Genomic DNA, 57,671 nt, shown 5'->3' with positions numbered 1-57,671 from the left:
CTTATTTGTGGACAATAGATTTGTTTTAATAAATCATAGGTTTAGTAAACCACTTGCGTAGCAAATCGTATTAAATAATTTCCAATTCATATTTTTGTGCATGCGTAAGGAATGCTTCTTCAGATCTTGCAGAAAAATAAATATCCTCGATTCTTATATTTTCTTTATTGTAAACATACCAAAGTAAACTATCCGGTTTCCAATAAATTTGTAAACCGTTATACCTTACCACATCTTCCCATTCCGTATGGATGAAAATTTCAAAATCTTCTTCTGAAATGTTGGAAATTCCTAAATATTCATAACCACCTTGAGCGCATTGATAATACAACATGACTTTTAAAAATTCAATCAGCGGAATTTGTTCCTCATACCATTCATTTTCATTTAACAGTTGATATACTTTTGGATTAGTATTTTCCGGATCAATTTCAAATCCCCAATAGCATATATTTTGATTTTCTTCTAAAAAAACTATTTTATTATCATCTCTTTGAAGTTGCGTGGGTAAAGCAAAACGATTGAATGATTCCATCAACATTCCATTTTTTCCGGTCATCAAATAAAGATCACGAATAATATCAGGCAGTGCGAAACCCAATTTACTTTCAACTTTATCGAGTTCCGAAGACTTAACTCCGTCACTTTTAGTTAATTTTCTACCCAATAATCGCTCTGCCAAAGAATTAATAGTATTCATTTAAATAATTTTTTTCAAAATTATATATAAAATTAAAGTGATAAAATGATATTTGTAACCAACAGTAATAAAAATTTAATGAATTGAAATAACCATCTTCTACTTCAAATTTATTTATTCAATTCATAAATGGAATTTGAGTTAATTTCTAGTTATATTTGACTTTAAAATGTAACAATTTATTACTGACATTATAACATTAATATAGCTACTAACGTTCTCATAATGATTTATTTTAAGTAATAAATAAATAAAAATTATTTATTTTAATAATGATTGATAATAGTAAAAAAATGAAGCTTTTATTACTCAGTAATTCCACTAATGTTGGAGAAAAATATCTTGAATTTTCAAAAAAACATGTACAATCATTTCTGGGTACTGAAAAAATAACTATTATATTTATACCTTTTGCAGCAGTAACTTTCTCGTATGAGGAATACGAAAATAAAGTTAATGAAGCCTGGAAAGAAATAGGTATAGAAGTGAAAAGTATACATCATTTTTCAGATACTAAAGAAGCGATAAAAAGGGCAGAAGCAATTGTCGTAGGAGGGGGAAATACCTGGAATTTGGTAAAAAAATTACAACAAGAAAAATTACTTTCGCTTATCCAAGAAAGAGTTAAAGAAGGAATTCCTTATATAGGTTGGAGTGCAGGATCCAATATTGCATGTCCCAGCTTGAGAACAACTAATGATATGCCAATAGTTGAACCGGAAAATTTCCAAACCTTAAATTTGATCCCTTTTCAAATTAATCCTCATTATATAGATACACATCCTGACGATTTTGGTGGAGAAACCCGTGAACAAAGAATTAGAGAGTTTATAACCTTAAATCATAATTTATATGTAGTAGGATTAAGAGAAGGTACTATGTTGCATTATGAAAATGAAAAGTTAAAGTTGATAGGAGAAAAAACGGCAAGAATTTTTAAATACAATCAACCCATTAAAGAACTGGGCTCTGAAGAAGATTTTGACTTTCTATTTACGTTAAGTTAAATTAAAAATAAGATAAATACAATTTTAAAATTGTATTTTTGCATATAAATTAACATAAGTATGTCACTATATCCATTGATATTTCAACCTTCCTACCATTACAGAATATGGGGGGGAAATAAACTAAAACAATTCGGTAAAGAAAGTAAGGAAGAAAAACTGGGAGAAAGCTGGGAAATTTCAACAGTTCCGGGATATGTTAGTATAGTAAGCAACGGAAGCCTAAAGGGTAAAAATTTAGACGATTTAATCAAAGAGTATAAAAACCGTTTAGTAGGGAAAAAAGTATATAAGAAATATGGAGATAAATTTCCCTTACTCATTAAATTCTTAGATGCAGCTCAACCCTTATCTGTTCAAGTTCATCCAAATGATGAGTATGCAGCAGTTCACCATCATTCTTTCGGGAAAACGGAAATGTGGTATGTATTGGAGTCAGAGCCCAATTCAGAGATTATACTAGGATTTGAAAAAGGAACAAATAAGACTATTTTCACAGAAAATATTGAAAAAAATACTTTAGATACAATCCTCAGAAAAATACACCCTGACAACGGAAGTGTTATATATATACCGTCCGGTAGAGTTCATGCCATGGGAAAAGGAATTTCAGTAGTTGAAATCCAACAAAATTCAGATGTGACGTATAGAATCTACGATTATGATCGTATTGATAAAGACGGGAAAAAAAGAGAATTACACCTCGATCAAGCTAAAGAGGTAATGGATTATTCTTTTGTTGAAGATCCATTTTCACATTATGATAAAGATGCAAGAGAGACAACACTATTAGCATCTCCATATTTTACGGTTTCATCGATGGAAGTTACAGAAAATAAAATTTTAAATAACTTGTCCAATTCATTTCGTATATTGATTTGCTTAGAAGGAGAATGCACCCTATTGAATAAGACCTTACCCGTAACCCTTATAAAAGGGGATACGGTGTTGCTTCCTGCGGAAGTTGAGAATGTTGAAGTAAAACCCCTTGTACAAACAAAACTCTTAGAAGTTCATATAGATTAAATATGAAATATCTTAGGACTTTAGCTACCATACTTTGGAGAATCTGGTTTTATATTTTAGCTGCCCTTTGCACACTTACCATTGGTGTGGTAATTTATCTGATGACTTATCAGAAAAATAATAAGCTAACCTATTTCTTTATGCGAATGTGGGGATGGGTGCTTTTCTATGGATCGGGATTTACCTATTCATTACTGTCGGAAGTAAATTTAGATCCTAAAGAAAATTACATATTTATTGCCAATCACACTTCCTTAATTGATGTAGTCTTAATGTATGTACTCCACCCTCATCATCCGATCATATTTGTAGGAAAAAAAGAGTTGGAAAAATACCCCGTATTCGGAAGAATTTATAAAAAAGTATCCATCCTGGTAGATAGATCCAGTAGACAAAGCAAACAAGCAGTTTTTTCTGCCGTAAAAAAAGAATTAACCCAACAAAATAAAAATGTGGTTATCTTTCCGGAAGGAGGGGTTCCCAAGAGAAAAATAAAATTGGAAAAATTTAAAGATGGAGCATTTATAGCTTCAATTTATTGTAATAGTCCTATTGTTGTATATGCATTTCATAATCTAAAAAATATGTTTCCATTTGTATTTAATTTAGGATATCCGGGTAAAGTTAAAGTAGAGCGTGTAAAAATATTGTATCCGAATGGAGAAACGAAAGAATCACTCAAAGAAAAAGCCTATCACTTAATTTATGAAAGGATAAAAGATGATAAGATAGATTTTATGAATATAAAATAAGTAATTTTATATGTTAGACGGATTAGTAGACTATGGATATATAGGATTATTTATTGCATCTTATCTTGCAGCAACCATTTTACCCTTTAGCTCCGAAGCAGTTCTTACAGGAATACTCATTATGGGCGGGAATCCATGGATAAGTATTCTAATAGCTACCATTGGAAACTGGTTAGGAGGAATGACCAGTTACTACCTGGGAAGGCTGGGAAAAATAGAATGGATTGAAAAATATTTAAAAATAAATAAAACAAAAATTGATAAAGCCACTCAAAGATTAAATAAAAAAGGAGCATATATTTCCTTTTTTTCTTTTTTACCCATTATTGGAGATATCATACCTGTAGCCTTAGGATATATGAGATCCAATGTCTATATCGTATCCCTGTCTATGTTAGCCGGTAAACTATTTCGTTACCTTTTAATTATGTATGCTTACAAAGGTTTTGCGAATTTCATTAAATAGAAAAATCCCTTTTAGAATCTTTCCACTCCTGAAAATTATTGAGCTTATTTATATAGGAATAAATTTGCTGTGATAAAAGATTAATTTCCCGAAGCTGGTAAGAAATTAATGATTGATCATCTGCTAAAACATTTAATTCTTCCTCTTTTTCTTGACATTCCGTATCACAATCAAAGGAAGAACCTTTGATATTTAGTAAACATTTATTTAAAGTATTTTCAATAGATGAGATCAACTGTTTATCTATATCAGATGCTTTATTGTTTTCATTAATATAGGATCTAAGGGATGATATTCTTGTAGAAAGTAGGTTTATAAAAGTTTGAATATTATATATATCGGATTTGTAATTTTTTGAAATTTTAGGTTCTGATACAATTCTTTGAAAAGTACTTGATAAATTGGAAGTTCCCAACAAAACATCCTTTCTGGACAGTTTTATATCGGTATCAGAAAGCTTATCATCATTCAATAAATTATAAGTTATTTTTGTAAAATAATCTAAATTATATTTCAATAACTTTTCAATCAATACAGGAAGATTTTTATATTCCCAAGTAGGAAGAAAAGAAAAACTTAAAATAAAACTGATTACAACGGCAATCGTTGTACCTCCCAAACGATGATAAATATTTGTCCAACCATCACTTCCGCTGTGTTCCAGAAAAATCAGTAGTATAACAAATATGGTAACAAAAGCAACCCCCGTTCTATAACTGATAGGTATAAAACTATAAGCGCCCACAATACAAATAAAAGTTACTATAGAAATCACATAAATGTTATGTGTAACAAGAATGAGACCCAACGTTAATACTCCTCCAATTAGAGTACCTTGCAACCTTTGAATAGAAGAGTTTTTCGTATTTCCATAAAAAGGTTTTAAAATTAAAATGATGGTTAAATATACCCAAGCAAAATACTCAATTTTAAGTAAAGTACAAATTATATAAGAAACCGATATGGCGACACTTACTCGTAAAGCATGTTTAAAAATGTTGGATTTAAGATTTAAATTAGCTTTAAATGTAGAAAAGCTATAATTATATTGTCTGGTGAACTTTTCCAAATCCAAATCCTCATATTGTTTTCTCTCCGATCTAAACTCTCCGTTGATAAGTGATTTAATAAAACCGGTTTGTTTATAAAATGATTTAAAAATAAAACGAACATGTTTTAAAGCATTGATATCAATAACGGATTTCTCATTATTTTTTTCCTTTTCTTCAATCGAAAGTATTTTTTCTTTAAAACGATCCAGTGGAGCGGTATCAATAGTTACAGTGACCTTTTTATGGAAATTTATAGACCAACTTAATTCATAGAGGATTTTTTCCATATTGGCTAAATGATATTCAAAATCCCTTTTTAGACCACTTTTAACCAGAGATTGAATCAACTTGTCATCTTGACAATTTAATGATAAAAGTTGTTCATACAGATCGATTAATGCGCTGAAAATTAAAGTCATTTTTCTACCTTTTGCAGAAAAACTTTTAGCATTAATCCGCAGTTTAAAAAGATTTTCTCGGATATCCTCATGAGTACTGTGTATTTTTGTTTGTTTTTCAAAAAGCTTATTTAAAATCTCTGTTTGTTTTTGACTATTAGCAGGATTTTTAATTTTTAACAAAAAGTACTCATGTATTAGCTCTGTATACTCATTTAAAAGTTTAATATTTTCACTAATTTTTTGTTCAATCACCCTATACGGTTGAATTCTCCATAAAACCAAAGAAATAAATCCATACCATACAATACCCATCATCATTCCCAACGTATTAGTTATGATATGGTTAGCTTCAAAACTACATGCATAGACAACACATAATAAAGAAGAGGTGCTTACACTAACCGCACGGGAGCCGTAAATAAAAAACATGGAAAAGAAAAAGCCGCACAAAGTAATCCAAATACCGAAAATAATTTCATGCGATATCAACAACTGACACACAAAAACCACTAAAAAGTAAAATAAAGCGGCAATAGATTGAGTATAAAATTTAACACGAATAGATCCGGGATTATCTCCCAGTCCGGCTACAAGAGCTCCGGAAGAAGCAACTATACCAATATCGGGTCTCTTAAAAAAACATCCGGCGAGTAGGGGGATTACAATAGCAAGAGCAATACGTAAGCCACGACTAAAATAAAAACCAAAAATAAAAAAGGTACTTTCGGAGACTATATGTTTAATTTTTTGCTGCATGAAAATCTGTAAGCAGTGATTAGTAAATTAGAATTTCCGGTTAGTTTTTATCCTTCCAGACCAAAAATCATATTTGATAAGATAATAGCTAAAACAATACAGGTAATAACAATATACATTCGATCTTTTTCAATAGCAAAAGCCACTATTGAAAAAGCAACCCGTAGAATAGGAGTGGCGATCAAAACGGCAACTCCCAGCTGTATAATTGCTAACCCGTCCAATTTTAAAACAGCGGGTAATAAAGTAGATAATTCCCTCAAATAATTTGGGGCCCCTACAAATGTTTTAAAATTGAGTTGTTGATCCGGATGTTGAGATATATAAATTACTCCGCCGGTAATAGTAATAATAGAAGAAAGAATAACTCCGTAACGAAGCAACTTACCAATATAAAGCTCTACATCACGTTCTTCCCAAAATTTTCTCGAAAATAAATTACTCATAACACACTCAGCTTAAAGTTTAGGAAAATTGATATGTGGAAACCATTTAATCAATGAAGGTTCCAATCCTCTATAGATCATTTGAATTGCAAGAATAGCAATAACCAAACTGAAAATTTTACGTAACAGCTGAACGTTTATAGCCATCAATATTTTTGAACCTAGAAAAGCTCCAAACAAAACCCCTACCACTATAGGCATGGCAAGAAAGGGATCAATTTGACCTCTTTGAAAGTAAATAACTGCACTGGCGGCTGCAGTAACCCCTACCATAAAATTTGAAGTAGTAGTCGATACTTTAAAAGGTATTTTCATAGCCGTGTCCATAGCTAATACTTTAAGCGCTCCCGATCCAATACCTAAGATACCGGAAAGCACACCGGCTATAGTCATTAGAGAAAAACCCGCACCAATATTTCGAACATTATATTTTTTAATTCCGTCAGGAGTAGGATACGTTCCGTTTAATTTCAATGTAGTAGCTAATTTACTCCCCGGAGCAGTATAATCTATAGATGCATTTTTCTTTCTTAAAGTCATGACAGATGAAAAGATAAGAGTGAAACCTAAAATTATATAAATTGCGGAAGTAGGTAGAAAAACAGCAAGTAAGGCACCTAAAACTGCTCCCAGGGTGGTAGCAATTTCAAGAAACATTCCAATACGCACATTAGTCATTCCTTCTTTAATGTAAGCAGCTGCGGCCCCCGAAGAAGTAGCTATCGAAGTAACCAATGCGGTTCCAACAGCATATTTAATATCAACACCAAAACCCAGAGTTAATAGAGGAATTATGACTACTCCGCCGCCAAGTCCGGTAAGAGAACCCAGAGTACCCGCTGCAATTGCTCCAAAAAATAGAATAATTGTAAAAGTTATTATAGTCAAAATGAATTAAAATTAAGAAATTAAGTAACAAATTTAAAGATTCCTACTTTAATCTGTTACTATTAATTTAAATTTAATTCTATAGTCCAATAATTGTAAAATTAGGGTAAAAAAACAACCCTTTACATAGAGTTTTATTATACTGATGAACAAAGGGTTAATTGCAAAATGTAATTACTTTCATTTATAATAGGTAATTATCCTTTAAAAGGAAATCATACCATACCTATCCGTTTAATTGAGAAAACATGTTCTCCCATTCATGGGTAATTCGGGTAAGCTTTTCCTTTAATTCAGAATACTCCTTAATATCTTCCTCTTTTGGGTTTTCTTTACTAAATAAATCTTCAAAAGCAGAAATTTTTTGTTCTGTTTTTTCAATGTCATTTTCAAGTTTAGACAATTTATTTTCTAACGATTTTTGTTCTTTCGATTTAAATTGCTTTTCCTGAGAAGCTTTAGTAGGTGTATTTTCTGAAGTCACTTTACGGGTAGTTGATTTTTCGATATCAACTTCTCTCATATTTTCTTTTTTACGATACTCTAAATATTCATTGATATTACCTAAAAATTCTTTTACTTCTCCATTTCTGAATTCAAAAATCTTGTCGGCTAAGTCATCTAAGAATTCACGATCATGAGATACTAAAATCAGCGTCCCCGTAAAATTCTTTAAGGCGTGTTTTAATATCGCTTTAGATTGTATATCCAAGTGATTTGTAGGCTCGTCCATTATCAACGTATTGAAAGGTCGAAGAAGTAATTTACATAAAGCCAATCGATTTCTTTCCCCTCCGGAAAGTACAGACACTTTTTTATGAACATCATCTCCTTGAAAAAGAAATGAACCTAACAAGTCTCGAACTTTAGGACGAGATTCTTCTGTAGCCGAATCTTCAGCTTCTTCTAAGATAGTTTTAGAAGCATTTAGCTCTTCGGATTGGTTTTGAGCAAAATATCCAATTTGAACGTTGTGGCCTATTTCAAGTTTACCCTGATAAGATAATAAGCCATCCATAATTCTAGCCATAGTAGTTTTCCCCTGACCGTTTTGACCGATGAAAGCTATTTTCTCTCCACGTTCGATGTAAAAATTGGCATTTTCAAAAATAGTATGAGTATCGAAAGATTTACCTAAATTTTCTGCTTTAAAAATTATTTTTCCGGGAGTAATACTCGGTTCGAAACGAATATTAAAACGAGTTATGTCTTCATCTTCCACCTCAATGCGTTCTACCTTATCTAATTTCTTCATAAGAGATTGAGCAAAAGAAGCTTTACTAGCTTTTGCACGAAACTTATTGATTAATTGTTCCGTACGCTTAATCTCTTGTTCTTGATTTTTTTGTTGCTGAAGAAGTTTTTCCTTTCTTTCTTGCCTTAAAATAAGGTATTTGGTATAATTTGCTTTATAATCTTGTATGGATTTATTGGAAATTTCAATGGTTCGATTGGTAACATTGGTTAAAAATTGTTTATCGTGTGATACCAGCACCACCGCTCCACTATAAGTAATTAAAAAACTTTCCAACCAAATGATGGATTCAATATCTAAATGGTTGGTAGGCTCGTCAAGAAGCAGCACATCATTTTCTTCCAATAAGAGTTTAGCTAACTCAATTCTCATTCTCCATCCTCCTGAAAAATCATCAGTAAGCCTATTAAAATCGGATTCTTTAAAACCTAATCCTTTTAAAATTTTTTCAATTTCTCCATCAATATTGTAGCCGCCTAAATGAGAAAATCGATCGGTTAGATCGGTTAAATCATGAATAAGCTTGTGATATTCCTCAGATTCGTAGTCGGTCCTTGTAGCAAGAGCATGATTGATTGTATCAATTTTTTCATTGATTATATTTAATTCTTTGAAAGCCAGTTTTGCCTCATCCCATACGGTTCTTCCTTTCTCAAAATCTAAATCTTGTTTTAAGAATCCAATGCGAACTTCTCCTTCTTTTTCAACATTTCCTTCAGTTGAAGGTTGCTCACCGGACAAAATTTTTAATAAAGTTGATTTACCTGCACCATTTTTACCCGCTAATCCAATACGATCATTTTTATTAATTCTAAAATTTACATTTTCAAATAGATAAGATCCTGCAAAATGTAAACCTAGATTCTGGACTAATATCATTTTCTTGTTAAATTTTGAACATGCAAAGATACGATTTTAAACTTAATTCCTTCATTTTTGTCTTTGTTATAAGAAAAATATGTAAATTAGTTTTTTAATATAATTTTATGAAAAAAATAGTATCAATAGTAGTACTAACATTATGCTTTACTGTATTTTTAACTAGTTGCAGTGACGATGATGACAAAGGAAGTGTTGTAGTTAACACGGATACAATTTCAAGAGTATTTGAAATTGAAAGTTCTTTTAGATTTGACAGTCAATTGGGTTGGGTGATCAACGGAGAGCTTAGACCGGCCATTATAAACGGAGATCATTTATTAATATATAGGCTTTCTGCTGAAAATGCTTCCGGTAAAGATGTATGGCAACTTATACCTCGAACTTTTTATGTTGATTTGAATAATGATGGGATTACTGAAAGCGAATTTTCTTATGATTATGATTTTAGTATTGAAGATTTTAATATTTATGCCGGTGGAAGTTATGATTTGACTTTAACTCCTGGATTAATTAATAAACAAGTTTTTAGAATTGTTATTATCCCGGGAAGCTCTTCCGGTAATGCATTTAGTAGTAAAATGCCTATTGATTACAAAGATTATAACGCTGTAATTAAATACTATCATATTAATGATGACCAAGTAATTAAATTACAACCGAAACTGAAATAAAAGTATTTCTATAAAAAAGAGGCTTTAAAATAAGCCTCTTTTTTTATAGAATTTTATTAACCAATTATTTTTCAAAACGTTTCATAACTCTTTCACTAACTCCAACATTGGAGAAACCTCCATCATGGAAAAGATTTTGAAGAGTTACTTTTCTGGTTAGGTCGGAAAATAACGTAATACAATAATTTGCACATTCCTCAGCGGTAGCATTACCTAGCGGAGAAATTTCTTCAGCAAATTCAATAAATCCACCAAAACCTTTTACACCGTTTCCGGCAGTAGTAGGAGTAGGCGATTGAGAAATTGTATTAACTCTAACTTTGTTACGGATTCCCCATTCGTAACCGAAACTTCTTGCAATACTTTCCAAATAAGCTTTATTATCAGCCATATCATTATAGCCGGGAAAAGTTCTTTGAGCGGCAATATAAGAAAGAGCTAAAATACTACCCCATTCATTCATAGCGTCTTTATCCCAAGCAGTTTTCATAACTTTATGGAAAGAAACAGCAGAAATATCCCAGCCTTTAGTTAACCATTCGTAATTTATATCAGTATAATCTTTATTTTTTCTGACATTAATAGACATTCCTATAGAATGTAAAATAAAATCAAGCTTTCCGAATTTTTCAAGAGCATGATCGAAAAGTTTATTCAAATCTTCCATTGAAGTGGCATCAGCAGGAACCGTATCAGAGCCGGTTTTTTCAGCCAATGCGTTAAGTTCCCCTTTTCTAAGAGCGACTGGGGAATTAGTAAGGATAAATTCAGCTCCTTCTGCATGAGCTTGTTCTGCAACTTTCCATGCAATGGAGTTAGAATCTAACGCCCCGAAAATAATTCCCTTTTTCCCCTTTAATAATCCGTGAGACATAGTATTTATTTAAAAATGTTAACAGAACAAATTTATGTAAATATTTTTATATGTAACCGAAAAGTTTAGTATCTAACCCGATTAATAAATCAATTCATAAAAACTAAAGAAATTATACGATGTATTTTGCATAATCCCTTATAAATGAAAATTGAGCATGATTTGTGTATTTTGGTATAATTTAATCTAAAATGCATCGATTTTTATAAAAATATAGATAAAAAATACTTAGTATACTAAATAGTATCCATTAGTATTTAACATATCAACCATTGTTTATAAATTTGAATAAATATTCTAAATATGAGTAATACTAAAGACAGAATTGAATTTTTAAGGAAGGAACTAACGGATTTAAATTACAAATACTATGTATTAGATCAATCTGATGTTTCGGATTATGAGTTTGATCAGATGATGAATGAGCTGAAGCAATTAGAAAAAGAAAATCCGGAATTAGACAGTCCCGGTTCACCTACCCATAGAGTAGGAGGACAAATAACTAAGATTTTTCCTACCGTAAGACATGAAAGACGGATGTATTCACTCGATAATAGTTACTCATTTGACGATATCAAAGATTGGGCAACAAGAGTAGCCAAATCTATAGATGAAAAAGTAGAATATGTATGTGAATTAAAATACGACGGATTATCCATCAGTATATTATATGAAAACGGACAGCTAGTTCAAGCAGTTACCCGAGGTGATGGTTTTCAAGGGGATGATGTTACCCATAATGTGAGAACTATACGATCTATTCCGCTTCATCTTAGAGGTAAATATCCGCAACGTTTTTATATAAGAGGAGAGATTATCATGCCCAAAAAATCTTTGGATAAACTCAATGAAGAAAGAAAAAAAGAAGGATTAGAACCCTATGCCAATCCAAGAAATACGGCTAGTGGAAGTTTAAAGCTTCAGGATAGCGAGGCGGTGGCAAAAAGGGGCCTCGATTGCTATTTGTATTATGTACTTACTGATGAAAGAGGATATAGTACCCAATGGGACTCTTTGCAACATGCTAAAGACATGGGATTTAAAGTAGGAAATTATGCCCGATTGTGTACCAACCTAGAAGAGGTAACGAATTTTATTGAACATTGGAATACGGAAAGATATCATCTTCCCTTTGAGATTGACGGAGTCGTAATAAAAGTAAATTCCATTTCAGAACAAGAAGAACTAGGTTATACGGCTAAATCTCCTCGATGGGCCATTGCTTATAAATTCAAGGCCGAAAAAGTAGAAACACAATTATTAAGTGTTGACTATCAAGTAGGAAGAACGGGAGCAATAACTCCGGTAGCCAATTTGAAGCCGGTGTTAGTTGCAGGAACCACAGTAAAAAGAGCCTCTCTTCACAATCAAGATTTTATCGCCAATATGGATTTACGAATCAATGATCTGGTTTTTGTAGAAAAAGGAGGGGAAATTATCCCCAAGATTGTGGATGTGAATTACGATAAAAGAGAACCGGGCACGATTAAGCTGGAATTTATTAAGAATTGTCCGGCTTGTGGTACACCTTTAGTTCGGGAACCGGGAGAAGCTGCTCATTTTTGTCCCAATGAAAAAGCTTGTCCGCCACAAGTGATGGGAAGAATGGAACATTTTGTTTCCAGAAGGGCCATGAACATAGACAGCGTAGGAGCAGAGACGGTTTCAATGCTTTATGAAAATGGGTTGATCAAAGATATCTCGGATTTCTATACCTTAAAAAAAGAACAATTAATCGGACTGGATAGAATGGCTGATAAATCGGCTCAAAATATAATTGACGGTATCGAAAATTCAAAACAAATCCCTTTTGAGAAGGTTTTATATGCGTTGGGAATTCGTCATATAGGAGAAACCATGGCTAAGAAACTGGCTAAAAGATTTAAATCAATTGAGGGGTTACAAAATGCAACGTTAGAAGAACTGGAAAATACGGCTGATGTAGGAAATAAAATAGCCATAAGCATACAAGAATATTTTGCCAAACCCGAACATTTGGCACTCATTGACAGATTAAAAAAAGCAGGTTTACATTTCGAAACAGAAGATTCTCAGGAAGAAATCTCCCATATTTTAGAAGGAAAAACTTTTTTATTTACAGGGAAATTAACCGCTTTCACAAGAGAACATGCCGAAGAATTGGTAGAAAAAAATGGAGGAAGAAATATTTCATCCGTGAGTAAAAATTTAGATTATTTGGTAGTAGGAGAAAAAGCCGGATCGAAACTTAAAAAGGCTGAACAATTGGGGACAGTACATATATTAGATGAATATCAATTTCTAGACTTATTTGAAAAAGAAGGCATAAACCCGAAAGAAAATGAGTCAACTCGTTAGAACAAATGGATAAAATTAGAGTATGAACTGCAATTTTTGATTGCAGTTCCTATATTTAATGGTTTCGATCAAATAATACTTTTTCAATATCTTCCAATTGAAAACCCTTTGCTTTCAAAAGGATAAGGTAATGGTATAGCAGATCTGCTGCTTCATTCTTAAACAAAACATCATCCGTATCCTTTGCCTCAATAACAACTTCAACAGCCTCTTCACCTACCTTTTGTGCTACTTTGTTAATTCCTTTTTGATAAAGTTGATAGGTATACGACCCGTTTACTTTTTCGTCAATTCGTTGACTGATTATATTTTGTAATTTATATACAAATCCTTTTACATTTTGTTCCTCAAAACAAGAATAACTTCCCGTATGACAAGTAGGTCCTTCAGGAGAAACTTTAATTAAAAGAGTATCGTGATCACAATCTATATCAATTTTTTTTACCCATAAATAATTATGAGAGGTTTCTCCTTTCGTCCATAAACGATTTTTGGAGCGGCTGAAAAAAGTCACTTTTCCTTCCCTTTTTGTTTTTTCAAAGGCTTCTTCATTCATATAACCCAGCATGAGTACTTGCAGGGTAAGTTCATCCTGAATAATTACAGGAATCAATCCGTTACTTTTATCAAAATCTAATTTCATCGTATAGGAATATTTTTAGTTTTTAAAAATCTTTTTAATTCGGGAATGGGAATCTCATTAAAATGAAATACACTGGCAGCCAGAGCCGCCGATGCTTTAGTGTTTAAAAATACATCCGAAAAATGCTCTTTAGTACCGGCTCCTCCTGAAGCAATAACGGGAATATTTATGCTAGATGCAACATCATGCGTAATATCAAGAGAAAATCCGTTTTTCGTACCGTCACTATTCATGGAAGTAAGTAAAATTTCACCAGCTCCCAATTGTTCCGCCTTTTTTACCCAATCTAATGTTAAAATCGTAGTCGGGGTTCTTCCCCCGTGAGTATACACTTTCCAACCTGTATTTTCTTTTTTGGTATCCACAGCAACTACCACGCATTGACTTCCGAAACGGGAAGCAATTTCTGAAATCAATTCCGGTCTTTTTACAGCTGAAGAATTTATGCTTACTTTATCTGCACCGGCTTGAGTTAAAGAAAATACATCTTCCACGGAATTTATTCCTCCTCCTACCGTAAATGGAATGTTAATTTCATTAGCAATTTTTTCTACTAAGTGAAGCAAGGTGGAACGGTTTTCAATAGTTGCGGTTATATCCAGGAAAACTAATTCATCTGCCCCTTGCTGTACATAAGCTTTAGCCAATTCTACCGGATCTCCGGCATCGGTGAGGCTCACAAAATTTACTCCTTTAACAGTTCTGCCGTTTTTTATATCCAAACAAGGAATTATACGTTTTTTTAGCACTTCTTTTTATATTTTTTTTAAAAAATTAAAATTTGCATGGAAAGTGTAAAGCGATTGTTTAGTAACCATACAAAGTTTCTATAAAATTACTTTACCCGTTTTATAAAAATTGCTTAAGTTCCTTCAATTTGATTTTTCCTTCATAAATAGCCTTTCCGATAATAGCGCCTTCACAACCTAGTTCCTTTAGTTTAAGCAAATCTTCCAGCGAAGACACCCCCCCACTGGCTATTAAATGTATGGAAGCCGATTGAAGGATTTCTTCATACAATTGATTTGATGGGCCTTCTAAAGTTCCGTCTTTAGAAATATCTGTGCAAATTACATAGCGAATGCCTTTTTTCTCATATTCTTTAATAAAATCAACTACATCTAAAGAAGAAGATTCTGTCCAACCTTGGGTGGCTATCATTCGATGATTACAATCTGCCCCTAAAATAATTTTATCATTTCCAAAAGTTGAAAGCCAAGAAAGAAATAATTCAGGATTTTTTACGGCTATACTTCCGCCCGTAATTTGTGAAGCTCCATTTTCAAATGCAATTTTCAAATCATCATCGCTTTTTAAGCCCCCTCCAAAATCAATTTTTAAATTTGTTTGGGAAGCTATTTTATAGAGTATTTTATAATTGATGATTCGGTTGGATTTTGCGCCGTCTAAATCAACCACATGCAAATATTGAATTCCGATATCCTCATATTCTTTAGCGGCATCCAAAGGATCTTCCCGATAAATTTTTTCCGTAGAATAATCTCCTTTAGTTAAACGTACACATTTTCCTTTAATAATATCTATGGCGGGTATAATTCTCATTTTTTTATTTCAGCTATATTATTTTTTATTAAAGTTACGAGGGTTTTCTCGTAACATACCGTTGATTGAATGATAACTTTTTATCTGAACAGGAAATTACAGTTCAATAAAACTTTTTAATATTTGATCTCCCACATCTGCCGATTTTTCGGGATGAAATTGAGTAGCAAAAAAATTGTCTTTTTGTAAAGCAGCACTAAACGGTAAAATATAAGTACAGGTAGCAGAAGTATCTGCACATAAATCCGCATAGTAACTATGCAAAAAATATACATCATCATGGTCAGTATTTTTTTTAAAAATTTCTCCCTTTAAATCATAGATTGTATTCCAACCCATATGAGGCACAATATCGGTAGAAGGAAATTTTCGAACGTTAACATCGAAGATATTTAGACAATGGGTGTTGCCTTCTTCCGAATGAGAACACATTAACTGCTGCCCTAAACAAATCCCTAAAAAAGGACGTGTAATCGATTTTATTAAAACATCCATACCTCTTTCTTGTAAATATGACATAGCACTTCCGGCTTCGCCTACTCCCGGAAAAATAACTTTATCGGCATGTATTATCGTGTTGGGATCATCGGTAACAACAGATTCAACCCCCAAGCGTGTTAGTGCGTTTTGTACTGATTTAATATTACCTGCATTGTATTTTATAATTGCTATCATTTTTCACAAGCCTTTTTTATAATTTTTGAAAGTATGAATTTTTCTTAAATGTTTGAATTACTTTATTATCTAAAACTTAAGAAATAAACGGTAAAAAGTAAAAAATAAGTTTTAGTACTATAAACTGCCTTTTGTGCTTGGAATGGCAAAATTATCATCGGTTTGTTTAACAGCCATTTTGATAGCTTTTGCAAAGGCCTTAAAAATAGCTTCTATTTTATGATGTTCATTATTTCCTTCCGCTTTTATATTTAAGTTAGATTTCGAATTATCGCTAAAAGATTTAAAAAAATGATAAAACATTTCGGTTGGCATTTCTCCGATCTTTTCTCTTTTAAATTCTGCCTCCCAAACGATCCACGGACGCCCCCCGAAATCGATGCCTACTTGAGCCAAACAATCATCCATCGGCAACAGAAATCCATATCTTTCAATTCCTTTTTTACTTCCAAGCGCTTGTAAAATAGCTTCACCTAAAACAATTCCCGTATCTTCTATTGTGTGATGTTCATCTACATTCAAATCTCCGTCTACTTTAATATATAAATCCATTGAACCATGTTTAGCTATTTGTTCCAACATATGATCAAAAAAGCCTAAGCCTGTGGATATGGAGCTTTTTCCCGAACCGTCTAAATTTATTTCCACGGAAATTTTGGTTTCTTTAGTATTACGAATCACTTTAGCTTTTCGGGGTTGCTTTTTTAAATAGTGATAAATTTCGTCCCAGCTTTGCGTTTGTAATTCTGCACCGGAATTTTCTTCCGTTCCCATATATATAGAACGACAGCCTAAATTTTTTGCTAATTGTACATCGGTTAATCGATCGCCAATTACATACGAATGGGAGAGATCATACTTTTCTTTTATATAATGAGTTAACATTCCCGTTCCGGGTTTTCGTGTAGGGAGATTTTCATGTTCAAAACTTCTGTCTATCAGAATTTCAGAAAACGTTATTCCTTCATTTTCAAAAGCTTTGATGATTTTATTTTGTGAAGGCCAAAAAGTTTCTTCAGGAAAGGATTCGGTACCCAATCCATCTTGATTGGTTACCATAACCAATTCGTAATCCATTTCACGGGATATTTTGGAAAGGCTTTGGAAAACCAGGGGATAAAATTCCAATTTTTCCAAGCTGTCCAATTGGTAATCTATCGGAGGCTCTTTAACTAAAGTGCCGTCACGGTCTATAAATAATACTTTTTTCATAAGGTATCGTTTAGCCTAGATAATGAATTAATTAATTTTAAATTTTCTTCCGGAGATCCAACCGTAATACGAAGACTGTTGTTAATTTTGGAAGATTGATCTCGTACAATAATACCTTCTTGCATTAATTGTTTGAAAACTTGATTGGAATTGGAGAATTCAACGAGCAAGAAGTTCGTATCGGAAGGGTAAATTTTCGTTACTAGCGATAGCTTTTCCAAAGCAGAACGCAATTTTTCTTTTTCTTCAAGAATAATTTTTTTTCTTTTTTCAAATTCACTGCTTTGATTCAGCGCTTCCAAAGCTTCCTTTTGATTCAATTCGCTGATGTTATATGGATGCTTTACTTTGTTAAGTAAATGTATAATTTCAGGTTGAGCATAGGCCATACCAATACGTACTCCCGCAATACCCCAAGCCTTACTGAGCGTTTGGAACAGTACAAGATGTGGGTACTGATCCATTTTTTCCAGATAGGAAGGTTGGTCGGTAAATTCTATATATGCTTCATCGATTGCAACAATTCCGTTAAAGTTTTTTAGTATAAAATCAATATCTTTTGGATTAATCGCATTGCCGGTCGGATTGTTGGGAGTACAAATAACAATTACTTTTAAATTATCATCGTTGAAATATTTTTGAGCTTCTTCGATATTGATTTGAAAATCGGATGTTAGAGGAATATCAACAATCGTAACATCGTTCAACTCTGCTGCTACCTGGTACATTCCGAAAGTTGGACTAAAAAACATGACTTTGTCTTTACCGGGATTGCAAAATACCCGATAAATATGATCTATTATTTCATCACTTCCGTTCCCAATAAAAATTTTTTCCGTTGCAATGTTTTTAATTTCACTTAATTTTTGTTTTAGATCCTTTTGGTAAGGATCCGGATAACGGTTATTGTTTCCAAAAGGGTTTTCGTTGGCGTCTAAAAAAATACCTTCTATTCCTCCGGATTCATCTCTTGCGGAAGAATACGGATGCATGGCAAGCACATTAGGACGGGCCAGTTGATTTATATTTTTCATGGTTATTATTTTTATTGAATTAAAAGCGTTAATTCTACCCTATTTATTTTTAAATAAAATATATAAATTAGTTTAATTGGTTCGTAAACGTATGCTTACCGCATTTTTATGAGCTTGCAGCTCTTCAGCTTCAGCCATTAATTCTATAGTATTTCCGATCTTTTGCAATCCCTCTTTGGTTAGTTCTTGAAAAGAGATTTTTTTGTAAAAACTATCCAGAGAAACCCCGCTGTAATTTCGTGCATAGCCATTAGTAGGCAATGTGTGGTTCGTTCCGCTTGCATAATCTCCGGCACTTTCACAGCTGTAATTGCCTAAAAATACTGATCCCGCATTTTCAATAGAGTGTGTATAGTTTTTGGCTTGATCAATAGCTAAGATCAGATGTTCCGGAGCATAAAGATTACTCAATTGAAAACATTCTTCTAAGGAATTCAATAAAACACCTAGACTATTTCGTAAAGCTTTTTTAGCAATTTCTTTTCGAGGAAGACTTTCAAGTTGAGTATTGATCTCGGCTAGGGTCTGATTTAAAATTTCTGAATCCGTGGTTAGGAAAACAACTTGACTGTCAGGGCCATGCTCAGCTTGTGAGAGCAAATCGGAAGCAACATACGCAGGATTAGCGGACGAATCGGCCACTACTAATACCTCACTGGGCCCTGCAGGTAAATCTATGCTGACTTTAAACTCTTGGGCGTATTGTTTAGCCGCGGTTACATATTGGTTTCCCGGACCGAAAATTTTATAGACAGGTGAAATGGATTCTGTACCTACAGTCATCGCTGCGATGGCTTGAACACCTCCTACCTTGTATATATTTTTGATGCCTATTGTTTTTGCTGCATATAAAATAGCAGGATGTATTTTGCCTTCTTTATTGGGAGGGGTGCATAATACAATTTCTTTACATTCTGCAATGATAGCGGGTACTCCCAACATTAAAACGGTCGAAAAAAGCGGTGCAGACCCTCCGGGAATATATAATCCAACTTTTTCTATAGCTCTGGATTCCCTCCAACATTCGATACCGGGTTGTATTTCAATAATTTTCTTCTTTTCTTTTTGAGAAAAATGAAATTTTTCAATGTTGGATTTAGCTTGTAAGATGGCTTGTTTCAATTCATCGGAAACTAATGATTCCGCCTCAAGAAGTTCTTGTTCGGAAACAGTAAAGCTAGTTAAAGACACTTGGTCAAATTGAAGAGTATATTTTTTTAAGGCTGCGTCACCTTCATTTTTTACATCGGTAAATACATTTTTTACGGTTTCATATAACGAAACTTTTTCATTTTCAGGTCTTTTAACTAATTGGTGCCAATCATTTACAGGAGGATATTTTATAATGTTCATTTTTGAGCTCTATTAATAGATAAAATGGTTGATTGTTAAGTAAACTGAATGGGTTATTCCTTTTATTATAAAAATTTAAAGAATCATTTTTTGAATAGGAATGACTAAAATTCCTTGCGCTCCAAATTCTTTTAATTGTTCTATGATGTCCCAAAACTTATCTTCTTTAATTACAGAATGTACGCTGCTCCATCCTTCTTTTGCCAGGGGTAAAATAGTAGGACTTTTTACTCCGGGTAATAAAGAAATAATATCTTTCAGGTTTTCATTAGGAGCATTCAACAAAATGTATTTATTTTCTCGTGAATATAGTACCGATTGAATTCTGAACAATAATTTATCTAGAATTTCTTGTTTGTCTTGAGAGAGTTTTTTTGATTTTATAAGGGCTGCTTCACTTTTAGTAACGGTTTCCACTTCTTTTAGTCCGTTCATTAGAAGTGTACTTCCGGTGCTGACAATATCGAAAATGCAATTAGCCAAACCTATTCCCGGTGCTATTTCAACGCTTCCGCCGATTTCTTCAATTTCAACCTTTACATTGTTTTTTTTGCAAAATTTCTTTAAAATTTTAGGATAACTAGTAGCAATTTTTTTATTGTTAAAATAAGCAATTCCGGTATATGTTTCTTCTTTAGGTATAGCCAAACACATTCGGCAATTACCGAAACCTAATTTCTTTATGATTTCTACATTTCGGTCTTTTTCCCAAACTTCGTTTTCACCTAAAATCCCAATATCGGCTACATTTTGTTCTACATATTGTGGGATATCATCATCTCTAAGAAATAAGATTTCAATAGGAAAATTGGTTGATACAGTTTTCAGTTTTTGATTACCATTTGGAATTTTTATTCCGCATTCACTCAATAATTCCAGTGATTTTTGACTTAGCCGTCCGTTTTTTTGGATAGCAATTTTCAGTTTACTCATTAGCCATAGTTTTTAAATTTCTTTACTACTGAAGTGATCCTAAAAAAAAACCGCCCGAAAACTCAGGCGGCTATTATTTATTTTGACATTTTGCATAACAAAATTACTTACCTCACCTGATTGTAAGTGTGTAAATAATGATGATGATGTATATGTGTTTGAATCATTTTTGTTTATATTGATTGGTACAAATTTATAAAAAATATAATAAAGCACTAATAATAAATTACAATTATATTATCCTATATAAATGAAGGGGTTACTATATAAATTAATAACATAATCTTATATGTCTAGTAAATTTGTTTGATGACATCAATATCTAACTCATCATATTTGCCATCAATGAATTTTATAAAATCTTTAAATAGCTTGGTATTATTATGAATATTAATAGCCTCTTGGGATTTCCATACTTCAATTATAGAAAGTTTTAAAGGATCTTTTATGCTTTCGTGTAAATCATAAGATATATTACCTTCTTCTTTGCGGGAGCCATCTGCTAAGGAATACACTATTTTTTTAACATCATCAAGATAGTCAGGTTTTACTTGTATGGTTGCAATTATTTTTAATTCTGACATGGTATAAATAATTTAATACATCAAAAGTAATTAATATAATTAAAACCCGATATATGTTGTTTAAATAATTTTTAATAGTATGTAATGAATATGTTTTGATTAATGTAGTATTTTATATAACATTTCCATTAAAATATCTTTAGAAGTTGCATGAGATGAAACATCCACTCCCTTGGATTTCATGTCTGCATCTCGCAAATAAGCAATACATGCAGTAGTTTTTTTTAAAGAATAATTTTTAATGGCGGTTAAATACTCATTAGCAAAGAAAGGGTTAATACGAAGTTCCTTAGCTATATTTTGAGGAGTTTTTATCGGTAAAGTGTGTACGATAAGAATATTGGAAAATAAACTTATTAATGTTCCAAAAGTCAAAACAATAGGATTTGCTTTTGGGTTTTTTTCAAAATAGTCTATTATTTTATAAGCCTGTTTCGTATTTTTCTCAACGATGGCCTTTCTTAATTCGAAATTGTTGTATTCTTTGCTGATTCCAATATTTCTTTCAATGATTTCAGGAGTTATCTTTTTGGAGTTACCTACAATTAATTTAAGTTTTTGAATTTCGTTATCAATACGAGAGAGTTCAGTACCTAAAAATTCGGCAAGTAAGATCCTGGATTTTTCGTCAATTTCCAAACCGTTAGAGTGACATAATGAACCGATCCAAGTGGGTACTTGGTTGTCATATAGCTTTTCGCTTGTAAAAATATATCCTTGTTTACTGAGTAATTTAGTTACCGACTTTCTTTTATCTAAAGATTTGTATTTATAATTGATGACCAATACAGTTGAAGGCTGAGGATTTTTTATATAATTATCAAAGGCTTCGGATTTGTCAAAAGGCAACCCCTTTGCTTCTTTAATTATTAAAAGCTGTTTATCGGCTCCCATTGGAAATTGCTTTGCCAAAGATATAATTTGATCCAAATCAGATTCTGTTCCGTAAATAATATTTTGGTTAAAAGCCTTTTCTTCTTCCCTTAGGACATTTTCTTCCAGTAATTCGGTAAGTTTATCGATGTAAAAAGGCTCATCACCCTGTAAAAAATATACAGGCAGAAACTTTTTATTTTTAATATCTTTGACTAAATTATTATATTCTTTCATAATTAGAATAATGGAGCTTCCGGTTTTAAATTTTCCCAAAAAATATAATTTTCAAATAAAGGAGGAAAAATCTCTTTGGTATATTCTTGACGAAGTTAGAAAAAAATGGTTAATTCTAACACCTGAAGAATGGGTAAGGCAACATATTATTTTTTATTTTAAAACCGAAAAAAAGATTCCTCAATCAGCGTTTATAATCGAAAAAAAAATAAACCTCAATCAACAAACTAAACGTTTGGATATCTTACTGTATAAAAAATCAGAACCCAGATTATTGGTTGAATGCAAAGCTCCTGAAATACCTATTACTCAAACTACCTTTGAACAGGCCGCTCGATATAATACGCAAATTAAATCCAAATATATTTTATTAACCAATGGATTTAAACACTTGTATTTCAGTTACGACCCTGTTAATAATCAGTATAAAATTGTTGACGATTTTGATTGGTCCTAATAATTTTAACAACTTTAAAACAAAAAAAATAATTAAATTAAAAAATTAGGAGCTTATTTATTTCTTTTCTTAGTTTCGGGTAGAAAAGATGCTACCAATCCCAATAAAGGCAAAAAGGAGCAAAGATAGTATACGTATTGAATACCTGTCTTATCGGCAATTTTACCTAGAATAGCAGAAGCTATTCCGGCTATTCCAAAAGCCAAACCAAAAAAAAGTCCACTTATAAGTCCCACCTTTCCGGGTACTAATTCTTGAGCATAGATGAGAATGGCCGAAAAGGCTGACGACAAAATCAATCCTATGAAAATACTTAAAATGCATGTCCAAGTAAGATTTGCATAAGGCATTAAGAGAGCAAAAGGAGCAGTTCCGAGAATGGAAATCCAAATTACATATTTTCGACCTATTCGATCACCTACAGGGCCGCCAATAATTGTACCTGCTGCAATAGCAAATAAAAAAGCGAAAAGATAGATTTGAGCTTCATCAATACTAACACCAAATTTATTAATAAGATAAAAAGTATAATAACTGGTAAGACTTGCCATATAAACATATTTTGAAAAAACCAGTAGTAATAAAATACCTATAGCTAAAACTACCTTAGGTCGAGGCAATGAAGTATTATTTATGGAATTTTGATCTCCGATATTTTTTTCGGATTCTTTTTTGGTTTTTAAAACAACTAAATTTTTTTTGTACCATTTGCTGATTACAAGCATTATTCCAATACCCAATAAAGCGATGATGGCTAGCCCTCCCACATTTTTTTGTCCATAAGGAGTTATAATCCATAACGCAATTAAAGGACCTATGGAACTTCCGAAATTTCCGCCCACTTGAAAGATGGATTGAGCCAGACCGTGCTTACCTCCCGAAGCCAGATAGGCAAGACGAGAAGCTTCCGGATGAAATATGGACGATCCTAATCCTGTAAAAAAAACAGCTAATAGCACATGAGTGAAATTAGTGGCAAGGGCCAGGGATATAACGCCCATCATGCTGAAAGTCATTCCAACGGGTAAAGAATAGGGTTGAGGATGCTTGTCGGTATAAATTCCGATTATGGGTTGGAATAAGGAGGAGGACATTTGATAAACAAGGGTTATCAAACCTATTTGAGTAAACGTTAGAGCCAATGAATTTTTTAAAAGCGGATATATGGCAGGTATAACCGATTGCAATGTGTCATTAAACATATGAGATAGTGCTAATAACGACAACAAGGTGAATGCAGTACCGGTTGGTTGAGATGATTTTTCCATAGTTACAGGTATGGTGAAAAAAATAACAGCAAATATATTACTAATTGTACGAATTGGAATAAATTTGGATTATAAAAAGTTGATAAACTAACTTTTACGATGATTATAAGTATCGAACTATGGTAATTCACTTAATGGGACAAAAATGAAAATGAAAACAATTAATTCAGAAAAATACATAAGTTCGATATGGAAAATAAATCAGGTTCATGGAAAAAAACAATGACAATCCTATTCTTAATTATCTGCGTTTTAGGGGTTGCAATATTTTATGTGTATTATTATGTACCTTATGGAGACAGCAGTGTAAAGTCAGGGCAATTAAATTATATCATGCATAAAGGGATTATTTTTAAAACTTATGAAGGAAAATTAATTCAAACCGGATTCAAATCAAGAACCACCGGAGGTATGCAATCTAATGAATTTGAATTTTCTGTGGATAATGAAGAGTTAGCGCATCAATTAATGAAGCTTACCGGAAAGGATGTTATCTTGCACTATAAGGAATATTTCGGAGCATTACCTTGGAGAGGATATACTAAATATATTGTTGACAGTATAATTTCTTCACAAAACCATGCGGAAACCATACCTTAAAAGTTGTGTTTAAATCTGTTTTTTTTAAATAATCACATTATTTTTCGGATAAATCCTTAAAACGATTTAAGATTTTTTTAATTTAAATCCGGTATTTTTGCAGACCTAAAAGAAATAATAAAATAATGCGATTTTATTCCTTACGTGTACAAAAAGTGATACCGCTTACTGCAGGAAGTGTTCGATTAGACTTGTCAATTCCTGAAGAATTAAAATCTATATTCCTTTGGAAAGCGGGACAATTTATTCGTTTTCAATTTGTGATCAATGGAGAAATCTTTGAAAGGGAATATTCGATATGTACTGCACCGTTTGAAGGATATCTGTCTTTTGCTATAAAAAAGGCTAAAAATGCATTTGTATCTGAATTTGTGCAAAACCATGTGAAGGAAGGATATCCTGTATCGATTTCTGCTCCCATGGGAACTTTTGGAATTCCCTCGCGACCCAATGAAAAAAGAACTTTGGCAGCGTTTGCCTCCGGTAGTGGTATAGCCCCGATTGTAAGCATTATCAAAGATACCTTATATCATGAGCCTAACGTTCAATTCTATCTTTTTTATGGTAATACGAATGAAAATGAAGCAATTTTTAAAGATGAATTGACTGAATTACAAAAACAAAATCCTACTAATTTTTTCCCTTATTTTTTTTATACTCGCCAAGAAATGCAAGATAAATTTTTTGAGGGAAAATTGGATGCTCACAAAATTAAATTAATCATAAATCAAATTATGGATTGGGATGAATTGGACGAAGCACTAATTTGCGGTCCAAAAGATATGATCGTTACCCTGGCTAATGCTATTTATGAGCAAGGTATCCCAAAAAAAAATATACATTACGAATTGTATGAGCCGGTTGAAAAAGTTTTTTTTGATGATAAAGTCAAACGTTCTACAGTAAAAGAAGTAAAAGTTACCTATACATTTCGGAAAATCACAAAAACGATGAATTGGATAAATAACGGTTCTTCCTTACTTACTGCTTTGCTGGATAGTGGAGTAGAAGCTCCTTATTCCTGTAAAGGAGGAGTTTGTGGAGCATGTATTTGTACTAAAACTGAAGGGGAAGTATATTTAGATGAAAACTTAGTTTTAACAGAAAATGATCTAAAAAAAGGTAAAATACTAACCTGTATGGCTCATCCTAAAACAAAAACATTGACCATTAATTTAGATGAAGCATAAAAATTTTTTAAAACATTCTTGTGTGTACTCTATTAATTTTCATCTTTCTTTAATGATAAGAATAGAAGCAAAATACCGTATGATAAAGTAAAAATAAGTATATTTACCACAAGTCAACAGTAAAAAATTAAAGATTAAAAATATACTACCATTAAAAAATGAAAGAACTAGTTATTGTTTCTGCTGCGAGAACACCCATAGGAAGTTTTTTAGGCAGTCTATCAAGCCTTTCAGCGGTGCAATTAGGGTCAGCAGCCATTGAAGGTGCACTGAATAAAATTAAATTGGAAAAAACTTTGATCAATGAGGTTTTTATGGGTAATGTTTTACAGGCCAATGTAGGACAGGCACCGGCTAAACAAGCTTCCTTAGGAGCCGGAATACCGAATAACGTCCCTTGTACTACCATAAACAAAGTATGTGCTTCAGGAATGAAAGCGGTAATTATTGGCGCACAATCCATTCAAGCAGGAGATAATGAAATAGTAGTGGCAGGAGGAATGGAATCCATGTCGCAAGTACCTTATTATCTAACAAAAGGAAGAATTGGAAACAAGTTGGGAGATCAAAAGTTAATTGATGGTTTACTAAAAGACGGGTTGATAAATGTATACGATCGCAATCATATGGGTATATGTGCAGATGCTTGTGCAGAAGAGTATAACATTTCCAGAGAGGAGCAAGATACTTTCGCCATACAATCGTATACACGTTCGGAATTAGCATGGAAATCCGGTAAATTCAAAGATGAAGTTGTGCCTGTGACTGTTCCTCAGAGAAAAAAAGATCCGATAGTCATTTCAGAAGATGAAGAATTTAAAAATGTAAATTTCGATAAGCTAAAACAACTATCCCCTGTTTTTCAGAAAGAAGGAACTGTAACTGCAGCCAATGCATCCACTTTAAATGATGGAGCATCAGCACTAATACTAATGACAGCTGAGAAAGCTAAAGAATTAGGATTAAAACCGTTAGTAAAAATTATTTCCTATGCAGATGCTGCTTGTGAGCCTGAAAAATTCACTATAGCACCTTCCTTAGCTCTTCCCAAAGCCCTAAAAAAAGCAAATTTATCTTTAGATGATATTGATTTTTTTGAGTTCAATGAAGCATTTTCCGTAGTTGGATTAGCGAATGCCAAAATACTAAATATAGATAGTTCAAAAGTAAATGTAAATGGAGGCGCTGTTTCTTTAGGGCATCCTTTAGGCAATAGCGGTTCGAGAATTATAGTTACTTTAATCCATGTGTTAAAACAAAATAATGCAAAGTATGGAGCGGCAGCAATCTGTAATGGAGGAGGAGGAGCTAGTGCAATTATACTTGAAAATATATAAACTTTTATAAAATATAATAAAAAAGGCAGATTTAAAAAATCTGCCTTTTTTATTATCAATTCAGGTAATAAGTTTGAATAGTCTATAAAATATTTAATATAATTTAAATTTAAATTATATTAATATTATAAAAATATTTAATTGATTTATATATATTTGTTAGGTAAACAAAAATTATATTTTGAATTAAATAATATTAGAAATTATGAAGAATACATTAAATATTATCTTGCTTTCATCAGCCTTTAACGGATTAACTCAAAGAGTCTGGCTTTCATTGAAAGAAGCAGGATATCAGGTTAGTTTTTTACTTTTTACCACAGAACAAGAGGTTATAAATTCAATCGAAACTGCCCATCCGGACCTTGTTATTTGTCCTTTTTTAAAAGATAGAGTGCCTGAAGTTCTTTGGAAAAATGAGACAAGACCTATCATAATTATCCATCCGGGTATTAGAGGAGATAGAGGAGCCTCCTCTTTGGACTGGGCAATTTTAAAAAATCTTGACACATGGGGAGTAACTGCTTTACAAGCCGTAGAAGAAATGGACGCCGGTCCTATTTGGGCAAGTCATGAATTTAAAAAACCTGCTTTAATACGAAAATCAGAGCTTTATAACAATTTTGTAAGTGATGCCGCTATAAAATGTATTTTTGAGGTTATTGATAAATTTATAAATAAAGAAAAACCTACCCCGTTAGATTATAATAACGAAAACGTAAAAGGAAGGTTAGAGCCTAATATGAAGCAATCAGATCGTCATTTTGAATGGACTAGTTCAGCAAAAGATATTTTAAATATAGTAAATTCAGCAGAAGGAATACCCGGTGTATTAGCAGAAATAGAAGGTGAAAAATTTTATATATATGATGCATATTTGGATCATCGTGAAGGTGAAGCGGGAAAACTTTTAGCCCGCCGTGAAGATGCAGTTTTAATTGGAACAGGAGAAAAAAGTTTATGGATTGGATCGTTAAAAAGAGCAGCTAAAAACCAATTGCCCTTTAAACTACCGGCTGTACAAGTTTTAAAAGAAAAAGCAGAAAGTCTAAAAGATTTAACACTTTCATTGTACGATATGGTTTTATCTAATGAGGAGTACAGTACAATACATTATTCCCAAAAAGGAAAAATAGGAGAGTTAACCTTTAATTTTTACAATGGTGCCATGAGTACCCAACAATGTGAAAGGATGATAAAAGCTATTCAATTTGCTAAAGAACAGGAAACGAATGTGTTGATAATTAAAGGGGGATACAATGCTTTTTCCAATGGTGTACATCTTAATACGATAGAAGCAGCAGAAAATCCGGCAGAAGAGGCTTGGAAAAATATACATGCTATAGACGATGTATGTTTAGAACTTTTAGATACGAAACAATGGGTAATTGCCGGTTTGACAGGAAGTGCCGGAGCGGGAGGAGTAATGTTAGCTTTAACAGCTGATTTTATAGCTGCCAGAGATGGAATAATACTAAATCCTCATTATGCCACGATGGGATTATACGGTTCAGAATATTGGACATATACTTTGCCTAAACGGGTGGGAGAGCAACAAGCTAGAAAATTAACCGAAGAATGTTTACCCATAAGTGTAACCAGGGCATTAGAGATCGGATTAATTGACTCTATAGGTCCCAGGGAAATAAACAATTTCAATGAATGGTTATGGGTACAAGCTAAAGAATCAGAAGAAGTAAATAAAAAAGCCTTAAAAAAACCTTTTGATTCGGAAAAAGCAGCTGAGTGTAGAAAGAAAGAATTAGAAGAGATGAAAGAAGATATGCTTTACGACCGAAATTCTTTTTCTGTAAAAAGAAATTGTTTTGTGCTTAAAAAAAGAGCTTGTAATACTCCGGATCGATTGATCGCCAATTGGGCAAGAGTTAAACAAAATAAGGAATAATAAAAAACCATCTCAATTGAGATGGTTTTTATTGAGGCTTCGAGCGGATTCGAACCGCTGTACAAGGTTTTGCAGACCTCTGCCTAGCCACTCGGCCACGAAGCCGTTTTGTTGGATTGCAAATCTACAATTTTTTTTGAATTAAAATTAAAATCTAATAAAATTTCTTTTTAAAAGTTACTTTTACATGATCTAAATTTACATGTAGAGGAGGGTTTACCTTTGCAACAGAGACTTTTACAGCTTTTACCTTTTTACATTGAAATTTAATTTCTCTTATAATTCGATTGGCAACATGTTCTAAAAGATTAGAACGAATAGCCATTTGATCTTTAACTATTTGTGCAACAATTCCGTAATTAACAGTATCATTAAGCTCATCAGATCTTCCGGATTTTTCTAAGTTTAACCGTATTGTCACATTAACTATATAAAAGGAACCAATTTTAGCTTCTTCTTCTAAGCATCCATGATAGGCGTAAATTTTTATATTTTTTAATTTTATTTTTTGCATTTAAAAAAGTTGTTTAGCAATTTTTCTTATATTTTCAGATCTTCCCATTGAATAAAAATGAAGTACGGGAACTCCTTGCTTCATTAATTCCTTGCATTGACTAACCGTCCATTCTATTCCCACCTCATACACTGCTTTGTTATCCTTACATTTTTCTACGGCCATAACTAACTCTTGAGGCATATCTATGTGAAAAATGTTTGGAAGAATATTCAGATGTTTTTTTATAGATACGGGCTTTATGCCGGGTATGATCGGTACAGTAATTCCGATATTTTTACACTTCTTTACAAACTCAAAATATTTAGTATTATCATAAAACAGTTGAGTAACAATGTAATCAGCTCCGGCATCAATTTTTTGCTTTAAATAATTTAAATCCGTATCTAAATTAGGGCTTTCAAAATGTTTTTCAGGATATCCGGCTATGCCAATACAAAAATCAGTAGCTCCATGAGCGTATTCTTCATGAAGATATTTACCTGAATTCATGTTTTGAACTTGAGACACCAGTTCATTAGCATATGAATGTCCATGGGAGTGTGGTTTAAATATACCCTCACTTTTGATAGGATCTCCCCGTAAAACTAAAATATTATCAATACCTAAAAAATTAAAATCGATAAGAATATTTTCAGTTTCTTCTTTATTAAACCCACCACATATTAAATGAGGCACTGCGTCAACTTTATACTTTTGTTGAATTGCAGCACATATACCCACTGTACCGGGACGTTTTCTTGTAACAATTTTTTGTATCAATCCATTAGGTAACTCTCTATATTCGTATTCTTCTCTATGATAGGTTACATCAATGAAAGGAGGATTAAATTCCATTAAAGGATCAATATTGGAAAATATATTTTGTAAATCTTCTCCTTTTTTAGGCGGGAGTATTTCGAAGGAAAATAAAGTTTTTCCCTTTGCATTGGAAATATGTTCTGTAACTTTCATATTAATTATTTTTGTTCAAAACAGGCCATTTTATTAGAAGATGAAAAATATTTTTAGTTGTTATTATTATCATTTATAGTTTATTCATTATAATTATAAAGCACTTTCATTAAAAGAAAAGGGTAGTAAATCAGCACATTGGTTAAATTTAATTACTTTTCCTTTCAAACCGGTAAAAAGAAATTCAATAGGCATTTTTTGTCTGAATTCGTATTCAATAAGTACTTGTCTACAGGCTCCGCAAGGAGAGACAGGAATGGAACTATTATCATCTTTTCCGGCAACTACAGCCATTTTTATTATTTTAGCAGACGGATAATTTGCTATAGTATAAAAAATAGCGGTCCTTTCTGCACACAAACCACTGGGATAAGCGGCATTCTCTTGATTGTTACCTGTTAAGATTTTACCATTATCTAATAATAAGGCGGCTCCAACTTTAAAATTAGAATAATTGGCATAAGCAGAATTACGGGCTTCTTTAGCCTTATTAATTACTACTAAGTCTTGGTCGGAAAGATCTTCCCATTGGGAGTACTCTTCATATTTTAGATCTAAGACTTTAATCATGTTTAATACTTATTAAGTGCACCTAAGTTACTAATAAATTATAAAAATGGGTAAAATAATTATCCTGTATGATCTATTTGCTAAAACAAAAATTATTTATAAGAAAGAATAGATTTCTCTTTCTGCAAAATGAAAATGAGCTTCAATCGCTGCATTTTCGTCGCTGTCTGATCCATGAATAGCATTTCGTTGTGTGCTTTCCGCATATTTTTTGCGGATGGTACCTTCTTCTGCCTGATCGGGATTGGTAGCACCGATTAACTTTCTAAAATTTTCCACAGCATTTTCCTTTTTTAAAACAGCTGCAATTATAGGTCCGGAGGTCATAAAATTCACTAAGTCCTCAAAAAAAGGTTTGCCCTGATGTACTGAATAGAATCTTTGGGCATCTGCTAAGGTGAGGGAGGTTAATTTTAAAGCAATGATACTAAAACCGGCTTCAGTAATATCTTTTAAAATAGTTCCCGTTAGCCCTTTAGAAACAGCATCGGGTTTTATCATAGTAAGAGTAAAATTAGACATAAAAATATATATTTAAAAAAGTTAAGCTAAGTAATAATAAAATAAAGTTAAAAAAAAACACTCAATTCTGTAAAGAATTGAGTGTTTTTTAATTAAATATTTTAATCTCTTAAGCCAATAATGATACCGGATTTTCAAGATACATTTTAAGAGTTTGTAAAAACTGAGCTCCGGTAGCACCATCTACTACACGGTGATCACATGCCAATGATATTTGCATTGTGTTACCAACCACAATTTGTCCGTTTTTCACTACCGGTTTTTGTATGATAGCTCCTACGGATAAAATACATGAATTCGGTTGATTAATAATTGAATTGAAAGATTCCACTCCAAACATTCCTAAGTTAGAAATAGTGAAAGTAGATCCGTCCATTTCATTAGCTTTTAATTTTTTATCTCTAGCTCTTCCGGCTAAGTCTTTTACTGCTGATGAAATTTGAGTTAAAGATAAGTAATCGGTGTTTTTAATTACCGGAACTACTAATCCATCTTCAACTGCTACGGCAACTCCTACATTTATATTTCCACGGTGGATAATTTTAGTATCGGACCAAGTACTGTTAATTTGCGGATGTTTTCTTAAAGCAATTGCAACGGCTTTAATTACAATATCGTTAAAAGATACTTTGGTATCAGGAAGGCTATTGATAGCTTTTCTAGCTTCCATAGCATTATCCATATTAATTTCAAATACCAAATTGTAATGAGGAGCAGTAAATAAACTGTGGCTAAGACTTTTAGCAATAGCATTTCTCATGGAAGAGTTTGGAGTTTCAGTGTCTACACCCGGAGTTATTTGCGGAGCAACCGGCGCAGATTTAGCTGAAGAGGCAGAAGCTGTAGTAGTTGAAGCTGTTGGAACAAAATTTTCAACATCTTTTCTAATAATTCTTCCATTGTCTCCACTTCCTTTAATTTGATCTAGGCTAATTCCTTTTTCTTTAGCAATTTTCTTTGCTAAAGGAGAAGCGAATATTTTACCGTTTCCGGATGAAACTGTATTAGCTTCAGAAGAAGGTTTAGAGTCATTGGATGCGACAGCTGTCGGCTCAGAAGCAGCAGGTTTAGAAGTTGTAGTAGAAGCAGCAGTGCCTCCGGCAATAATTCCGCTAACATCCGTACCTGCAGGTCCTACGATAGCCAATAAAGATTCAATTGGAGCAGAATCTCCTTCTTTTACTCCTTGGTATAATAAAACTCCGCCGTTACCATCGTATTCAAAATCTTGAACCGCTTTATCTGTTTCTATTTCAGCAATAACATCGCCTTCTTTAATGGTATCACCAACCTTAACATTCCATTTAGAAACTTTACCTTCAGTCATGGTATCACTAAGTCTAGGAACTTTGATAATTTCCACATCTTTAGGGATTTCTACAGAAGCAGAAGGGGTAGAAGTTGTATTCGTATTGCTAGAGTCGTTATTAGTTGTTGGTTCAGAAGATGAAGAATTGCTGTTAGTACCTCCAATTAATGCGTTGATGTCTTCCCCTGCTTTTCCGACAATAGCTAAAAGAGAATCCACCGGTGCAGCATCACCTTCTTTAACTCCTTGATATAAAAGGATACCATCATCACCATCATAATCAAAATCCTGAACAGCTTTATCTGTTTCAATTTCTGCTAAGATATCGCCTTCTTTTACAGGATCTCCTACTTTTAGGTTCCATTTAGATACTTTTCCCTCAGTCATGGTATCACTCAGACGAGGCATTTTTATAACTTCAGCCATAATTTGGTTTTGATTCGTGTTTTTATTGGTTTTCTAATTTATCTAAAAAAGGATAATTTGGCTCTGAATATATATATTTATATAATACGTCATCATCAGCGTAAGGAGCATCTTCTGCAAACTTACCAACTTCATTCATTTCATCCTTTATTCTTTTATCTATTTCATCTAATTCTTCGATGCTTGCCCAATTATTAGATAAAATTTTATGTTTTACGAATAGAATCGGGTCTTCTTTTTTGTGTTCTTCCACCTCTTCTTTCGTTCTATAAGGCTCAGCATCAGACATAGAGTGTCCTCTGAAACGATAAGTTCTTGCTTCAAGGAACGTAGGACCATCTCCTCTTCTTGCTCTTTCAATAGCTTCGTAAGCTGCTTCTGCAACTGTCTCAGGATTCATTGCATCCACCGGAGCGCATGGCATTTCATACCCTAGTCCTAATTGGTAAATATCCAAATTATTAGTAGTTCTTTCAACTGATGTACCCATAGCATATTGATTGTTTTCACAAACAAATACTACCGGTAATTTCCAGTTCATAGCCATATTGAAAGTTTCATGTAGAGTACCTTGTCTTACTGCACCGTCACCCATGTAGCAAATAGTAACCGCGTCGCGTTCAAAATATTTATCTGCGAAGGCTATACCGGCACCTAACGGGATATGACCACCTACAATACCATGTCCACCGTATACATTGTGCTCACGGCTGAAAAGGTGCATAGATCCACCCAATCCTTGAGATGAACCGGTGGCTTTACCGCATAATTCAGACATGGCTACTTTAGGATCCAGCCCCATGGCTAACGCATGAGCATGACAACGATAAGAGGTTATAATCTTGTCTTTGGTTATATCCATTGCATGAGTAAAACCTGCTGCAATTGCCTCTTGGCCATTATATAAATGCAAAAAACCTCTGATTTTATCTTTTAAATATAGAGAACGAGCTTTGTCCTCAAATCTTCTCCACATAGTCATATCCTCAAACCACTTGAGGTATACTTCTTTACTAAATTCTTTCATCCTTGTACAATTTGACACGCAAATTTACATCAAATACTATGAACTAACAAAATTTAGATTTTATAAGTTTAAATACTTATATCATGATTATTTATATTAAATTATTTATAATAATAAATATTTATTTTTATTTAATGCTGATTTAATAATTGAGTATAATAATTTACTCATATTATTGTTTGTTTTATTTTTATTTAGTAGAAATATTATTTGTCTAATTTTTCAATGCATTAAATTTCATTTCGATATATATCTGATCATTTAAAAGAATTATTATAGAAGTTATAGTTATGAAAAAACTATTCATTAAATAAAATTTAATCATTTGATTAAATCAAAAATTTAAATATATTTGCATTAAAATATATTTAGTGGTATAAAAAATGCAATACGATTGCAATGAATAAGTTATAAAATTGGAAATGAAAATCAGGATATGGTCAGAGATGTGTCAACAGAGCAAAAAATTAAGGAGGCGGCAAAGCGCGTTTTTCAAAAAAAAGGTTTTGGTTTAACCCGTACCCGAGATATAGCAAAAGAGGCGGGTATCAATTTGGCTCTGCTAAATTATTATTACAGAAGTAAAGAAAATTTATTTGAAATAGTGATGCAGGAGAGCATAGAAGAAATGTTTTCTTATCTGGAACATATAATGAATAATAAACAAACAACCTTGTCTGAGAAAATAGATGCAGGAGTCTTAAGATATATAGAAGGAATGTTCAAAAATTCAAATTTGCCTCTTTTTTTATTCAGTGAATTACAGGCTAATCCACAACATCTTTTTGATAGGGTTAAAATTCCTGAAGGTTTTATTCAAGATACTTATATGTTCAAACAGATCAATGCGCAAATAAATAAAGAAAAGTTGAATTTTACAGCTATACATTTTTTTATAAATCTAGTTTCCATGTCTATTTTTCCGATAATAGGGCAACCCTTTATAAAATATGTAACTAAAATGGATGAAAAAAGTTTTGCAGATTTCATCGAACAACGAAAAACTTTAGTTCCAATCTGGTTAAAGTCAATGTTAAAGCTAGTATAATAATGAGATTATGAAAACTAAAACGTATATTTTTTTACAAGTATGTTTACTTCCTTGTCTATTGTTTTCACAGTTATCGGTAATAAATCTGGAAGAATGTCAGGAAAAAGCAAGAGAAAATTATCCGTTAATTAAACAATATGATTTAATTTCTCTAGCCGAAGACTATACTTTGGATAATTTGGCAAAAAATTACTTGCCGCAAATTTCTCTCGGTGGACAGGCTTCTTATCAAACTCAAGTAACTAAAATACCCATAAAGATTCCGGGTTACAATATTCCCGAAATGGATAAAGATCAATACAAAATAACTTTAGATGTTACACAATTGCTATGGGATGGAGGAGCAACGCGATCTCAAAAAAAAATTACCCAAGCGAATTCAGATTTTGAAAAGCAAAAGCTTGAAGTAAACTTATATACTGTAAGGGAAAAAATTAATCAATTGTATTTTGGAATTCTAACGATTGACAAGCAATTAAATCAATTGGATGTTTTAAACTCCGATTTACAAACCAATTATAACCTGGTTAGTGCCATGCTAAAAAATGGCGTTGCCATGGTATCTGATTTAGATTTGGTTAAAGTGGAATTATTAAACACCGATCAAAAAAAAATTGAACTTACCACTTTACGAATGGCTTATATAAAAATGCTTTCTTTATTTATACATGAAGAAATAAGTCAAGGAGTTGAACTGAAACTTCCGGACAAAAGTATCAATTTTGATCAAGAGATTTCTCGTCCCGAATTAAGGATGTATGATAAGCAAAATTTAGTATATGAAGCCAAAGAGAGTACGATAAAAGCTAAAAATATGCCTAAATTTTCACTTTTTGCTCAAGGAGGGTATGGAAAACCCGGTTTAAATATGTTGAACTCAGATTTTAAAACGTATGCTATTGGCGGGGTGCGTTTAAGTTGGAATTTTGGAAACTTATACACAAAGAAAAACGAATATCGATTGTTAAAAAATGACAGGAATTCACTTCAATCTCAAAGAGAAACCTTTTTATTTAACACCCATGTTCAGCTTACCCAAATTCAGAATGAAATAAATAAATATGAACAATTGATGGTAAAAGATGATGAAATTATTCGGTTAAGGAATAGTGTTAAAAAGGCCGGAGAGAGTAAGTATAAAAATGGAATTTACAATATGAATGATTTAATCGGAGATATTAATGCAGAAAATCAGGCACGAGTAACACAGTCTATACATGAAATGCAATATTTACAAAGTATCTATAATTATAAATATACACAAGGAAATTAGAACTATGAGACAGTTAATAATATTTACCCTGGGAACGTTTATGTTCCTGTTATCTTGTAATCGAAATAAATTTGAGCATGATGCGTCGGGAACGTTTGAAGCAACTGAAGTGATTGTTTCATCGGAAGCTAACGGTAAATTGGAATCTTTTCAATTAACGGAAGGAGATCAATTGGCCAAAGGACAATACGTTGGATATGTTGACAGCATCCAGCTGTATTTAAAGAAAAGACAATTATTAGCTACCAATAAAGCCATACAGGTAAAAAGACCGGACATATCCGTCCAAGTTTCTTCCATAAAAGAACAGATTGCGAAAGCTGAATTTGAAAAAAGAAGAATTCAAAGATTATTGGCAGATAATGCAGCTACTCAAAAACAACTGGATGATGCGAATTCACAAATTGAAGTTCTTAAAAAATCTTTAAATGCGCAAGAAAATTCACTTTCAACATCGGTTAACAGTCTCAATGAAGAAAGTAACACCAATACAGTTCAAGTATCCCAAATAGAAGATCAATTAAAAAAATGTAAAATTATTAATCCAATTCAGGGTACTGTTTTAAACAAATTTGTTGAAGAAAAAGAAGTTGTTACTCAAGGTAAAGCACTCTATAAAATTGCAGATACTAAAAATTTATTTTTACGAGCATATATAGTTTCAGAACAATTAGAAAAAATTAAAATAGGACAGAAAGTTAAAGTATTTATAAATATTTCTGAAGATAAACAAAAATCCTATCCGGGCACTATTACATGGATATCCGATAAAGCCGAATTCACTCCAAAAACCATTCAGACCCAGGATGAGCGTCAAAATTTAGTGTATGCGGTAAAAATCGCAGTAACAAATACTGACGGACTTATTAAAATAGGTATGTATGGTGATGTAGATTTTTGATAAATTCTATTTTCATTTTCTATAAGTAAACAAGGCTAAATTATAGTGAAGATATAAAAAAAGATAATGAGTGTTATTTCCATACAAAATATTTCAAAAACCTATACAGGGAAAGTTCCGGTTGAAGCTTTACAAGATATATCTATTGAAATTAATAAAGGAGAATTATTTGGTTTAATAGGTCCCGATGGAGCTGGAAAGACCACTCTGTTTAGAATATTAACTACCTTGTTGGTAGCGGATAAAGGAAAGGCATTTGTAGATGGATTTGATGTAAAGAAAAACTTTTTACAAATACGGGAAAGAGTCGGGTATATGCCCGGTAAATTTTCGCTTTATCAAGATTTAAGTATTGAAGAGAATCTTAATTTTTTTGCTCGGGTATTCAATACAACGGTAGAAAAAAATTACGATTTAATTAAAGATATATATGTTCAAATCGAACCCTTCAAGAAGAGAAGAGCAGGTAAACTTTCGGGAGGAATGAAACAAAAACTAGCCCTATGTTGTGCCTTAATACATAAGCCTTCGGTTTTATTTTTAGATGAGCCGACCACAGGAGTAGATCCCGTATCCAGGAAAGAATTTTGGGATATGTTAACCCGACTTAAACAACAGGGAATTACTATAATGGTTTCTACTCCTTATATGGATGAAGCAAGTTTATGTGATAAGATTGCGCTAATTCAAGAAGGAAAAATACTTTCTGTCAATACTCCTAAGCAGATTACGCAAGAATATCCGTATAAATTATATTCGGTGCGATCTGATAATAATTATAAACTTCTTCAGCAATTACGCAAACAAAAAGAAATAAACAGCTGTTATATATTCGGAGAATATTTGCACGTGACATTTAAAAATGAAAAGGTTACGATAGAGGGAGCTGAAGTAAAAGAAATTGAACCGGGAATCGAAGATTGTTTTATTTATTTAATGAATAAAAATGAAAACCATAGTAACGAAAGAGTTAACTAAAAAATTTGGCGATTTTATTGCAGTCAATCATATAAGCTTTGAAGTATCAAAAGGTGAAATTTTTGGTTTTTTGGGAGCAAACGGTGCAGGAAAAACAACAGCCATACGAATGCTTTGTGGATTGTTATCTCCCACCTCAGGGGAAGGAATTGTTGCAGGATACGATATTTACAAAGAGTCGGATAAGATTAAAAAAAATATCGGATATATGAGCCAAAAATTTTCGTTATATGAAGATTTAACCATTAAAGAAAATATGCGATTATTTGGTGGTATTTATGGAATGAGCACTAAAGATATTAAAGTAAAAACGGAACAATGCTTAGAGGAACTTTCCTTAGAAACAGAAAGGGATGTTTTGGTTAAATCTTTACCCTTAGGAATTAAGCAAAAAGTTTCTTTTGCAGTGTCGACCTTTCATTCTCCTGAAATTGTTTTTTTGGATGAACCCACCGGAGGAGTAGACCCCATAGCAAGACGTACTTTTTGGGAAATGATTTATCAGGCTTCCAATAACGGGATAACCATTTTTGTTACAACTCACTATATGGATGAAGCAGAATATTGTAATCGGGTTTCAATTATGGTCGATGGTAAAATTGAAGCATTGGATACGCCTGCGGGACTTCGTCATAAATATCATGCGGAAACAATGGATGAAGTTTTTCAAATATTGGCAAGAGGAGCAAAAAGAGAATAGATTTTAACTAAATAAAGGAAAAAATAAGAATAGGGCATGAATCAATTTTTTAGTTTTATAAAGAAAGAAATCTTTCACATCACCCGTGATTTTAGAACTATGCTTATGCTTTTAATTATGCCTATAGCACTTCTTATGATATTTGGGTTTGCTATTACGACAGAAATTAAAAATACCTCTTTCATTGTATTAGATAATTCTAAAACCATCCAATCCATACAACTTATAGAACAAATAAATGCCAGTAAATATTTTGACCTTACAGGCTACCTGGACAAATTAGAACAGGTTGAACAACGTTTTCGCCTAGGAAAAGCTAAATTGGCGGTGGTTATTCCTCAAGGATTTGATAAAGACTTGTATCATCAAGGAACTAGTGAAGTTCAACTTATTGTAGATGCATCAGATCCTAATGAAGCATCTACCATAGTTAGCTACTTGCAACAAATTATATCGGAATATCAAAAACAACAAATGAATAAAGCGAGTTCAGGATCTTATGTAATTAAAAGTCAGGTTAAAATGCTTTATAATCCACAATTAAAAAGTGCGTATAATTTTGTGCCGGGAATTATGGGATTGGTTCTTATGTTAATTTGTTCAATGATGACATCTATTTCCATTGTAAAAGAAAAAGAACAAGGAACTATGGAGATATTATTAGTTTCTCCGTTAAAACCCATAAGCATCGTATTAGCGAAAGTGGTTCCTTATTTCCTGATCTCCATTATTGACGTTTTTTCTATATTAATTATATCTGTTACCATCTTGGAAGTGCCTATCGAAGGAAATTTACTTTTACTTCTTTTTCTATGTACAATTTTCATTCTATCAACCTTATCGTTGGGGATTTTAATTTCATCCATAACGGAAACCCAACAAGCTGCCATGTTAATTTCGGGCATGGGATTATTGCTTCCCACATTGTTGCTTTCTGGATTAATATTTCCCGTAGAAAATATGCCCTTACCGCTTAGAATAATATCAACCATTTTACCCGCTACCTGGTTTATTACTGCCGTTAAAGATGTAATGATTAAAGGGCTTGGTTTTTTTGCTATCTGGCAAGAATGTCTGATACTTATTGGTATGACTCTTTTCTTATTAGTGGTAAGTATCAAAATGTTTAAAAACAGGTTATGAGAACATTAAAATTTTTATTAGAAAAAGAATTTCTTCAAATATTCAGGAATAAAACTATTTTGAGATTGGTATTTTTTATGCCTGTTTTTCAATTATTAGTATTGCCATGGGCAGCCACATTTGAACAGAAAAATATTTTATTAAGCATAATAGATAACGATCACAGTTCGGCTTCCAGAGAATTGATACAAAAAGTAATTTCATCCGGCTATTTTAAATTGGCCAATTATTCAACGTCTTATTCAGATGCATTGAAGATCGTCGAAAAAAATGAAGCAGACTTGATTTTAGAAATTCCCCATAATTTTGAAAATACCTTTATAAGAGAAAAATCAACCGATGTTATGCTTTCGGTAAATGCCATAAACGGACAAAAAGCAGGTTTAGGGTCTTCGTATTTAGGACAAATCTTAGCAGCTTACAATCGGGAACTGGTTAGTCAGTCTCAAAGTTCGGGACAAATTATTGTTAAGCCCTATTATATGTATAATACAGAAATGAATTATCGAATTTTTATGGTGCCCGGTATTTTGGTTATGCTACTCAGTATTATAGGCGGGGCGCTTTCTTCCTTGAATATTGTTAAAGAAAAAGAAGCAGGAACCATTGAGCAAATCAATGTTACTCCTATTCCAAAATATATTTTTATTATAGGAAAATTGATTCCTTTCTGGGTTATGGGAATGTTTATACTAACTGTTGGTATGCTAATAGCCTGGTTGGTATACGGGTTAGTTCCGGCCGGTCATGCTATAATAATTTATATATTTTGTTTTTTCTACCTTATTGCATTTACCGGATTTGGGTTAATAATTTCAAATTTTTCATCTACGCAACAACAGGCCATGTTTGTGTTGTTTTTTATTATAATTATATTTTTCTTATTGGGCGGACTTTATACTCCGATAAGCAGTATGCCCAGATGGGCGCAAATCGTTACCATGTTTAATCCGGTACGTTACTTTATTGAAGTGATGAGGCTGGTTTATATGAAAGGAAGTACGTTGGCTGATATCTCTCATCAATTATATATAATTATTATCTTTGCTGTAGTGTTGAATGTAGGTGCAATTGTAAGCTACAAAAAAACAAATTGAGAGTCTGAAAGAGTTATTTAAAGGCATAGAACATGTTCTTTATAAGTTTCTTAAGCATTATTTTTGACATTAATAAATTAATGAAACAACATATACTTTAAATTAAAAGTAATGAAATCTAAAATCATAAATTCTTTTTTTTGGGGAAATTCGGTTGCTCTTTCCTGGTTGTGGGGATTAGGACTGTTTTTTTCCGTGCAAATAACTTATTTATTCGGTTTAACAGGTCTATTGGGTTTTGCTTTGTTAAACTCAATCGGATTATTTTTATTTGGTTACGGTACTCAAAAAATTGCCAATCGGGATAAAGGACAAGAATCATTAGAACGTTTTTATAAAAAATGGTATAAGCCGTTTCGCCTCAGTTTATATTTATATCAGTTATTGGCAATTACGTTAACCGTTTTTGCTACTGTAAAATATTTGTTTATTCCTTTGCTTACTTCTTATTGGCCGGGCTGGGATGATGGGGGAAGTATATTACAAATTTTTTCTTTATTACTTGTGGTTTCATTGGTTATTTCTGCTTCCTGTTTACTGGGTGAAGAATTTTCGATTAAATCTATTAAATACTGGCATCTATTAATTGGAGCAGTTTTATTAGTCATAATTGTTTCCTTATTATCTTATTTACAACCTAAAGAAATATACAATTATCAAGCATGGGTAAAAAGTGAAACTCAAAAACCTATTTTCATAGGCTATATGGTAGCCATTTTTGTTGGTTTTTTTGTAGGGCCTTGGCTGGATTTACAACAATGGCAGCGAGCTATACAAATGAGAAAAGAAGAAACCAATATATGTACCGGATATTTTTTCGGATCCGTTATATTTTTTTTCCTGCTTATTTTTCATGGATTAATGGCAAGTTTTGTTTTTAACAGTAATTGGTTTAATCCGAATATGGCATCGATTGGATTGGGAGGTATAAAATACGGTCATGAGCAAATTGTAAATTATATGATCCACTTTCAATCTACACTTCCCGAATGGGTTCCGCTGTCATATTATTTATTTATAGTATTCGCAGTATTAACAACTTTAGATAGCGGATATGTTTCTACTCGGTGGTTTGTGAAAGAAGTTTCCAAAACCAGTAATAGTCCTGTTTTATCCATTATACCTAAAGGAATTGCAGATTCTCCCATCCCTACCTATATTTTGGCGGGTTTAATTACGATATTCTCTGTATTGGCAAATTTTGAATTGGAATATTTTATGGTATTTTATGCCACTTTTTTTGTGGCTTATGCCTCATTAGGTATAGCGCGTTGTTTTGTACCCAATTCGCAGCATTCTTTACCTCAAGTGAAACTTTTTTCGATTGGAGCACTTTCATTAGTAATATTTGCCGGAGGTTATTTTATGCAAATGGCCGTATTGATGATAATAGGCTCAATACTTCCAATACTCTATGTGTTTTGGTTGGTTTTAAATACTGACTTACTACGAGTCGTGAAAGAGAAAGTTGAAGAAGTGATAGATGCTGCGTCAGAAATTCCTGTATTAAAAAATTTATCTAAAGCAACTCATACAGCTATTAATGGGAAAACCTTGGAAGTTAGCACGGGAAGTCATTTTGAAGGTAAATGGTTTGTGCATTCCTTTATGGCAACCTATGCTGATACCAACTCAGTTGGAAATGTTTATTTTGGAGTTTATGCTCTTTGGGTTGGAAAGACGCGCGAATTATTTTTTAATTATGTATTACCCGATTTTAATTTAAAGGATACTACCTATTTAATATTAACACGATCTTTTGAACACAAATATATTACTGAAACTCGAGAATTCGAACGGATAAGCGTAAAAATACGAGCTTCGGAATATAATCGAAAGATTGCCACTTTGGAACATCAAGTTTTCGATTCCGCCGGAAATTTATTGGGTAAAGGAAAACAACAATTGATATTTGTTTCTCCTAAAGATTACCGATTATTGGATATTCCTCCTGAAGTTATAAAAGCTTTTATGCCTTATATGTAATTTGATACATCAAAGAATTTCTTAACTATTATAAGGTTGTGACTAATTTTAGTTCAAGCTTTAAAAGAATATAAAATTAATTACTTAAAACAGTAGAACCTAAAAAAGCTGTATCAAAAAATGATAAGTTAATATTCAAAAAAATTTACTCATCCTTATGCCGAAAATGTCTTTTTCAGTATTTACAAAATTTATCCTACATTCATTGTAAATGGATAATAATATTTAATATATTACGAGTAATGAGACAGTAATCGGCTAATTGTCAAAATACTAAATTTATATATTTAACGTTTTTGATAAATTTAAATGAAAATAATAGGTTATAGCCTACTTATTACTTAGCCTTTCTGAACATTTTCTTCTTCCAACAACTTTTTTTCTGCTTCTTCAGGATCAAACTCTCCTTCCCATCGGGCAATAACAGCAGTAGCTAAACAATTTCCAATAACATTTACCGTAGCACGAGCCATATCCATTAACGTATCAATTCCTAATATCATTAAAATGGGCCATTCTTGCAGATTAAAAGTACTTGCCGTACCCATTAAGATAACTAAAGAAGCACGAGGCACTCCGGCTACACCTTTGCTGGTTACGATTAAGGTAAGTATCATAATTAATTGGGTAGTAAAGGATACATGAACCCCGGTTGCTTGAGCTACAAATATAATAGCTAAAGATAAATATAAAGTAGTTCCATCTAAATTAAAGCTATACCCGGTCGGCATTACAAAAGCAATCACTTTTCGAGGAACGCCGAGTCTTTCCATCGCAATCATGGCTTTGGGTAGAGCAGCTTCTGAACTAGCCGTTGAAAAAGCTAAAAATGCCACATCTTTGATTTCTTTAATGAATCGTTTTATAGGCATTTTTATAAGTAAAGCTATCGGAAGGAATACGATGAGAACAAATACGATGAGAGCACCATATAGAGTTAATAACAACTTAATAAGTGGGATTAATGCATCCAGTCCCATATGTGCGATAGTATAAGCCATAGCGCCCAAGACACCAAAAGGAGCAAAATACATGATGATATTAGTGAATTTAAACATCGTATCGGCAAGACTGTCTGTAAAATTTACTAAATACATTCGCTTTTCTTTGGTTACCATTATAAGGGCTACTCCAAATAAGATACTAAATATGACGATTTGTAATACTTGCCCTTCTGCGACAGACTTTGCTATATTTTCAGGGAAAATATGCAGTATAATATCCTCCCAAGATTGAGATGCTACTTGTGGTAATTGTTCATGGGCTATATTTATTTTTTTCGTTCCTACTCCTGCTTGAGTGAGGTTAATGGCTGCTAGTCCGATAAAAAGCGCAAAGGTAGTAACTATCTCAAAATAAACCAGAGATTTCCAACCCATTCTACCTACTTGTTTAATATCTGAATGACTGGCTATACCATGAACTAGGGTTGCAAAAATCAAAGGAGCAATAATCGTTTTTATCAGTTTAAGAAATACTTTACTTAATATATCGAGTTTTCCGCTAACCCCCGGAAAATCATACCCTAAACAAGCACCAACTAGTAACGCTACAAAAATCCATATGGTTAAATTTTTCTTTTTAAATGCAAAGATGATAATAGAAATAATAAATAACCAACGACAAGCGAAAAAAAGATTTTCCGGAATAACTCCAAAAAAGAAGTTAACCAGATACAGTGCGCCTGTAATAGTAATAAAAATAAAAGGGAGTATATTAAAAAAACGAGATATATTCATGTAAGTTTATGATTTTTTATAAAATTTTACGAAATTATTACCCATTTATAGATAATAATTTAACAAATATATTAAAATAAAATTTTTTATAAAAACTCTTACATGAATATTAGCATTTTATTTATCCTTTTTAACAATAAATTTATTACGTAAAATTTCTAAAATGGCAGGCAAAATAGATACTACAATAATTAAAATCATTAATAGAGGTAAATTATTTTTAACCCATCCAATGTTGCCTACAAAATATCCCAAGAATAAGAAAATAAACACCCATACAACGCCTCCTATAATATTATAGGAAATAAAGTATTTATAACTCATACGTCCCATTCCGGCAACAAAAGGAGCAAAGGTTCTAACAATAGGAACAAAACGAGCTAATATAATGGTTTTGCCTCCGTGTTTTTCATAAAATTCATGAGTCTTTTGAAGATAGCTTTGCTTAAATATTTTAGAATTGGGATTACTGAATAGTTTATGTCCAAAATATTTTCCTATCTCAAAATTGACCGTATCTCCAATAATAGCTCCAACCACAAATAATAGGGCTAATAAATAGATGCTAAATTCATCACTGGAAGCAGCAAGAGCTCCAGCGGAAAATAATAAAGAATCACCGGGTAAGAAAGGGGTAATTACTAGTCCGGTTTCACAAAAAATTATTAAAAAAAGAATGGCATAAACCCAATTTCCGTAGTTGCGCATTAATTCATCTAAATGAACATTTATATGAAGAATAAAATCAACTAAATAGTGTAAAGTTTCCATGAATAATATTGATACTGTTTATTTTAATAAAAACTAATAAAAAATAGTAAAATTTTTAAATTAAGATTGCAAATATAGTAAAAACGATCAGGTATGTTAAATGAAATAAAAAATAAAACACTCTACCATAATTCTTTTTATGTAATGACAAAATGTCGTTAATAAATATTATTTAATTCAAAAATAAGACAAAATGACATTATTTGAAAATTTGCTTTTTATCTAAAAGGTTTTGTTTTAATAAATTACAATTTTTTTTAAGTATTTGGTCTGTAATTTGAAAATCATAAAACATAAAAATCTTAAAAAAATAAATAAAAGTTATGGCAGATTTAATTAAAAGCAACAACAAAAGTTTTGGAAATTTATTAGATGAATTTTTCACAAATGCTCCTGCATGGAATAGAGCAGAAGTAAAATTTCCACCTGTAAATATTTCTGAAGATAAAGCCAATTTTGAAGTGGATTTATACGCTCCGGGATTGAAAAAAGAAGATTTTAAAGTTAATTTAGAAAAAGGATTACTAACGATTAGTTATGATAAAAAAGCTGAAACGCATAATAAAAAATCTCACAGAACTGAATATTACCAGTCCAGCTTTAAACGTAGTTTTACATTAGATGACAGTAATATAGATGCAGCCAAAATACATGCTACCTATCATGATGGAGTTTTAAAATTAGTTTTACCTAAGAAAGAACAAACAGAAATTGCACCTAAACAAATTGAAGTAAAATAAAATTTTACTTATATATTTACCTATCAATATTTATAGTTAGTTAAAGGGGTTAAAGTTTCATGCTTTAGCTCCTTTTTTATGGGTTGTAGCGTGGAAATAAATCTATAAAAAGAACATTCATAAATCCCATTATTTGGTAAGAGGTATTATTCGAGGTGTATAGTTTGAAGCCAATTCACTAAAAAGCTTAATATGTTCAGGAGTCGTTCCACAACATCCACCCAAAATATTCACCAGTTGATTTTCCAAATATAATTGAACTTTTTCAGCCATCATTTCCGGCGTTTCATCATATCCGCCTAAAGGATTGGGTAATCCGGCATTAGGATAGGCGCTAACGTAAAAAGGTGCTTTATTAGCCAATATTTCCAAGTATTGAAAAAGTTGTTCAGCACCCAAAGCACAGTTTAATCCAATGGACAATAAAGGTAAATGTGATAAAGAAACTAAAAAGGCTTCCGTGGTTTGTCCGGATAATGTCCTTCCCGCCGCATCAGTAATTGTGCCTGAAGCCATTAGGGGAAGTTTTTTGCCGGTTTTATCGAAAGCTTCTTCAATACCAAAAAAAGCAGCCTTAGCATTTAAAGTATCAAAGATAGTTTCAACTAAAAGAATATCCGTTCCGGCTTGAATAAGAGATACTGCTTGTTCTTTATAAATTTCCGCTAAATAATCAAAATCTACCTCACGGTAAGCAGGGTCATTAACATCAGGAGAAATAGAAGCGGTTTTTGAGGTCGGGCCCATGGAACCGGCAATAAAAAGAGGTTTTGTTCCATTTTTGTTCCAATATTCCTCTCGGGCCTGTTTAGCTACTTGAACAGAAGCAAGGTTAAGTTCATGTACCCAATCTTGCATATCATAGTCAGTCATGGAAATTCGGTTCGAATTAAATGTATTCGTTTCGATAATATCAGCTCCCGCCTCAAAATATTCTAAATGAATATTTTTAATAATATCCGGTTGTGTAATGGACAACAAATCATTATTTCCCTTTAAATCTGTTTTCCAATCCCTAAATCTAGCGCCTCTATAATCTTCTTCATTTAATTTAAAACGTTGAATCATGGTTCCCATGGCTCCGTCCAAGATCAGAATCTTATGTTTAATGAGTTCTTCTATTTTCATGTTACAAGTTACCTTCATACAAAAATACATAAAACATTATAAGTTTCTTAAAATTAGAATTCTTATAAACTATTTGTGTGTACACTTGCAATTAAAACAGATAAATACAATTGAATAAATAAAAAGGATCGAAATGAGAAAATCAAGAGTAGTTTACGAGCAAAAAAAACAGACTGAATTTAAATTCAGTCTGTTTTTTACTATTATATTATTTATTGAGCGATAAACTCTAAATTTATTTGCAATTTAACTTCATTGCTCACTACCAAACCTCCGGCTTCAGTCATTTGACTCCAGTTTAAACCGAAATCTTTACGATTTAATTTTCCGGTAAATTCAAATCCGGCTCGTTGATTATTCCATGGATCTTTGATGATTCCTCCAAAATCTGCATCTAAGGTAATTTCTTTACTTACGTCTCTGATAGTGAGGATGCCCGTGATTTTATTGTCTTTAATACCGGAATCGCTGGTAAAAGTCAGTTTAGGATAGTGAGAAACGTCAAAGAAATCTTCTGATTTTAAATGTGTATCTCGATCAGCAATTTTTGTATTGATAGAATCTACATCGATGGAAAAATCAAATTTTGCATTTGAGAAATCATCACTTTCAGATTCTATGGAACCTTGAAATTTGGTAAATTCTCCGGTTACGGTTGATATTACCATGTGCTTTACTTTAAAGAAGATCTCGGAGTGAGCGGGATCAGTTAACCATTTTGTTTTCATGTTACCTTTTTTTATTAGTAATGAATAATCTTTTAACTATTGATACTTATAGATCAGATATTTTTAAAACATATACTGTACCATATATAAATAAATGATAAGGATAATGGTTATTATTTTTTAATCGATTTTTTGAAAAGAAATTAATAGAAATTTTTTATCATTTTTCCAAAGTAGTTGTTTAGGATGTAATAAATAAATAATTTAAGATTCCGAAAACATTTACAATGATAATAAGTGATTAGACCTTATTTCTCTTTTGATTTTTTTTTAAATTTTTCGGGGATGGGCACTATTTATTACTGATATTTTTATAAATAAGTAGGAGATCAAAGTAAAGAAAAATATTTTCCGGGTAGGGTTTCAATGATGTTTTTAAGTTCTAATTGTAACAAAATCGGCATGAGTTGAAACGTAGGTAAACTTAATTCTAAAGATAAGGCATCAATTTGCAATTTCCCTTTACGTTTTAACAATTCAATAATTTTTAATTCTTGATCTGTGAGATCAATCCATAATTCTTGTTGTAAATTTTTTATAGGAGCTTCTCCAAATAAGGATACCACATCTTCAGGACGGGTGAGTATTTGAGCTTCCAAGTTTCTGATAAGCTGGTTGCATCCCTGGCTGCAAGTATCCGTAACTTTTCCGGGCAAAGCAAATACCTCACGATGATACGAATTAGCAAATTTTACAGTGGAAATGGCACCGCCTCCGTATCCTGATTCTACAATGACCGTTACAGAAGACAACCCGGCAATGATACGATTACGCTGTATAAAATTAGCTCTTTCGGGTTTAGTATTAGGTGCAAATTCGCTAAGGATACCCCCGTTTAGTATCATTCTTTCTGCTAATCCTTTGTGTTGTGGTGGGTAAAGAGTAGATAGGCCGTGAGCAAGTACTCCCAGAGTGGGAATGGCAAGTTCATTAGCTTTCTTATGAGCGCATCCATCCACTCCTAAAGCCAATCCGCTGACAATATTGATTTTTTTGTTTTGAAAGCATTCAACTAATTTTTTAGTAAAATTTTCGCCGTAAGAGGTCATTTTACGAGTCCCTACTATGCTTACTGCGGGTAGCTTCCAATTTATAGCACCTTTATAATAGAGCATTACAGGAGCGTCCGAACATTCCTTTAATAAGTTAGGATAGGAATCATCCCATAGATGCACTATCTGAATATTATTAGTAATGCAATAACCAAACTCTTTATAAGCTTGATCTAAAAGCGATTGATTACCTAAATGTTGAATGGTTTTATGACCTATATGATACACAGAAAGCAATTCTTGAGAAGTTGCAGACCAGACATTTTGTGCGCTTCCGAAATGGCTTATTAATTTCTTAATTGTCATATCGCCGATATGAGGACACATTCGTAAGGCAATGAGATATACAATTTCCTGATTCATTAGTAGATAGCTTTATCAATAGTCTTGATAAAGATAAAGAAAAAATATCGATGTAAAAGAATTTATGGAAAATGTGACGGCTATATTTTTATAAATTAAATTAAAAATTCAACCTTATAATATAATCAGATTTTAGTAATAATAAAATATACACAATCAGGTAAACCATCAATTCAAATAGGAATTAAATTGCTTGATCAGCAAGGAGATCGTCAAATATTTGGTACAATTCTTCTAATGTTAGAGCTGAAAGCAATTGAGTTTTATAGATTTTAAAATTAGGAATTCCCCTAAAATAATTAGAATAATGTTGACGCATTTCTAAAAGGCCTGTGCGTTCGCCTTTCCATTCCACCGACCATGTAGCATGATTTTTAACAGCTTCAACACGTTGTTGCAAATCGGGCGGTGGAAGCTCTTCTCCGTTTTTCAGATAATGTTTAATTTGGCTGAATATCCAAGGATTTCCAATAGCAGCTCTTCCAATCATGATACCATCAACTCCATAGGTTTCTTTATATTCCTTCGCTTTTTTAGCAGAGTTGATGTCACCATTGCCAAAAATAGGAATTTTAATTCTTGGATTGTTTTTAACCCGCGCAATATGAGACCAATCGGAGTGCCCTTTATACATTTGAGATCGTGTTCGTGCATGAATAGTCAGTGCTTGTATTCCTTCGTCTTGCAAACGTTCAGCAATTTCATCAATGGTAATGGAAGATTCATCCCAACCTAAACGGGTTTTTACGGTTACCGGAAGATGAGTGCTTCGTACAACAGCTCGAGTTAAACGAACCATCAAATCAATATCTTTCAGTACTCCCGCACCTGCTCCTTTGCAGGCTACTTTTTTAACCGGGCATCCAAAATTAATGTCAACTAAATCAGGTTGTACGGTTTCAACTATTTTGGAAGATAGAGACATAGCCTCTTCATCTCCGCCAAATATTTGTATTCCTATAGGACGTTCGTAATCGAATATATCAAGCTTTTTCTTACTTTTTATGGCATCTCGTATCAGACCCTCTGAGGAAATAAATTCGGAATACATGAGATCTGCTCCATGCATTTTACACAAACGACGGAAGGGTGGGTCGCTCACATCTTCCATAGGTGCCAAAATAAAGGGAAAGTCTGGTAATTCTATGTTTCCTATTTTAACCAATTATTTAAAATTTTTGCAAAGATATAATCTGCCATTTAAAATACCTAAGGTCTGTAAAAAATACAAGGGTATGAAAAGATTATCGGGTTGAAAATTAAAAATTTATATCCCAAATACCTACAGTTCTTTCCAATCTTACTAGTGCAGAACAGAAATTATATAAGGTTTGATAATAATTTTCCTGTACATCATTATACGTTCTTTGTGCGTCTAAGACTTCAAGAAGAGACGTATTACCTCTTTTATAGGAGTAAATTTTACCTTCAAGAATGGACTTGGACTCGGAAAGCAAACCATTGGAAAACTGCTGCATTTGTTTTTTGGTATTAACATAATTTTGATACGCCTGAGTAACTTCAGTTTGAATTTGAAGTTCCACTTGCTTATATTCTAAATCTGCTTGTTGAATGGTATAATGTGCTGTTTGCACTTCCCCTTTTCGGTTGTTTAAAAAACGAAGAGGTATGGAAAGTCCGGCTGTTACCCCCGTATGATACGGAGAAGGCGCTTCTTCATTGGTAGCTTTTCCGTTAAATTGCATTCCGGCACTAATTCCTAAATCCATTACTCGATTGGCTTTCGCTAACTTCAGCATTTTTTGTGAAACTTCTTTATTTTGTAAAGCGGCTTGTAAATCGGCACGATTATTTTGTGCGGTTGTTATCAAATCAGCCAAATCAAAATCTCTGTTAAAGTCGGTAAAATTGCTGTTAGCTGTATATAAAGTATCTTTTTGAGATTTACCCATGACTAAATTTAAGGCAAGTAAAGAGTTTTTCCATTCCGACTCGGCTTTAAAGACTTCATTGAGCATGAATTGAGCTTCCAACTTACTTTGTTTAGAATCTGTAAGAGTAATCTCTCCTAATTTATATCGAATACTGTCGGATGCGGCTAAATTGGATAACGTTTTATAAGAATTGAGTTGTACATCCAACAGGTTTTTATTTTGAATACATTCCAAAAACTGCAAAGAAGCATCCGCATATAAATTTCGTAAGTAATCTTGTAACAAATAACGATTTAAATCAACTTGACTTTTAGCTAAGTCGATACGGGCTTTTCGTTTTCCTCCCAGCTCGATAGTCCATCCTAAGCCGGTTTCCAAATTGTTACCCATATGTTTTTGGTTGCTATTTCCTTCAATGTTCCATTCCACATCAGGAATAATTTTCGCATTTTCAACCTCGGCTTCAGCGAGATTTACCGTATATTTTTGTGCTGCATATTCCAAATTGTTATTCTTAACCTGCTGAATAAAATCAATATAGTTGAGTTGTTTTTTAGCAAAGGTGGTATCAACAACTTGAGCTGGTACTATTAGCGGTATAAACAGGAGGCAGATGAATATCGATAGAATCGTATACTTTGATTTCATAAATTTCAGGGTTTAAATCTCTTCTTTTTGTTCATCTTTTCCCCATTTGTTTTCAATAATATAATATAGAGCCGGTAAGGCAAACAGGGTAATAACAGTTGAAAATAATAGTCCATATACAATTACGGTAGCTAAAGGTCGTTGTACATCCGAACCAATACCCGTAGCTAAAGAAGCAGGGAGCAAACCTAAAATAGCCACTGTTGCAGTCATTAGTACCGGTCTGAATCGGTCTTTTGCACCCAATAGTACTGCCCGGAGAAGTGTTTGTCCTTGTTTTCGTAAAAAGTTTATATGCGAAATCATAATTACGCCATTTTGTATAGCTACTCCCGATAAAGCAATAAATCCAACTGCTGAAGAAACATTTAAAGTCATGCCCCTTACATTTAATGCTAACATTCCGCCAAATAAAGCCAGGGGAACAATGCTCATCAGCAAACCGGCTTGTCTGAAATTTCCGAAGGCGCTGTATAATAAGATAAACATAATTCCCAAAGACAAAGGAATGATAAAAGCCAAACGAGCATAAGCTCTGTTTTGGTTTTCAAATTGTCCTCCCCATTTAATATGGTATTTTTCGTGATTATATTTTACTTCTTTTTCTATTTTATGTTGTGCTTCTACTAAGAATTTACCTAAGTCTCGATCTCGCAAATTAAGTTTTACCGTTAAATGCCTTTTATTCATTTCTCTCGTAATGGTACTTTCTCCTGTACTTAACTTGATATCGCAAACTTGTGATAGTGGTATTTTGGCTCCTGTTTCAGAGGTAAGCATCAAATTTGAAATTTTATCAGGCGTATTTCTGCTGTTTTCATCGTAACGACAGATAATATCGTAAACTTTATTTCCTATAAAAATTTGAGAAATGGCTTTCCCGCCAATGGCTACTTCAATAAGTTCTGCAACATCTGCTACATTTAAACCATATTGGGCAATTTTGTCCCTGTTTGCAATTATTTGAAGTTGAGGTAGGGGCGGTTCTTGATCGATAGCTAAATCTACTGCTCCTTTAACAGTTTTTAAAGTTTTCATAACATCCTCGGCAATTCTTCGAGTTTCCCCGAAATCATCTCCGTAAATTTTTACTACCAGCTCACTATGAGCTCCGGATATTTTATCCATTACCCCATCTATCATAGGTTGAGAAAACCCGACGGTAAAACCGGGAAGTTTTGAATATTCTTTTTCCAGTTCAGCGATAAGGTCGTATTTGGTTTTTCCTTTTTTCCATTCCTTGTAAGGCTTTAATCCAATAGAAACCTCAAAATGAGATGCCGTCCATGGGTCGGTACCGTCGTCATTTCTACCGGCTTGTACCGTGATATAAGTTACTTCATCATATTTCATGGTACGTGCGCGTAGCGTGTCGCTTAATTCTTTAGACTTTTCAACGGAAATACCCGGCGGAAGCTGAACTTGGAGCCATATAGATCCCTCATCCAAAGGAGGCAGAAAATCTTTTCCAACATAAAAAGCCAGTAGAAAAGTAACTCCCAGTAAAATTCCTAAAGGAAGAAATATTTTTTTCGGAGCTTTCATAATCCTTTGTATGTTTATAAAATAGCGATCAGTCAGTTTTTCCAACCATTTATTATGATAGAGTTTTTGGGGCTTTCTGTATATAAAATAGGCCAATCCGGGAATCAGTAATAAGGCAACGAGAAGGGCACCGAATAAGGCATAGCTGACTGTAAATGCCATCGGAGTAAATAATTTTTTTTCAACTCTTTCGAACGCAAAAAGAGGCAGATAAGCAGTAATAATGATGATGGTGGAAAATAAAATAGGTTTTGCAACTTCGGCCGCCCTTTGCGCAATGGTTTTTTCTTGCAATTCTTCATTAGGTTCTTCTTCTCGTTTCCGCAATATAGTTTCCATCATAACGATGGCACCATCTACAATGATTCCAAAATCTATAGCTCCCAAAGAAAGCAAATTTGCCGGAATATGTGTGAAGTACATCAAGATGAAAGCAATGAGAAGAGAAAGAGGAATGGTTACGGCAACCAACAAAGCACCTCTCCAACTTCCTAAAAAAACAATTAGTACGACAATAACCAATGACATCCCTTCAAACAGGGTGTGCGAAACAGTATTCAAGGTGGTGTTCACCAATTCGGTTCTGTCTAAAAACGGATGTATTTTTACGCCTTCCGGTAAGATTTGAGTATTCAAATCGTTTACTGCTTCATGAACTCCTTCTAAAACCTTAGATGGATTTTGTCCTTTTAATAAAAGTACGATTCCTTCAATACTCTCAGAATAGTTTCTTTTTTTATCTGTATAACCTAAAATTCCTTTTCGTTCAATGTTTCCGTATTTAAGCTTTCCTATGTCATTTAATAAAATAGGAACTCCATTTTCCGATTTGACTACTATTTTACCGATATCTTCCAGGTTTTTAACTAATCCGATTCCACGAATAACATATCCTAAATCTCCATGAGGTAAAATACTTCCTCCTGCATTAACATTGTTATTTTCAATGGTTTTAATGACTTCTCCTAACGATAATTGATACTGATCGAGTTTTTTTGGGTCCAGCTCAATTTGAAACTGGGTAGTAATTCCTCCGAAATTTGTTACATCGGCAATTCCAGCTACTTGCTTAATTCGTGGAATAATTACGAAATTTTGCAGATCGGTCAATTCGCGTAAATCGTGCGTTTTACTTTCTATAATGTATCGATAAATTTCTCCAATAGGTGAAGTTAAAGGGTCTAATTCGGGAGTTGCCTCATAAGGTAATTCTACATCATTTAATCGTTCTTGTATTCTCATCCTCGCCCAATAATCATCTACACCGTCTTCAAATACGATGGTAATAATGGAAAGTCCGAAGGTGCTTTTACTGCGCATTACATGCATTCCCGGAAGACCGTTTAGGGCCCGTTCCACCGGAATAGTTATTTGTTGTTCTATTTCTTCCGCCGCTAATCCGGGAACTTGGGTGACCACTTGAGATGTTACATCCGCGATATCCGGATAGGCTTCAATGGAAAGGTGCTTCCAGGAATAATACCCGAATAGAGCAAGCATAACAAAAAGGGCAACCAGTACCCAACGTTTGTGTATAGTTGTTTGAATAAGTTTATTCATGTTTTTCTTTTTGTTTTATTGGGCTTCCAGTAAATATATTCCTCCTTCGGTCACTATATTTTCTCCTGCTTTAATTCCCTTTTTTATTTCGGTTTTGTCTTTTGAAATGTCTTTGGTTTCAACCTTTTTCTTGATGAATTTATTTTTATTTACTTGTACGAATACAAATTGATCATCGTTTACTTGATAAATTGCCCGGGTAGGAACTGTTAAAGTTTCTTCCGGTTCATTTTTAAAATGAACGTTTACATACATTCCCGGTTTCAGGGATCTGTCCGAATTGTCGCATTCAACCAAAACTTCAACACTTCGGGTGTCTTCATCCACCATTTCATTGACGTGGAATATTTTGCCGGTTATATTTTTATCGGGAAAAGCGTCTGCCTGTATGGTAACTTCTTTTAGTTTATTTATGAATCCTAAGTCTTTTTCTTTTATTTGTCCGGCAATCCATACTTTATTTAATTCTGCTATGGTGGCTATTGGTTCAGCTTCTTCTTTGATATATTGACCGATAACTATTTTGCTGGTAATAATTTCCCCTTTGATTGGAGAGGTAACAACTAAGGGCTGCCCTAATTTTAAACTGCCGGGATTTATATTAAAAACTTTTAACGCAGCTTTTGCATTTTCAAGTGCGGATCTTTTGGTTTCGTAATCGGTTTTAGCTTCTTCAACCACTCGTTGTATTCCTACTCCGTGCTCTAATAGGTCTTTTTGTCTTTTAAGATTTAAATTTGATAAGGAATATTCTTGTTGTGCTTCAAAATAATCTTTTTGTGCATTGAAATATTCGGGAGAGCTGATGGCGAAAAGAGGAGAACCCACGTCTACCTTTTGTCCCAGCTTTACAAAGGATTGGGTAATTCTGCCTGCAAACGGAGGTACTATTTCCGCATAACCGGTTGGTATGGCTCTGACGACTCCTACGGTCGCTAAGTCGGGGCTTAACCATTCACTTTTTACGGGTTCTATTTTTAAGTGATTATTTACGTTAGAATTATCCGGTAAAATAATTGTGTTTCCACTAACAGTAAATTCTGGACTTTCTTCTTCTGTATTTTGTTTATGGCATGAAAAAGTTATAAAGCATAATCCTAAAATTAGTAAGTTGATGTTTCGGATTTTTATATTTTTCATATTTTCCGCCTTTTTTAAAAATTCTTAATTTTTTTTGTATACAAAAATAAGGTAACTAATTGTTAATGAATATTAAAAAAGATTTAAAAAAAAATTAGAATTTTATTAGAAAAGAATGCAATACAAAGGTTATAATAGAATGGTAAGGGTAGTACCTTGATGCAATTGACTGGTTACGTTGATAGTTCCGGAATGCAGTTCAATAATTTTTTTAGTAAGAGAAAGGCCGATTCCGTTTCCGTAGCTAAAGCATTTATTTTTTCCTCTATAAAAAGGAGTGAAAATTTTGGTGATATCTTCCGTTGGAATTCCAATTCCACGGTCTGAAAATTTCAGTTGAAGTTTTAAATTACTAGTTGAAATGGATATATGGCACAGGTGATCTTCGGAAAACTTACATCCGTTTTCAATAAGATTGATAAAGGCTACTTTTAACAAATATTCGTTGCCCATTAGTACTGTTTCATTATCGAGAATGAAATCATCTTCAAAAAATAATTTTGTTTGATAGGCAGCATTTGCTTGTTGTATTT

General features: G+C 32.8%; 53 protein-coding genes and 1 tRNA gene (1 of these 54 running past the window's edge). 20 read left to right on the top strand and 34 right to left on the bottom strand.

The genetic code is table 11. The features are described from left to right. Nucleotides 1-70: 70 nt before the first annotated feature. Nucleotides 71-700, bottom strand: a complete 630-nt coding sequence (locus tag GYM72_RS07865) for a hypothetical protein (protein ID WP_220264016.1) — start codon at nt 698-700, stop codon at nt 71-73. 293 nt (nt 701-993) lie between these two features. On the opposite strand from GYM72_RS07865, the gene pepE reads away from it, so the two are divergent. The 4 genes from pepE to GYM72_RS07845 are packed head-to-tail and all read left to right on the top strand — an operon-like array spanning nt 994 to nt 3,951. Then, nucleotides 994-1,707, top strand: a complete 714-nt coding sequence (gene pepE, locus GYM72_RS07860; protein WP_220264015.1) for a dipeptidase PepE — start codon at nt 994-996, stop codon at nt 1,705-1,707. A gap of 60 nt (nt 1,708-1,767) precedes the next feature. After that, nucleotides 1,768-2,733 (top strand): type I phosphomannose isomerase catalytic subunit, encoded by a 966-nt coding sequence (locus GYM72_RS07855; RefSeq protein ID WP_220264014.1) that lies wholly within the window; start codon nt 1,768-1,770, stop codon nt 2,731-2,733. Nucleotides 2,734-2,735: 2 nt separating this feature from the next. Then, on the top strand, nt 2,736-3,485 hold the full coding sequence (locus GYM72_RS07850; RefSeq protein WP_255571479.1) for a 1-acyl-sn-glycerol-3-phosphate acyltransferase: 750 nt from the start codon (nt 2,736-2,738) through the stop codon (nt 3,483-3,485). 10 nt (nt 3,486-3,495) lie between these two features. Then, nucleotides 3,496-3,951, top strand: a complete 456-nt coding sequence (locus tag GYM72_RS07845; RefSeq protein WP_220264013.1) for a YqaA family protein — start codon at nt 3,496-3,498, stop codon at nt 3,949-3,951. Here the strand turns inward: GYM72_RS07845 and GYM72_RS07840 are convergent. From GYM72_RS07840 to GYM72_RS07825, 4 genes are all read right to left on the bottom strand, one after another. Continuing rightward, nucleotides 3,944-6,160 (bottom strand): FUSC family membrane protein, encoded by a 2,217-nt coding sequence (locus GYM72_RS07840; protein ID WP_220264012.1) that lies wholly within the window; start codon nt 6,158-6,160, stop codon nt 3,944-3,946. The genes GYM72_RS07845 and GYM72_RS07840 overlap by 8 nt on opposite strands. A gap of 47 nt (nt 6,161-6,207) precedes the next feature. Further along, a complete protein-coding gene (locus tag GYM72_RS07835) occupies nt 6,208-6,606 on the bottom strand; it encodes a DUF1634 domain-containing protein (protein ID WP_160541787.1) in 399 nt (132 codons plus the stop codon). Between the two features lie 12 nt (nt 6,607-6,618). Continuing rightward, nucleotides 6,619-7,494 (bottom strand): sulfite exporter TauE/SafE family protein, encoded by an 876-nt coding sequence (locus GYM72_RS07830; RefSeq protein WP_160569020.1) that lies wholly within the window; start codon nt 7,492-7,494, stop codon nt 6,619-6,621. Nucleotides 7,495-7,720: 226 nt separating this feature from the next. Then, nucleotides 7,721-9,628 carry an ATP-binding cassette domain-containing protein gene (locus tag GYM72_RS07825; RefSeq protein ID WP_220264011.1) on the bottom strand — a complete coding sequence of 636 codons (1,908 nt, stop codon included), beginning with the start codon at nt 9,626-9,628 and terminating at the stop codon, nt 7,721-7,723. 107 nt (nt 9,629-9,735) lie between these two features. On the opposite strand from GYM72_RS07825, the gene GYM72_RS07820 reads away from it, so the two are divergent. Further along, nucleotides 9,736-10,302, top strand: coding sequence for a hypothetical protein (locus GYM72_RS07820; RefSeq protein WP_160541790.1), 567 nt, complete (start codon nt 9,736-9,738; stop codon nt 10,300-10,302). Nucleotides 10,303-10,366: 64 nt separating this feature from the next. On the opposite strand, the gene GYM72_RS07815 is transcribed toward GYM72_RS07820, so the two are convergent. Continuing rightward, complete coding sequence (locus GYM72_RS07815; RefSeq protein WP_105296681.1) at nt 10,367-11,176, bottom strand: enoyl-ACP reductase; 810 nt, start codon at nt 11,174-11,176, stop codon at nt 10,367-10,369. Nucleotides 11,177-11,479: 303 nt separating this feature from the next. Between GYM72_RS07815 and ligA the strand changes: the two genes are divergently transcribed. Next, on the top strand, nt 11,480-13,513 hold the full coding sequence (ligA, locus tag GYM72_RS07810; RefSeq protein ID WP_220264010.1) for an NAD-dependent DNA ligase LigA: 2,034 nt from the start codon (nt 11,480-11,482) through the stop codon (nt 13,511-13,513). A 55-nt stretch (nt 13,514-13,568) separates the two neighbouring features. Here ligA and hisIE read toward each other — a convergent pair whose 3' ends face one another. From hisIE to holA, 10 genes are all read right to left on the bottom strand, one after another. Beyond that, nucleotides 13,569-14,156, bottom strand: coding sequence for a bifunctional phosphoribosyl-AMP cyclohydrolase/phosphoribosyl-ATP diphosphatase HisIE (gene hisIE, locus GYM72_RS07805; protein WP_160541792.1), 588 nt, complete (start codon nt 14,154-14,156; stop codon nt 13,569-13,571). Further along, nucleotides 14,153-14,905 carry an imidazole glycerol phosphate synthase subunit HisF gene (gene hisF, locus GYM72_RS07800; protein ID WP_220264009.1) on the bottom strand — a complete coding sequence of 251 codons (753 nt, stop codon included), beginning with the start codon at nt 14,903-14,905 and terminating at the stop codon, nt 14,153-14,155. The genes hisIE and hisF overlap by 4 nt, the downstream gene beginning before the upstream one ends. Nucleotides 14,906-15,005: 100 nt before the next feature. Next, a complete protein-coding gene (gene hisA, locus GYM72_RS07795; RefSeq protein ID WP_220264008.1) occupies nt 15,006-15,719 on the bottom strand; it encodes a 1-(5-phosphoribosyl)-5-[(5-phosphoribosylamino)methylideneamino]imidazole-4-carboxamide isomerase in 714 nt (237 codons plus the stop codon). Between the two features lie 96 nt (nt 15,720-15,815). Continuing rightward, nucleotides 15,816-16,394, bottom strand: coding sequence for an imidazole glycerol phosphate synthase subunit HisH (hisH, locus tag GYM72_RS07790; RefSeq protein ID WP_160564518.1), 579 nt, complete (start codon nt 16,392-16,394; stop codon nt 15,816-15,818). A 117-nt stretch (nt 16,395-16,511) separates the two neighbouring features. Next, the gene (gene hisB, locus GYM72_RS07785; RefSeq protein WP_220264007.1) at nt 16,512-17,606 is read right to left on the bottom strand and encodes a bifunctional histidinol-phosphatase/imidazoleglycerol-phosphate dehydratase HisB; all 1,095 of its coding nucleotides are present in this window, start codon (nt 17,604-17,606) and stop codon (nt 16,512-16,514) included. Next, the gene (gene hisC / locus GYM72_RS07780; RefSeq protein WP_220264006.1) at nt 17,603-18,640 is read right to left on the bottom strand and encodes a histidinol-phosphate transaminase; all 1,038 of its coding nucleotides are present in this window, start codon (nt 18,638-18,640) and stop codon (nt 17,603-17,605) included. The genes hisB and hisC overlap by 4 nt, the downstream gene beginning before the upstream one ends. A 72-nt stretch (nt 18,641-18,712) precedes the next feature. Then, a complete protein-coding gene (gene hisD / locus GYM72_RS07775) occupies nt 18,713-19,993 on the bottom strand; it encodes a histidinol dehydrogenase (protein ID WP_220264005.1) in 1,281 nt (426 codons plus the stop codon). 75 nt (nt 19,994-20,068) lie between these two features. Beyond that, nucleotides 20,069-20,926: an ATP phosphoribosyltransferase gene (hisG, locus tag GYM72_RS07770; protein ID WP_220264004.1), complete on the bottom strand. Its 858-nt coding sequence runs from the start codon at nt 20,924-20,926 to the stop codon at nt 20,069-20,071. Nucleotides 20,927-21,219: 293 nt separating this feature from the next. After that, nucleotides 21,220-21,510, bottom strand: coding sequence for a putative quinol monooxygenase (locus GYM72_RS07765; RefSeq protein WP_160541799.1), 291 nt, complete (start codon nt 21,508-21,510; stop codon nt 21,220-21,222). A 99-nt stretch (nt 21,511-21,609) separates the two neighbouring features. Next, complete coding sequence (gene holA, locus GYM72_RS07760) at nt 21,610-22,659, bottom strand: DNA polymerase III subunit delta (RefSeq protein ID WP_255571478.1); 1,050 nt, start codon at nt 22,657-22,659, stop codon at nt 21,610-21,612. Between holA and GYM72_RS07755 the strand changes: the two genes are divergently transcribed. Beyond that, nucleotides 22,631-23,077 carry a type I restriction enzyme HsdR N-terminal domain-containing protein gene (locus tag GYM72_RS07755; protein ID WP_220264003.1) on the top strand — a complete coding sequence of 149 codons (447 nt, stop codon included), beginning with the start codon at nt 22,631-22,633 and terminating at the stop codon, nt 23,075-23,077. The two genes, holA and GYM72_RS07755, sit on opposite strands and share 29 nt — an antisense overlap. A 53-nt stretch (nt 23,078-23,130) precedes the next feature. On the opposite strand, the gene GYM72_RS07750 is transcribed toward GYM72_RS07755, so the two are convergent. Next, the gene (locus tag GYM72_RS07750) at nt 23,131-24,345 is read right to left on the bottom strand and encodes an MFS transporter (protein ID WP_220264002.1); all 1,215 of its coding nucleotides are present in this window, start codon (nt 24,343-24,345) and stop codon (nt 23,131-23,133) included. A 189-nt stretch (nt 24,346-24,534) separates the two neighbouring features. Here GYM72_RS07750 and GYM72_RS07745 point away from each other — a divergent pair, with 189 nt between their 5' ends. The 4 genes from GYM72_RS07745 (at nt 24,535) to GYM72_RS07730 (ending at nt 29,378) form a co-directional block, all read left to right on the top strand. Then, a complete protein-coding gene (locus tag GYM72_RS07745; protein WP_220264001.1) occupies nt 24,535-24,945 on the top strand; it encodes a hypothetical protein in 411 nt (136 codons plus the stop codon). Nucleotides 24,946-25,070: 125 nt separating this feature from the next. Next, entirely contained in the window at nt 25,071-26,135 is a 1,065-nt protein-coding gene (locus GYM72_RS07740; protein ID WP_220264000.1) for a 2Fe-2S iron-sulfur cluster-binding protein, read from the top strand. Between the two features lie 158 nt (nt 26,136-26,293). Next, entirely contained in the window at nt 26,294-27,472 is a 1,179-nt protein-coding gene (locus GYM72_RS07735; protein WP_220263999.1) for an acetyl-CoA C-acyltransferase, read from the top strand. A gap of 205 nt (nt 27,473-27,677) precedes the next feature. Then, a complete protein-coding gene (locus GYM72_RS07730) occupies nt 27,678-29,378 on the top strand; it encodes an enoyl-CoA hydratase-related protein (protein WP_220263998.1) in 1,701 nt (566 codons plus the stop codon). A gap of 34 nt (nt 29,379-29,412) precedes the next feature. Here the strand turns inward: GYM72_RS07730 and GYM72_RS07725 are convergent. From GYM72_RS07725 to pdhA, 7 genes are all read right to left on the bottom strand, one after another. Further along, nucleotides 29,413-29,483: transfer RNA gene (locus GYM72_RS07725), tRNA-Cys, on the bottom strand. A gap of 49 nt (nt 29,484-29,532) precedes the next feature. Further along, entirely contained in the window at nt 29,533-29,892 is a 360-nt protein-coding gene (gene folB, locus GYM72_RS07720) for a dihydroneopterin aldolase (protein ID WP_220263997.1), read from the bottom strand. After that, a complete protein-coding gene (metF, locus tag GYM72_RS07715; RefSeq protein ID WP_220263996.1) occupies nt 29,893-30,846 on the bottom strand; it encodes a methylenetetrahydrofolate reductase [NAD(P)H] in 954 nt (317 codons plus the stop codon). A gap of 93 nt (nt 30,847-30,939) precedes the next feature. Beyond that, nucleotides 30,940-31,416 carry a cytidine deaminase gene (cdd, locus tag GYM72_RS07710; protein WP_166004545.1) on the bottom strand — a complete coding sequence of 159 codons (477 nt, stop codon included), beginning with the start codon at nt 31,414-31,416 and terminating at the stop codon, nt 30,940-30,942. 96 nt (nt 31,417-31,512) lie between these two features. Beyond that, nucleotides 31,513-31,938, bottom strand: a complete 426-nt coding sequence (locus GYM72_RS07705; RefSeq protein WP_160557025.1) for a nucleoside-diphosphate kinase — start codon at nt 31,936-31,938, stop codon at nt 31,513-31,515. 109 nt (nt 31,939-32,047) lie between these two features. Beyond that, nucleotides 32,048-33,673: a 2-oxo acid dehydrogenase subunit E2 gene (locus GYM72_RS07700; RefSeq protein ID WP_220263995.1), complete on the bottom strand. Its 1,626-nt coding sequence runs from the start codon at nt 33,671-33,673 to the stop codon at nt 32,048-32,050. 22 nt (nt 33,674-33,695) lie between these two features. Further along, complete coding sequence (pdhA, locus tag GYM72_RS07695; RefSeq protein ID WP_160541812.1) at nt 33,696-34,700, bottom strand: pyruvate dehydrogenase (acetyl-transferring) E1 component subunit alpha; 1,005 nt, start codon at nt 34,698-34,700, stop codon at nt 33,696-33,698. Nucleotides 34,701-35,136: 436 nt separating this feature from the next. On the opposite strand from pdhA, the gene GYM72_RS07690 reads away from it, so the two are divergent. The 8 genes from GYM72_RS07690 to GYM72_RS07655 all read left to right on the top strand — a co-directional run bounded on the left by GYM72_RS07690 (nt 35,137) and on the right by GYM72_RS07655 (nt 43,829). After that, the gene (locus GYM72_RS07690) at nt 35,137-35,748 is read left to right on the top strand and encodes a TetR/AcrR family transcriptional regulator (protein ID WP_220263994.1); all 612 of its coding nucleotides are present in this window, start codon (nt 35,137-35,139) and stop codon (nt 35,746-35,748) included. A gap of 10 nt (nt 35,749-35,758) precedes the next feature. Beyond that, nucleotides 35,759-37,024 carry a TolC family protein gene (locus GYM72_RS07685; protein ID WP_220263993.1) on the top strand — a complete coding sequence of 422 codons (1,266 nt, stop codon included), beginning with the start codon at nt 35,759-35,761 and terminating at the stop codon, nt 37,022-37,024. 4 nt (nt 37,025-37,028) lie between these two features. Continuing rightward, a complete protein-coding gene (locus GYM72_RS07680; RefSeq protein WP_255571476.1) occupies nt 37,029-37,925 on the top strand; it encodes an HlyD family secretion protein in 897 nt (298 codons plus the stop codon). 66 nt (nt 37,926-37,991) lie between these two features. Next, complete coding sequence (locus GYM72_RS07675; RefSeq protein WP_220263991.1) at nt 37,992-38,903, top strand: ABC transporter ATP-binding protein; 912 nt, start codon at nt 37,992-37,994, stop codon at nt 38,901-38,903. Then, nucleotides 38,872-39,603: an ABC transporter ATP-binding protein gene (locus GYM72_RS07670; RefSeq protein ID WP_160557031.1), complete on the top strand. Its 732-nt coding sequence runs from the start codon at nt 38,872-38,874 to the stop codon at nt 39,601-39,603. Before GYM72_RS07675 ends, GYM72_RS07670 begins: the two co-directional genes overlap by 32 nt. Before the next feature lie 36 nt (nt 39,604-39,639). Further along, complete coding sequence (locus GYM72_RS07665) at nt 39,640-40,746, top strand: ABC transporter permease (RefSeq protein ID WP_160564482.1); 1,107 nt, start codon at nt 39,640-39,642, stop codon at nt 40,744-40,746. Then, a complete protein-coding gene (locus GYM72_RS07660) occupies nt 40,743-41,843 on the top strand; it encodes an ABC transporter permease (RefSeq protein WP_220263990.1) in 1,101 nt (366 codons plus the stop codon). Before GYM72_RS07665 ends, GYM72_RS07660 begins: the two co-directional genes overlap by 4 nt. Nucleotides 41,844-41,954: 111 nt before the next feature. Then, nucleotides 41,955-43,829: a thioesterase family protein gene (locus GYM72_RS07655; protein WP_220263989.1), complete on the top strand. Its 1,875-nt coding sequence runs from the start codon at nt 41,955-41,957 to the stop codon at nt 43,827-43,829. A 341-nt stretch (nt 43,830-44,170) separates the two neighbouring features. On the opposite strand, the gene GYM72_RS07650 is transcribed toward GYM72_RS07655, so the two are convergent. Next, nucleotides 44,171-45,568 carry a dicarboxylate/amino acid:cation symporter gene (locus GYM72_RS07650; RefSeq protein ID WP_220263988.1) on the bottom strand — a complete coding sequence of 466 codons (1,398 nt, stop codon included), beginning with the start codon at nt 45,566-45,568 and terminating at the stop codon, nt 44,171-44,173. A gap of 117 nt (nt 45,569-45,685) precedes the next feature. Continuing rightward, nucleotides 45,686-46,339, bottom strand: coding sequence for a DedA family protein (locus GYM72_RS07645; RefSeq protein WP_105296649.1), 654 nt, complete (start codon nt 46,337-46,339; stop codon nt 45,686-45,688). 323 nt (nt 46,340-46,662) lie between these two features. Between GYM72_RS07645 and GYM72_RS07640 the strand changes: the two genes are divergently transcribed. Then, a complete protein-coding gene (locus tag GYM72_RS07640) occupies nt 46,663-47,079 on the top strand; it encodes an Hsp20/alpha crystallin family protein (RefSeq protein WP_160564476.1) in 417 nt (138 codons plus the stop codon). A gap of 129 nt (nt 47,080-47,208) precedes the next feature. Here the strand turns inward: GYM72_RS07640 and GYM72_RS07635 are convergent, their stop codons facing one another. The 8 genes from GYM72_RS07635 to GYM72_RS07600 form a co-directional block, all read right to left on the bottom strand. Then, on the bottom strand, nt 47,209-48,207 hold the full coding sequence (locus GYM72_RS07635; RefSeq protein ID WP_220263987.1) for a homocysteine S-methyltransferase family protein: 999 nt from the start codon (nt 48,205-48,207) through the stop codon (nt 47,209-47,211). A 212-nt stretch (nt 48,208-48,419) separates the two neighbouring features. Next, nucleotides 48,420-48,935 carry a YceI family protein gene (locus tag GYM72_RS07630; RefSeq protein WP_160564473.1) on the bottom strand — a complete coding sequence of 172 codons (516 nt, stop codon included), beginning with the start codon at nt 48,933-48,935 and terminating at the stop codon, nt 48,420-48,422. A 329-nt stretch (nt 48,936-49,264) separates the two neighbouring features. Next, nucleotides 49,265-50,350 carry a DNA-processing protein DprA gene (gene dprA, locus GYM72_RS07625; RefSeq protein WP_220263986.1) on the bottom strand — a complete coding sequence of 362 codons (1,086 nt, stop codon included), beginning with the start codon at nt 50,348-50,350 and terminating at the stop codon, nt 49,265-49,267. 184 nt (nt 50,351-50,534) lie between these two features. Next, the gene (dusB, locus tag GYM72_RS07620) at nt 50,535-51,515 is read right to left on the bottom strand and encodes a tRNA dihydrouridine synthase DusB (RefSeq protein WP_220263985.1); all 981 of its coding nucleotides are present in this window, start codon (nt 51,513-51,515) and stop codon (nt 50,535-50,537) included. Between the two features lie 94 nt (nt 51,516-51,609). Beyond that, nucleotides 51,610-52,893 carry a TolC family protein gene (locus GYM72_RS07615; protein ID WP_220263984.1) on the bottom strand — a complete coding sequence of 428 codons (1,284 nt, stop codon included), beginning with the start codon at nt 52,891-52,893 and terminating at the stop codon, nt 51,610-51,612. 12 nt (nt 52,894-52,905) lie between these two features. After that, entirely contained in the window at nt 52,906-55,998 is a 3,093-nt protein-coding gene (locus GYM72_RS07610; protein ID WP_220263983.1) for an efflux RND transporter permease subunit, read from the bottom strand. 15 nt (nt 55,999-56,013) lie between these two features. After that, a complete protein-coding gene (locus GYM72_RS07605; RefSeq protein WP_220263982.1) occupies nt 56,014-57,138 on the bottom strand; it encodes an efflux RND transporter periplasmic adaptor subunit in 1,125 nt (374 codons plus the stop codon). A gap of 129 nt (nt 57,139-57,267) precedes the next feature. After that, a protein-coding gene (locus tag GYM72_RS07600) for a HAMP domain-containing sensor histidine kinase (protein WP_220263981.1) crosses the window boundary here: on the bottom strand, nt 57,268-57,671 show its 3' portion. It continues 955 nt past the right edge of the window; only the last 404 of its 1,359 coding nucleotides appear in the window; its start codon lies off the right edge, out of view — the gene reads right to left on this strand; its stop codon occupies nt 57,268-57,270.

Origin of the sequence: Apibacter sp. ESL0404 (assembly GCF_019469245.1) — a bacterium.
In the GTDB taxonomy this organism is placed as follows: Bacteria; Bacteroidota; Bacteroidia; order Flavobacteriales; family Weeksellaceae; genus Apibacter.
The sequence above is the reverse complement of the archived record's forward strand: the minus strand, read 5'-3'. Positions and strand labels throughout refer to the sequence as shown.

Coding starts and splice junctions, on each gene's coding strand:
- GYM72_RS07865 (WP_220264016.1), bottom strand. CDS start 700: ATGAATACTATTAATTCTTTGGCAGAGCGATTATTGGGTAGAAAATTA.
- pepE (WP_220264015.1), top strand. CDS start 994: ATGAAGCTTTTATTACTCAGTAATTCCACTAATGTTGGAGAAAAATAT.
- GYM72_RS07855 (WP_220264014.1), top strand. CDS start 1,768: ATGTCACTATATCCATTGATATTTCAACCTTCCTACCATTACAGAATA.
- GYM72_RS07850 (WP_255571479.1), top strand. CDS start 2,736: ATGAAATATCTTAGGACTTTAGCTACCATACTTTGGAGAATCTGGTTT.
- GYM72_RS07845 (WP_220264013.1), top strand. CDS start 3,496: ATGTTAGACGGATTAGTAGACTATGGATATATAGGATTATTTATTGCA.
- GYM72_RS07840 (WP_220264012.1), bottom strand. CDS start 6,160: ATGCAGCAAAAAATTAAACATATAGTCTCCGAAAGTACCTTTTTTATT.
- GYM72_RS07835 (WP_160541787.1), bottom strand. CDS start 6,606: ATGAGTAATTTATTTTCGAGAAAATTTTGGGAAGAACGTGATGTAGAG.
- GYM72_RS07825 (WP_220264011.1), bottom strand. CDS start 9,628: ATGATATTAGTCCAGAATCTAGGTTTACATTTTGCAGGATCTTATCTA.
- GYM72_RS07820 (WP_160541790.1), top strand. CDS start 9,736: ATGAAAAAAATAGTATCAATAGTAGTACTAACATTATGCTTTACTGTA.
- GYM72_RS07815 (WP_105296681.1), bottom strand. CDS start 11,176: ATGTCTCACGGATTATTAAAGGGGAAAAAGGGAATTATTTTCGGGGCG.
- ligA (WP_220264010.1), top strand. CDS start 11,480: ATGAGTAATACTAAAGACAGAATTGAATTTTTAAGGAAGGAACTAACG.
- hisIE (WP_160541792.1), bottom strand. CDS start 14,156: ATGAAATTAGATTTTGATAAAAGTAACGGATTGATTCCTGTAATTATT.
- hisA (WP_220264008.1), bottom strand. CDS start 15,719: ATGAGAATTATACCCGCCATAGATATTATTAAAGGAAAATGTGTACGT.
- hisH (WP_160564518.1), bottom strand. CDS start 16,394: ATGATAGCAATTATAAAATACAATGCAGGTAATATTAAATCAGTACAA.
- hisB (WP_220264007.1), bottom strand. CDS start 17,606: ATGAAAAAAGTATTATTTATAGACCGTGACGGCACTTTAGTTAAAGAG.
- hisC (WP_220264006.1), bottom strand. CDS start 18,640: ATGAAAAATATAAATCAACTGGCCCGTCCTAATGTGCTTGCCATGCAT.
- hisD (WP_220264005.1), bottom strand. CDS start 19,993: ATGAACATTATAAAATATCCTCCTGTAAATGATTGGCACCAATTAGTT.
- hisG (WP_220264004.1), bottom strand. CDS start 20,926: ATGAGTAAACTGAAAATTGCTATCCAAAAAAACGGACGGCTAAGTCAA.
- GYM72_RS07765 (WP_160541799.1), bottom strand. CDS start 21,510: ATGTCAGAATTAAAAATAATTGCAACCATACAAGTAAAACCTGACTAT.
- GYM72_RS07755 (WP_220264003.1), top strand. CDS start 22,631: ATGGAGCTTCCGGTTTTAAATTTTCCCAAAAAATATAATTTTCAAATA.
- GYM72_RS07750 (WP_220264002.1), bottom strand. CDS start 24,345: ATGGAAAAATCATCTCAACCAACCGGTACTGCATTCACCTTGTTGTCG.
- GYM72_RS07745 (WP_220264001.1), top strand. CDS start 24,535: ATGGAAAATAAATCAGGTTCATGGAAAAAAACAATGACAATCCTATTC.
- GYM72_RS07740 (WP_220264000.1), top strand. CDS start 25,071: ATGCGATTTTATTCCTTACGTGTACAAAAAGTGATACCGCTTACTGCA.
- GYM72_RS07735 (WP_220263999.1), top strand. CDS start 26,294: ATGAAAGAACTAGTTATTGTTTCTGCTGCGAGAACACCCATAGGAAGT.
- GYM72_RS07730 (WP_220263998.1), top strand. CDS start 27,678: ATGAAGAATACATTAAATATTATCTTGCTTTCATCAGCCTTTAACGGA.
- folB (WP_220263997.1), bottom strand. CDS start 29,892: ATGCAAAAAATAAAATTAAAAAATATAAAAATTTACGCCTATCATGGA.
- metF (WP_220263996.1), bottom strand. CDS start 30,846: ATGAAAGTTACAGAACATATTTCCAATGCAAAGGGAAAAACTTTATTT.
- cdd (WP_166004545.1), bottom strand. CDS start 31,416: ATGATTAAAGTCTTAGATCTAAAATATGAAGAGTACTCCCAATGGGAA.
- GYM72_RS07705 (WP_160557025.1), bottom strand. CDS start 31,938: ATGTCTAATTTTACTCTTACTATGATAAAACCCGATGCTGTTTCTAAA.
- GYM72_RS07700 (WP_220263995.1), bottom strand. CDS start 33,673: ATGGCTGAAGTTATAAAAATGCCTCGTCTGAGTGATACCATGACTGAG.
- pdhA (WP_160541812.1), bottom strand. CDS start 34,700: ATGAAAGAATTTAGTAAAGAAGTATACCTCAAGTGGTTTGAGGATATG.
- GYM72_RS07690 (WP_220263994.1), top strand. CDS start 35,137: ATGGTCAGAGATGTGTCAACAGAGCAAAAAATTAAGGAGGCGGCAAAG.
- GYM72_RS07685 (WP_220263993.1), top strand. CDS start 35,759: ATGAAAACTAAAACGTATATTTTTTTACAAGTATGTTTACTTCCTTGT.
- GYM72_RS07680 (WP_255571476.1), top strand. CDS start 37,029: ATGAGACAGTTAATAATATTTACCCTGGGAACGTTTATGTTCCTGTTA.
- GYM72_RS07675 (WP_220263991.1), top strand. CDS start 37,992: ATGAGTGTTATTTCCATACAAAATATTTCAAAAACCTATACAGGGAAA.
- GYM72_RS07670 (WP_160557031.1), top strand. CDS start 38,872: ATGAAAACCATAGTAACGAAAGAGTTAACTAAAAAATTTGGCGATTTT.
- GYM72_RS07665 (WP_160564482.1), top strand. CDS start 39,640: ATGAATCAATTTTTTAGTTTTATAAAGAAAGAAATCTTTCACATCACC.
- GYM72_RS07660 (WP_220263990.1), top strand. CDS start 40,743: ATGAGAACATTAAAATTTTTATTAGAAAAAGAATTTCTTCAAATATTC.
- GYM72_RS07655 (WP_220263989.1), top strand. CDS start 41,955: ATGAAATCTAAAATCATAAATTCTTTTTTTTGGGGAAATTCGGTTGCT.
- GYM72_RS07650 (WP_220263988.1), bottom strand. CDS start 45,568: ATGAATATATCTCGTTTTTTTAATATACTCCCTTTTATTTTTATTACT.
- GYM72_RS07645 (WP_105296649.1), bottom strand. CDS start 46,339: ATGGAAACTTTACACTATTTAGTTGATTTTATTCTTCATATAAATGTT.
- GYM72_RS07640 (WP_160564476.1), top strand. CDS start 46,663: ATGGCAGATTTAATTAAAAGCAACAACAAAAGTTTTGGAAATTTATTA.
- GYM72_RS07635 (WP_220263987.1), bottom strand. CDS start 48,207: ATGAAAATAGAAGAACTCATTAAACATAAGATTCTGATCTTGGACGGA.
- GYM72_RS07630 (WP_160564473.1), bottom strand. CDS start 48,935: ATGAAAACAAAATGGTTAACTGATCCCGCTCACTCCGAGATCTTCTTT.
- dprA (WP_220263986.1), bottom strand. CDS start 50,350: ATGAATCAGGAAATTGTATATCTCATTGCCTTACGAATGTGTCCTCAT.
- GYM72_RS07615 (WP_220263984.1), bottom strand. CDS start 52,893: ATGAAATCAAAGTATACGATTCTATCGATATTCATCTGCCTCCTGTTT.
- GYM72_RS07610 (WP_220263983.1), bottom strand. CDS start 55,998: ATGAATAAACTTATTCAAACAACTATACACAAACGTTGGGTACTGGTT.
- GYM72_RS07605 (WP_220263982.1), bottom strand. CDS start 57,138: ATGAAAAATATAAAAATCCGAAACATCAACTTACTAATTTTAGGATTA.